Annotated in this window: 54 protein-coding genes, 3 tRNA genes and 2 pseudogenes (1 of these 59 running past the window's edge); 28 read left to right on the top strand and 31 right to left on the bottom strand. The window is 37.0% G+C overall.

Annotated elements, in window-relative coordinates; all coding sequences use genetic code 11:
* A protein-coding gene (gcvPB, locus tag AWW78_RS02210) for an aminomethyl-transferring glycine dehydrogenase subunit GcvPB (protein ID WP_141653879.1) crosses the window boundary here: on the bottom strand, nucleotides 1-1,098 show its 5' portion. It extends 249 nt beyond the left edge of the window; only the first 1,098 of its 1,347 coding nucleotides appear in the window; the start codon lies at nucleotides 1,096-1,098; the stop codon falls past the left edge of the window.
* Nucleotides 1,099-1,252: 154 nt separating this feature from the next.
* On the opposite strand from gcvPB, the gene AWW78_RS02205 reads away from it, so the two are divergent.
* The 5 genes from AWW78_RS02205 (at nucleotide 1,253) to AWW78_RS02185 (ending at nucleotide 6,244) form a co-directional block, all read left to right on the top strand.
* Nucleotides 1,253-1,780: an acyl-CoA carboxylase biotin carboxyl carrier protein subunit gene (locus AWW78_RS02205; protein ID WP_075427052.1), complete on the top strand. Its 528-nt coding sequence runs from the start codon at nucleotides 1,253-1,255 to the stop codon at nucleotides 1,778-1,780.
* Nucleotides 1,781-1,799: 19 nt separating this feature from the next.
* Nucleotides 1,800-3,008 carry an OmpP1/FadL family transporter gene (locus AWW78_RS02200; protein WP_075426044.1) on the top strand — a complete coding sequence of 403 codons (1,209 nt, stop codon included), beginning with the start codon at nucleotides 1,800-1,802 and terminating at the stop codon, nucleotides 3,006-3,008.
* Nucleotides 3,009-3,043: 35 nt separating this feature from the next.
* Nucleotides 3,044-4,468 carry an SGNH/GDSL hydrolase family protein gene (locus AWW78_RS02195; protein WP_047133192.1) on the top strand — a complete coding sequence of 475 codons (1,425 nt, stop codon included), beginning with the start codon at nucleotides 3,044-3,046 and terminating at the stop codon, nucleotides 4,466-4,468.
* A gap of 124 nt (nucleotides 4,469-4,592) precedes the next feature.
* Nucleotides 4,593-5,228, top strand: coding sequence for a glycerol-3-phosphate 1-O-acyltransferase PlsY (gene plsY, locus AWW78_RS02190; RefSeq protein WP_244884373.1), 636 nt, complete (start codon nucleotides 4,593-4,595; stop codon nucleotides 5,226-5,228).
* Nucleotides 5,225-6,244, top strand: coding sequence for an NAD(P)H-dependent glycerol-3-phosphate dehydrogenase (locus tag AWW78_RS02185; protein ID WP_047133190.1), 1,020 nt, complete (start codon nucleotides 5,225-5,227; stop codon nucleotides 6,242-6,244). The genes plsY and AWW78_RS02185 overlap by 4 nt, the downstream gene beginning before the upstream one ends.
* Here AWW78_RS02185 and AWW78_RS02180 read toward each other — a convergent pair.
* From AWW78_RS02180 to AWW78_RS02150, 7 genes are all read right to left on the bottom strand, one after another.
* Nucleotides 6,241-9,579: a lamin tail domain-containing protein gene (locus AWW78_RS02180; RefSeq protein WP_047133189.1), complete on the bottom strand. Its 3,339-nt coding sequence runs from the start codon at nucleotides 9,577-9,579 to the stop codon at nucleotides 6,241-6,243. The genes AWW78_RS02185 and AWW78_RS02180 overlap by 4 nt on opposite strands.
* 122 nt (nucleotides 9,580-9,701) lie before the next feature.
* On the bottom strand, nucleotides 9,702-10,406 hold the full coding sequence (locus AWW78_RS02175) for a CPBP family intramembrane glutamic endopeptidase (RefSeq protein WP_047133188.1): 705 nt from the start codon (nucleotides 10,404-10,406) through the stop codon (nucleotides 9,702-9,704).
* Nucleotides 10,403-11,710: a phosphoribosylamine--glycine ligase gene (purD, locus tag AWW78_RS02170; RefSeq protein ID WP_047133187.1), complete on the bottom strand. Its 1,308-nt coding sequence runs from the start codon at nucleotides 11,708-11,710 to the stop codon at nucleotides 10,403-10,405. The genes AWW78_RS02175 and purD overlap by 4 nt, the downstream gene beginning before the upstream one ends.
* Before the next feature lie 20 nt (nucleotides 11,711-11,730).
* Nucleotides 11,731-12,957 carry a glycosyltransferase family protein gene (locus AWW78_RS02165; RefSeq protein WP_047133186.1) on the bottom strand — a complete coding sequence of 409 codons (1,227 nt, stop codon included), beginning with the start codon at nucleotides 12,955-12,957 and terminating at the stop codon, nucleotides 11,731-11,733.
* The gene (locus AWW78_RS02160) at nucleotides 12,957-14,033 is read right to left on the bottom strand and encodes a M24 family metallopeptidase (protein WP_047133185.1); all 1,077 of its coding nucleotides are present in this window, start codon (nucleotides 14,031-14,033) and stop codon (nucleotides 12,957-12,959) included. Before AWW78_RS02160 ends, AWW78_RS02165 begins: the two co-directional genes overlap by 1 nt.
* A 1-nt stretch (nucleotide 14,034) precedes the next feature.
* The gene (guaB, locus tag AWW78_RS02155; protein ID WP_047133184.1) at nucleotides 14,035-15,528 is read right to left on the bottom strand and encodes an IMP dehydrogenase; all 1,494 of its coding nucleotides are present in this window, start codon (nucleotides 15,526-15,528) and stop codon (nucleotides 14,035-14,037) included.
* 74 nt (nucleotides 15,529-15,602) lie between these two features.
* Entirely contained in the window at nucleotides 15,603-16,781 is a 1,179-nt protein-coding gene (locus AWW78_RS02150) for an acyl-CoA dehydrogenase family protein (RefSeq protein WP_047133183.1), read from the bottom strand.
* A gap of 143 nt (nucleotides 16,782-16,924) precedes the next feature.
* Between AWW78_RS02150 and AWW78_RS02145 the strand changes: the two genes are divergently transcribed.
* Entirely contained in the window at nucleotides 16,925-18,796 is a 1,872-nt protein-coding gene (locus tag AWW78_RS02145; protein ID WP_082349185.1) for a S9 family peptidase, read from the top strand.
* A 1-nt stretch (nucleotide 18,797) separates the two neighbouring features.
* On the top strand, nucleotides 18,798-19,286 hold the full coding sequence (gene sixA, locus AWW78_RS02140) for a phosphohistidine phosphatase SixA (RefSeq protein WP_075426043.1): 489 nt from the start codon (nucleotides 18,798-18,800) through the stop codon (nucleotides 19,284-19,286).
* Between the two features lie 14 nt (nucleotides 19,287-19,300).
* On the opposite strand, the gene AWW78_RS02135 is transcribed toward sixA, so the two are convergent.
* A tRNA-Gly gene (locus AWW78_RS02135) sits at nucleotides 19,301-19,373 on the bottom strand.
* A 106-nt stretch (nucleotides 19,374-19,479) separates the two neighbouring features.
* On the opposite strand from AWW78_RS02135, the gene AWW78_RS02130 reads away from it, so the two are divergent.
* The gene (locus AWW78_RS02130; protein WP_047133182.1) at nucleotides 19,480-20,454 is read left to right on the top strand and encodes a formimidoylglutamase; all 975 of its coding nucleotides are present in this window, start codon (nucleotides 19,480-19,482) and stop codon (nucleotides 20,452-20,454) included.
* The gene (locus tag AWW78_RS02125; RefSeq protein ID WP_047133181.1) at nucleotides 20,451-23,624 is read left to right on the top strand and encodes a hybrid sensor histidine kinase/response regulator; all 3,174 of its coding nucleotides are present in this window, start codon (nucleotides 20,451-20,453) and stop codon (nucleotides 23,622-23,624) included. Before AWW78_RS02130 ends, AWW78_RS02125 begins: the two co-directional genes overlap by 4 nt.
* Here the strand turns inward: AWW78_RS02125 and AWW78_RS02120 are convergent.
* The 5 genes from AWW78_RS02120 to AWW78_RS02100 are packed head-to-tail and all read right to left on the bottom strand — an operon-like array spanning nucleotide 23,621 to nucleotide 26,384.
* Nucleotides 23,621-24,082 (bottom strand): QcrA and Rieske domain-containing protein, encoded by a 462-nt coding sequence (locus AWW78_RS02120; protein WP_075426042.1) that lies wholly within the window; start codon nucleotides 24,080-24,082, stop codon nucleotides 23,621-23,623. The genes AWW78_RS02125 and AWW78_RS02120 overlap by 4 nt on opposite strands.
* 2 nt (nucleotides 24,083-24,084) lie before the next feature.
* A complete protein-coding gene (locus AWW78_RS02115; protein ID WP_047133180.1) occupies nucleotides 24,085-24,621 on the bottom strand; it encodes a DedA family protein in 537 nt (178 codons plus the stop codon).
* Complete coding sequence (locus AWW78_RS02110; protein ID WP_176693933.1) at nucleotides 24,621-25,181, bottom strand: HD domain-containing protein; 561 nt, start codon at nucleotides 25,179-25,181, stop codon at nucleotides 24,621-24,623. The genes AWW78_RS02115 and AWW78_RS02110 overlap by 1 nt, the downstream gene beginning before the upstream one ends.
* Entirely contained in the window at nucleotides 25,178-26,068 is an 891-nt protein-coding gene (locus AWW78_RS02105; protein ID WP_047133179.1) for an NAD(+)/NADH kinase, read from the bottom strand. Before AWW78_RS02105 ends, AWW78_RS02110 begins: the two co-directional genes overlap by 4 nt.
* A 19-nt stretch (nucleotides 26,069-26,087) precedes the next feature.
* Nucleotides 26,088-26,384: a DUF1844 domain-containing protein gene (locus AWW78_RS02100; RefSeq protein WP_075426041.1), complete on the bottom strand. Its 297-nt coding sequence runs from the start codon at nucleotides 26,382-26,384 to the stop codon at nucleotides 26,088-26,090.
* 168 nt (nucleotides 26,385-26,552) lie between these two features.
* Here AWW78_RS02100 and AWW78_RS02095 point away from each other — a divergent pair, with 168 nt between their 5' ends.
* From AWW78_RS02095 to AWW78_RS02085, 3 genes and pseudogenes are all read left to right on the top strand, one after another.
* A complete protein-coding gene (locus AWW78_RS02095; RefSeq protein ID WP_047133178.1) occupies nucleotides 26,553-27,752 on the top strand; it encodes an aminotransferase class I/II-fold pyridoxal phosphate-dependent enzyme in 1,200 nt (399 codons plus the stop codon).
* A 19-nt stretch (nucleotides 27,753-27,771) separates the two neighbouring features.
* Entirely contained in the window at nucleotides 27,772-28,899 is a 1,128-nt protein-coding gene (locus AWW78_RS02090; RefSeq protein WP_047133177.1) for a hypothetical protein, read from the top strand.
* A 4-nt stretch (nucleotides 28,900-28,903) separates the two neighbouring features.
* Nucleotides 28,904-29,825 (top strand): annotated as a pseudogene (locus AWW78_RS02085) (branched-chain amino acid transaminase).
* A 5-nt stretch (nucleotides 29,826-29,830) separates the two neighbouring features.
* Here the strand turns inward: AWW78_RS02085 and AWW78_RS02080 are convergent.
* A tRNA-Gln gene (locus AWW78_RS02080) sits at nucleotides 29,831-29,902 on the bottom strand.
* 94 nt (nucleotides 29,903-29,996) lie between these two features.
* On the opposite strand from AWW78_RS02080, the gene AWW78_RS02075 reads away from it, so the two are divergent.
* From AWW78_RS02075 to AWW78_RS02065, 3 genes are all read left to right on the top strand, one after another.
* A complete protein-coding gene (locus AWW78_RS02075; protein WP_047133176.1) occupies nucleotides 29,997-31,340 on the top strand; it encodes a BamA/TamA family outer membrane protein in 1,344 nt (447 codons plus the stop codon).
* 120 nt (nucleotides 31,341-31,460) lie between these two features.
* Complete coding sequence (locus tag AWW78_RS02070; protein WP_075426050.1) at nucleotides 31,461-32,570, top strand: homospermidine biosynthesis protein; 1,110 nt, start codon at nucleotides 31,461-31,463, stop codon at nucleotides 32,568-32,570.
* 44 nt (nucleotides 32,571-32,614) lie between these two features.
* A complete protein-coding gene (locus AWW78_RS02065) occupies nucleotides 32,615-32,830 on the top strand; it encodes a hypothetical protein (RefSeq protein WP_047133175.1) in 216 nt (71 codons plus the stop codon).
* Nucleotides 32,831-32,863: 33 nt separating this feature from the next.
* Here the strand turns inward: AWW78_RS02065 and AWW78_RS02060 are convergent, their stop codons facing one another.
* Nucleotides 32,864-34,105, bottom strand: a complete 1,242-nt coding sequence (locus tag AWW78_RS02060) for a metallophosphoesterase (protein WP_075426040.1) — start codon at nucleotides 34,103-34,105, stop codon at nucleotides 32,864-32,866.
* Between the two features lie 50 nt (nucleotides 34,106-34,155).
* Here AWW78_RS02060 and AWW78_RS02055 point away from each other — a divergent pair.
* From AWW78_RS02055 to AWW78_RS02030, 6 genes are all read left to right on the top strand, one after another.
* Nucleotides 34,156-34,228 (top strand) — tRNA-Phe (locus AWW78_RS02055).
* 83 nt (nucleotides 34,229-34,311) lie between these two features.
* Nucleotides 34,312-36,063, top strand: coding sequence for a hypothetical protein (locus AWW78_RS02050; RefSeq protein WP_141653878.1), 1,752 nt, complete (start codon nucleotides 34,312-34,314; stop codon nucleotides 36,061-36,063).
* 60 nt (nucleotides 36,064-36,123) lie between these two features.
* Nucleotides 36,124-36,987: an ABC transporter ATP-binding protein gene (locus tag AWW78_RS02045; RefSeq protein WP_141653877.1), complete on the top strand. Its 864-nt coding sequence runs from the start codon at nucleotides 36,124-36,126 to the stop codon at nucleotides 36,985-36,987.
* Nucleotides 36,974-38,083, top strand: a complete 1,110-nt coding sequence (locus AWW78_RS02040) for a Glu/Leu/Phe/Val family dehydrogenase (RefSeq protein ID WP_047133173.1) — start codon at nucleotides 36,974-36,976, stop codon at nucleotides 38,081-38,083. Before AWW78_RS02045 ends, AWW78_RS02040 begins: the two co-directional genes overlap by 14 nt.
* A gap of 97 nt (nucleotides 38,084-38,180) precedes the next feature.
* Nucleotides 38,181-38,648, top strand: coding sequence for a transcription antitermination factor NusB (gene nusB / locus AWW78_RS02035; RefSeq protein WP_102134786.1), 468 nt, complete (start codon nucleotides 38,181-38,183; stop codon nucleotides 38,646-38,648).
* Between the two features lie 9 nt (nucleotides 38,649-38,657).
* Nucleotides 38,658-39,893 (top strand): MFS transporter, encoded by a 1,236-nt coding sequence (locus tag AWW78_RS02030; protein WP_047133172.1) that lies wholly within the window; start codon nucleotides 38,658-38,660, stop codon nucleotides 39,891-39,893.
* Nucleotide 39,894: 1 nt separating this feature from the next.
* Here AWW78_RS02030 and purM read toward each other — a convergent pair whose 3' ends face one another.
* From purM to cutA, 5 genes are all read right to left on the bottom strand, one after another.
* Nucleotides 39,895-40,890 (bottom strand): phosphoribosylformylglycinamidine cyclo-ligase, encoded by a 996-nt coding sequence (purM, locus tag AWW78_RS02025; protein WP_047133171.1) that lies wholly within the window; start codon nucleotides 40,888-40,890, stop codon nucleotides 39,895-39,897.
* 62 nt (nucleotides 40,891-40,952) lie between these two features.
* Nucleotides 40,953-41,240: a 4Fe-4S dicluster domain-containing protein gene (locus tag AWW78_RS02020; protein ID WP_047133170.1), complete on the bottom strand. Its 288-nt coding sequence runs from the start codon at nucleotides 41,238-41,240 to the stop codon at nucleotides 40,953-40,955.
* Nucleotides 41,241-41,320: 80 nt separating this feature from the next.
* Nucleotides 41,321-42,352, bottom strand: a complete 1,032-nt coding sequence (locus tag AWW78_RS02015) for an ABC transporter substrate-binding protein (RefSeq protein ID WP_047133169.1) — start codon at nucleotides 42,350-42,352, stop codon at nucleotides 41,321-41,323.
* On the bottom strand, nucleotides 42,349-43,125 hold the full coding sequence (locus AWW78_RS02010; RefSeq protein WP_047133168.1) for an ABC transporter permease: 777 nt from the start codon (nucleotides 43,123-43,125) through the stop codon (nucleotides 42,349-42,351). The genes AWW78_RS02015 and AWW78_RS02010 overlap by 4 nt, the downstream gene beginning before the upstream one ends.
* Nucleotides 43,122-43,457, bottom strand: coding sequence for a divalent-cation tolerance protein CutA (gene cutA, locus AWW78_RS02005; RefSeq protein ID WP_047133167.1), 336 nt, complete (start codon nucleotides 43,455-43,457; stop codon nucleotides 43,122-43,124). Before cutA ends, AWW78_RS02010 begins: the two co-directional genes overlap by 4 nt.
* Nucleotides 43,458-43,620: 163 nt before the next feature.
* Here cutA and AWW78_RS02000 point away from each other — a divergent pair, with 163 nt between their 5' ends.
* Genes AWW78_RS02000 through AWW78_RS01990 form a run of 3 tightly spaced genes read left to right on the top strand, consistent with a single transcriptional unit; the run spans nucleotide 43,621 to nucleotide 46,326 of the window.
* Nucleotides 43,621-44,073 carry a Fur family transcriptional regulator gene (locus tag AWW78_RS02000; protein WP_047133166.1) on the top strand — a complete coding sequence of 151 codons (453 nt, stop codon included), beginning with the start codon at nucleotides 43,621-43,623 and terminating at the stop codon, nucleotides 44,071-44,073.
* The gene (locus AWW78_RS01995) at nucleotides 44,070-44,306 is read left to right on the top strand and encodes a FeoA family protein (protein ID WP_159421244.1); all 237 of its coding nucleotides are present in this window, start codon (nucleotides 44,070-44,072) and stop codon (nucleotides 44,304-44,306) included. The genes AWW78_RS02000 and AWW78_RS01995 overlap by 4 nt, the downstream gene beginning before the upstream one ends.
* Nucleotides 44,307-44,313: 7 nt before the next feature.
* Nucleotides 44,314-46,326: a ferrous iron transporter B gene (locus tag AWW78_RS01990; protein ID WP_047133165.1), complete on the top strand. Its 2,013-nt coding sequence runs from the start codon at nucleotides 44,314-44,316 to the stop codon at nucleotides 46,324-46,326.
* Here the strand turns inward: AWW78_RS01990 and AWW78_RS01985 are convergent.
* From AWW78_RS01985 to AWW78_RS01950, 10 genes are read right to left on the bottom strand one after another with little or no spacing between them, the layout of a single operon-like run.
* Nucleotides 46,323-46,988: a radical SAM protein gene (locus AWW78_RS01985; RefSeq protein ID WP_047133164.1), complete on the bottom strand. Its 666-nt coding sequence runs from the start codon at nucleotides 46,986-46,988 to the stop codon at nucleotides 46,323-46,325. The two genes, AWW78_RS01990 and AWW78_RS01985, sit on opposite strands and share 4 nt — an antisense overlap.
* A gap of 13 nt (nucleotides 46,989-47,001) precedes the next feature.
* The gene (gene queD / locus AWW78_RS01980) at nucleotides 47,002-47,373 is read right to left on the bottom strand and encodes a 6-carboxytetrahydropterin synthase QueD (protein ID WP_047133163.1); all 372 of its coding nucleotides are present in this window, start codon (nucleotides 47,371-47,373) and stop codon (nucleotides 47,002-47,004) included.
* Nucleotides 47,366-48,028: a potassium channel family protein gene (locus AWW78_RS01975; RefSeq protein ID WP_082349181.1), complete on the bottom strand. Its 663-nt coding sequence runs from the start codon at nucleotides 48,026-48,028 to the stop codon at nucleotides 47,366-47,368. The genes queD and AWW78_RS01975 overlap by 8 nt, the downstream gene beginning before the upstream one ends.
* Complete coding sequence (locus AWW78_RS01970; RefSeq protein WP_082349179.1) at nucleotides 48,028-49,809, bottom strand: TrkH family potassium uptake protein; 1,782 nt, start codon at nucleotides 49,807-49,809, stop codon at nucleotides 48,028-48,030. Before AWW78_RS01970 ends, AWW78_RS01975 begins: the two co-directional genes overlap by 1 nt.
* 17 nt (nucleotides 49,810-49,826) lie before the next feature.
* A complete protein-coding gene (locus tag AWW78_RS10355; protein ID WP_102134797.1) occupies nucleotides 49,827-50,210 on the bottom strand; it encodes a M20/M25/M40 family metallo-hydrolase in 384 nt (127 codons plus the stop codon).
* Nucleotides 50,173-50,253 (bottom strand): hypothetical protein, encoded by an 81-nt coding sequence (locus tag AWW78_RS10975; RefSeq protein WP_420022044.1) that lies wholly within the window; start codon nucleotides 50,251-50,253, stop codon nucleotides 50,173-50,175. The genes AWW78_RS10355 and AWW78_RS10975 overlap by 38 nt, the downstream gene beginning before the upstream one ends.
* Before the next feature lie 38 nt (nucleotides 50,254-50,291).
* A complete protein-coding gene (locus AWW78_RS10350; RefSeq protein ID WP_102134796.1) occupies nucleotides 50,292-51,014 on the bottom strand; it encodes a M20 metallopeptidase family protein in 723 nt (240 codons plus the stop codon).
* The gene (gene rlmB / locus AWW78_RS01960; RefSeq protein WP_075426037.1) at nucleotides 51,011-51,973 is read right to left on the bottom strand and encodes a 23S rRNA (guanosine(2251)-2'-O)-methyltransferase RlmB; all 963 of its coding nucleotides are present in this window, start codon (nucleotides 51,971-51,973) and stop codon (nucleotides 51,011-51,013) included. Before rlmB ends, AWW78_RS10350 begins: the two co-directional genes overlap by 4 nt.
* 52 nt (nucleotides 51,974-52,025) lie before the next feature.
* Nucleotides 52,026-53,396, bottom strand: a complete 1,371-nt coding sequence (locus AWW78_RS01955; RefSeq protein WP_047133160.1) for a sigma-54-dependent transcriptional regulator — start codon at nucleotides 53,394-53,396, stop codon at nucleotides 52,026-52,028.
* A complete protein-coding gene (locus tag AWW78_RS01950; protein ID WP_047133159.1) occupies nucleotides 53,393-54,112 on the bottom strand; it encodes a response regulator transcription factor in 720 nt (239 codons plus the stop codon). The genes AWW78_RS01955 and AWW78_RS01950 overlap by 4 nt, the downstream gene beginning before the upstream one ends.
* A gap of 449 nt (nucleotides 54,113-54,561) precedes the next feature.
* On the opposite strand from AWW78_RS01950, the gene AWW78_RS01945 reads away from it, so the two are divergent.
* The 4 genes and pseudogenes from AWW78_RS01945 to AWW78_RS01925 all read left to right on the top strand — a co-directional run.
* Entirely contained in the window at nucleotides 54,562-55,068 is a 507-nt protein-coding gene (locus tag AWW78_RS01945) for a hypothetical protein (RefSeq protein ID WP_047133158.1), read from the top strand.
* Between the two features lie 91 nt (nucleotides 55,069-55,159).
* Nucleotides 55,160-56,410 (top strand): annotated as a pseudogene (locus AWW78_RS01940) (S8 family peptidase).
* 78 nt (nucleotides 56,411-56,488) lie between these two features.
* Complete coding sequence (locus AWW78_RS01930) at nucleotides 56,489-57,451, top strand: ABC transporter permease (RefSeq protein WP_075426034.1); 963 nt, start codon at nucleotides 56,489-56,491, stop codon at nucleotides 57,449-57,451.
* The coding region (locus AWW78_RS01925; protein WP_176696222.1) for an FtsX-like permease family protein at nucleotides 57,423-57,671 on the top strand (249 nt) is incomplete at its 3' end. The genes AWW78_RS01930 and AWW78_RS01925, both read left to right, overlap by 29 nt.

Below are 57,671 nucleotides of genomic sequence, written 5' to 3'. Positions count from 1 at the left end.
GTAATCTTTTATTCTGCTTAACAGGTAGTTTGAATTTATAATTGCGTTTTCACTTACTTCTCTAAGACCTTTGCTACCAAGCATTCTGATGTATGTGTATGCTCGAACCATGACTCCGAAATTTCCGAAGAATGTATGGATTTTGCCAATTGAGTCAGGGTAGTTATAATTCAGTATAAATTTTCCGTCCTTTTTCTCAACTCTCGGGACTGGGAGGAACGGTATGAGTTTTTCACTTACAGCAACTGGACCTGCGCCTGGACCACCTCCGCCATGTGGTGTTGAAAATGTTTTGTGTAAGTTTAAATGAACTACATCAAATCCCATATCTCCAGGTTTTGTTATCCCGACAAGCGCATTTAAATTTGCACCATCCATATACATCAATGCCCCGGCGTCGTGTATTAACTTTTCAACTTTAAGAATATCCTTTTCAAAGATACCAAGTGTATTTGGGTTTGTTAGCATTATTCCGGCTACATCTTCATCAAGTTTCGCTTTTAAATCTTCAAGGTCGATTGTTCCGTATTCGTTTGATTTAACGCTTACAGCGGTATAGCCGGAGATAGTTACGCTTGCTGGATTTGTCCCGTGGGCTGAGTCGGGGATTAAAATTTTCTTTCTTGGATTCCCAAGCTTTTCGTGATATGCTCTTATCATTAAAATTCCTGTTAATTCACCGTGGGCTCCAGCAGCTGGTTGAAGCGATACAGCTTTCATGCCGGTTATCTCGGCGAGCATTTCAGAAAGTTCATACATGATTTGAAGCGCTCCTTGGACAAGCTCGTCATCCATATGTGGATGGATGTTTCTGAAGCCGGGTAGTGATGCAGCGACTTCGTTTACTTTTGGATTGTATTTCATGGTGCAGGAACCAAGCGGATAGAAACCTTTGTCGACATGGTAATTTAATGTTGAAAGCCGTATGTAGTGTCTTATGACTTCGTTTTCACTTAATTCTGGAAGAGAGGGTGGGGTTGAGCGTAGAAATTTTTGGGGGATTAAATCTTCAATATGTTTTTCAGGGACATCGTTTTTGGGCAAAGAATAACCCTTTCTCCCGGGACGGCTTAGCTCAAAAATTAACTTAGAGGGCATATTTGAAACTTTAATTTTTTTGAAATTATGTGCTTTTCAAAGGTAAAGTTAAGAAGAAAGGAGTAATTTTACAACTTAGGTACTTCCAAAACTGTGAAGTTAGGCTTTCTGCACTTGAAATATTGATTTTTTTGGTTTATATTTAGTGTGAAAAATGATAAATAAACGCCCTATGAAGATAACTGTTAACAACTTAGATATTGAGCTCGAACTGAGGAAAGAAAGCGCCAACGAGTTTGAAGTTGAAGTAGGGGGGCAAAAACATCGAGTTAAAGTCTTAAATATCTCAAATGATCAAATCGTCTTTTCGATTGATCATAAAATCTTCACCTTCAACTTTTCCATCGACGGGGATTTGACAATTTTAACTAACTCTTTTGGGGATTACCATTGTAAAGTTTCAACGAAGTATCAAAGCCTTATAGATTCCTACCGTAGCACCTCATCTGGGGAAGCCAAAAAGGAAAAAATCCTTAAATCACCTATGCCAGGCCTTGTGACGAAAATTTTCGTCAAGCCTGGTTCGCAGATTAAAATCGGTGACAAGTTATTAATTCTTGAAGCGATGAAGATGGAAAATGAAATAAGGAGTGATCTTGAGGGAATTGTTGAGGATGTTCTTGTCAGTGAAGGAAGCGCTGTTGAAAAAGGGGCATCTCTTTTAAAAATTTCCACAAACTAAACAAAAATATGGAGGACATATGCGATTTATTTTATCCTGCCTTGTGGTAGCTTTAGTCTTTTCAAATCTTTTATTTGCAGGTGGCTTTCAAATTAATGAACACGGTGCAAGAGCCACCGGAATGGCTGGGGCATTTGCTACATCTTATGCTCCAATTAGCATTTTTTACAATCCAGCTGGTTTGACTTACTTGAAAGGAACAAACTTTTCAATTGGGACGACGCTTATATTTCCATCTGCAAGATTTCGTGGTCCTTATCAATTTAACACAACCCAAGAAACCAAGATGGTGAAACAGGTTTTTTATCCAAGCAATCTTTATCTAACGCATACTTTTGAAAGCGGGTTTGCAATTGGTATCGGAGTTTTTAACCCTTATGGGCTTGGCTCAAAGTGGCCAGAAGATTGGTTGGGACGTGCGATAACCGTTGAATCTGATTTGAAAACATTTTATATCAATCCAACTATTGCTTATAAGTTTTCAGATGAACTTTCAATTGGCGCTGGCTTTGATTTTGTTTATAGCACCGTCACATTGACAAGAAAAATCACATCATTTACGCCAGAGGTTGATGTTAAGTTGTCAGGTGATGGAACAGGTGTTGGTTTTAACGTTGGGTGGTTGTTGAAACTTGATCCTGTGTCTGTTGGATTTTCTTATCGTTCACAGGTTAAAGTTAACTACTCTGGAACGGCGGATTTTAAAAAACCTGCAGCTCTTGATGCGCTTCTCCCAGGTGGAAACATCAAGACGAGTGTTAAAATGCCAGATGTAATCATGGCAGGAATTGGATTCTCGAATGAAAATGTAACATTCGAGCTTGGTTACCAATTTACAAGATGGTCTTCTTATGATGTCATTGAAATTGATTTCGAAACCGAAACACAAGCTCAAAAGGATCAAAAACTTGAAAGATATTATAGAGATGTTTCAATTTACAAAGCTGGATTAGAATATCGTTTTGGTAATTTTGCATTGAGGGGTGGAATTGCGTATGATCGAAACCCGATTGATGATAAATATGTTGAACCATCTTTGCCTGATTCGGACAGATGGGAATTTACATTTGGAGCCGGATATACGATGGGGAATTTAACAATTGACCTTGGTTATATGTTTGTAAGGTTTAAGCAAAGGGAAGTCATCGGGACGGTAGTTGGTTTTGATGGGGTTTACAACGCAAGTGCGCATCTGCTCGGAATAAACTTTTCTTATAAGCTTTTTTAAATTTTTAATTCAAAACTAAAAACGGGTTTTGCGCTATGATTAAAAAATTCAAATTCTCGGGAATTTTGACGGTTTTCTTCATCTTTATCTCTGCTTTCATATTTTATTCTTGTGAAGAATTTTCAGAGGTTGGGACTCCACCATCGCTCGGAACTCAAGTTAAATTTGATAAGATAGTTGCAATTGGGAACTCAATAACTGCTGGCTTTCAAGATGGAGCCTTGTTCGAAGGTGCACAAAATTATTCTTATCCGAATTTAATTGTTCAGCAAATTAATAAAATTGGCGGAAATGTTACTTTCGTGCAACCGTTGATTAGCGAACCTGGCATTGGGACAAGGTTGCGTTTAACTTCGCTTACGCCGGTTCAACTTCAACAGCAAATGGTTACTGGTTCGCCTAAGAATTCAACTCATCCTGCACCATTTAATAATCTCGCTGTTCCTGGAGCAATTCTCTATGATGTTTTAGATACCACTGATTTCGCAACCAAATCAGTGCAGAGAGGAAATCCATTTTTCCAAATTGTTTTAAGGAGCAAGGCATTAGGACCAACTATGTTCCATCAGGCTAAGGCATTGAATCCAACATTTGTATTTTTCTGGATGGGTAATAATGATGTTCTCGGTTATGCTGCAAGCGGTGGAACAAGGGGAACTGATCCGACAGGTAAGCTTCCGACTCCAGATGTAATTTTCCAGCTTCTTTTCAGGCAGGCAATTGACTCGCTCCTTAAGATTAATTCAACAGTGAAAGTTGCTGTAGCCAATATCCCTGATGTAACTGTAATTCCATTTTTCACAACGATACCATGGTTTATTGTTGATCCAAATACTGGCCAACCTGTTAAAGACGCTCAAGGTAATTTGATACCATTGATCGGTATAAAGGGTGGTCAGCCAGCTCAGCTTGGACCTGGAGATTTAGTTTTGCTTACCGCAAGTTCCTTAATTGCAACTGGATATGGACTTCCGAATGTTCCACCATTTAGTCAACTTCCTAATGCAGGAAAACCACTACCCAATGAGTATATACTTGATGCAAGTGAGGTTTCGATTGCAAGAACAGCAATTCAGAAATTCAATCTGATAATTGATACTGTCTTAGCAAATCCGGCAAGAGCTGGAAGAACTGTGAAAGTTGACATCTATTCAAGGTTAAACGAGGTTAAAGCGCATGGACTTGAGATCGCCGGTGTTAAATTCACGACCGATTTCATAACCGGTGGACTTTTCAGCTTGGATGGAATTCATCCATCAAATCGTGGTCATGGGATAATTGCGAACGAATTTATCAAGGCAATAAATACTAAGTTTGGTTCTAATATTCCTTATGTGGATGTGATGTCGTTGCCCGGAATTCAATTGCCTACTTCTTCCATTGCCGAGGGTAAATATCAAATACCTAAAATTCCAGCCGAGGCATTAAAAGGTGTTGTTGAACTTTTCGTGTCAAGGTAAGGCGTTGATTTTGCTTTAAACATACGGGGCGTGCTTTTCGCACGCCCTTTTTATTTTTGAAGTGAAATTTTTTAAATTTGCTTGCAAGATTTTGAAATAAAAAATTAGGGACAAATGCTTAATCTTGTCTTGGCTATTGTTTTTAAGTTATCTTGTGGGTTCAATTCCGACAAGCATAATCGTCGGGAAGCTTGTTAAAGGAATTGATATAAGAAATTACGGCAGTGGCAATCCCGGTGGGACAAATGTTATAAGAGTAGTTGGTTTGGGTTGGGGAATTTTTGTGATTTTATTTGATGCTTTTAAGGGTTTCTTTGCGACTGCTTTTATAGCGAGATGGTTTTATAGCGATGCTTTAATTCTTAACTTGACTACGCTACAAATAATAGCTGGATGTTTTGCTGTGATTGGGCATATATGGACGATTTTCGCTGGGTTTAGAGGCGGTAAAGGGGTTAGCACATCTGCGGGTATGTTGTTGGGGATAGCCCCGTTTGATCTTTTGATCTCTTTTGTGATTTTTGTTATCATCGTTGCTATAACAAGATATGTTTCGCTTGGTTCAATTATATCTGCAATTTCTTTTCCATTTGTAATTCTTTTCACCGAAAAGATTTTGAAATTTAAGCATCATGACTTTTTTACAATTTTGATATTTGGCAGTATAATTGCTGTTATCATCGTACTCCGTCATAGAAGCAACATTGAGCGACTTCTTGCTGGAAATGAAAACAAGTTAAGTTTTAGAAAGAAATCATGAAGATATCAATTATTGGTTCGGGTAGTTGGGGCACGGCGCTTTCAATTTTGCTCAATGACAACAAGCACAAGGTTAAATTATGGTTTAGAAGAAAAGAACTGCTTGAAAAAGTCAAAATTGAGCGGGAAAATTCCATTTATCTTCCGGGGGTTAAAATTCCAGATGAAGTTTTCCTGACATCAGATTTAAACGAGGCGTTGGATGGAGCTGAGATAATAGTTTTAGCTGTTCCGACGCAGCATTTAAGAGGTATTATTTCAAGGGAGGAATTTAAAAATTGCAAAGGTAAAATTATCGTCAATGTTGCGAAGGGAATTGAAAATGAAACATTGATGAGGATTTCAGAGATAGTTCATGAGGTTTTGGGTGTTGATGAGAATTATTGTGTTCTTTCTGGTCCAAGCCATGCTGAAGAGGTAAGCCGAAAGATGCCAACAGCTGTTGTTGTTGCTTCGTTTAATAAGGATGTGGCTAAGTTTGTCCAAGATGTTTTTATTAACAATTATTTCCGTGTTTATACAAGTGAAGATGTTGTCGGGGTTGAACTTGGAGGGGCGTTGAAAAATATAATTGCCATTGCGACGGGAATCGCTGATGGGATTGGCTTTGGGGATAATACACGGGCTGCGATAATGACGAGAGGAATTGCTGAAATAGTTAGATTGGGCATTGCAATGGGTGCGAAACTTGAAACATTTGCTGGTCTTTCTGGGATAGGTGATTTGATCGTTACATGCACAAGCAAATATAGTAGAAATAGATTTGTTGGTGAACAAATTGGTAGAGGCAAAAAGCTTGATGAAATTTTAAAAGATATGGTCATGGTTGCCGAAGGGATCTGGACTACTATTTCAGCTGTTAAACTTTCAAAAAAGTATGATATTGAAATGCCGATAACTAATTCAGTTTACGATGTTTTATTTAACGGAAAAGATCCGATGAGCGCAACATCAGAACTTATGGGTAGAAGTGCAAAACCTGAGGTTTGGGGGCTCAAAAGCAATAAATTATTCTAAAGTTTCCTCGCTAGCACAACTGTAAGTTTTTCCTGAAACTTTTCACCTTGCTCTGATTCCGCTTCGAACAAAATTATATAAATTCCGATTCTTAATTTTCTCCCGTCATCAGAAGTCCCATCCCAAAGCAAGTTTCCGCTCTTCGTCGCAAATTGATTGACGGCTAAATTTCTAACAAGACGACCGTAGGAGTCGAAAATTTTTACATTTAAAATTCCAGAGTTAAATGGGAGCACATATGAGATCAAACAAACATCTTCAAAGCCATCTCCATCTGGTGAAAATGGGTTCGGTGTGACTTTTACAGACGGAGTGTAAATTTGCTGAGATATATCGATGAAAGCGGTGTTTTTTCTTCCGGGCGTTCCACCGATTTGAGATGACGAACTTGTCCAGCTTGACCTTTCAAAGGATGGTAAATTGGGGTTTATTTTCTCAAGCGCTCTTCCTCTTTTGTCGATTATCATTGAACTATGCCAGCTTGAGTGATATCTTACGCTGTCAATTATTTTCCCCGTAAGATCAGTTATAACAACATCGTCGAAATCATTGTTGAGGTTTAAACCCTTGTTTAAAATAACCAATTTGAAATTAATTGAATCACCTTGCGAAATATATTTGAAAAATGTTGAATCAGGGGCGATGATGAGATATTCACCGGGGTTGAGGAGCAAATTCGTCGATGAAATGTTTATGAAATTGGCTTTTCCATCTTGACTTCTCATATCGTTAAACTTCCAATTTTTTAAATTAACGGATTTGTCGGAGCGATTAAATAGTTCAATATATTCACAGTAGCCGGATAGTGGCTCAAACATTATTTCGTTTATAACTACCGAAGTTGTCGGAAAGCCAACATTTACACTTTTTATGATCCTGTTGTTTTTTAAATCTTCATCATTTGGAAAATCAATGGAGAAGATAAGAGAATTTTCACCTGGCTTGAGGTTCGAAATTTCAAGATTTAGCTGAACCGAATCTTTTTTGTTTAACGGGACTTGGTAATTTTGATCGAATATGAGTTCATTTTCAGTTTCAGTTGAGTCAAAGTTAATGTCATTGTAAACTTTCAGCGAAAAGCTGTTAACTTGATTTAACCCCCAATTTTGAACGGTGATTTGAGCGTTTAAGGTTTTGTCATAATCCATCGAATTTGGCGTTTGAATTGTTCGGATTCTTAAATCAAAGTTTTTTCGCCTTGAAAAGTTTTCCTTTCCAGGCGTTGCTTTTATAGTATCAGGAGGAATAGACCAGTTAAGTGAATCAATGCTTGGTTCTGTAAGATCAATCCTTTCTATTGAAGACCCCGTCTTCCCCCAACTTCCAAAGTAGTACAATGAATCGATTTTAAATTTAGTTTGATCATAAATTGCAACAGCATCGCCTGAGTTGTTAAGTGTTGGCAGAGAAAGGGTTATTATCTTTGAGTTGATATCGTAAAAGTTTAAAATCGTGCTATCTTTTGATAGAACAAGGTATTCATTTGGGAAAATTAAAAAATCACTTTTGGTTATTATAACTTCGCTTGAGGCGTCGGATACATACCAATTTTTCAGATTTATCGTATCATCGCTTGCGTTATATATTTCAATCCATTCTGGTTCATCCCCAAGCGGGGCAAACATGATTTCGTTTATTAAAATCGATTCTTCGGGATATGAGACTTCAAGTTTGATTTGCAAAGAATTGTTAAGCGTATCCTCGTCTTCAGGATGTGAAACAATTGCTGTTAAGATGTATGGTTTAGTCTCGATCGGTGTGAAGTGAAAAGTTATAAAAGTTGAATCAGCGGGAGCCAACGGCTCAGCGTTGAGTTTTTCTCCGATCAAATCACCGTTTTCGTGGTTTATAAGTTTTACTGTGAAATTTTCAAGTGCGAGTTTTCCGATATTTTTCACCGCTATGTTTAACTTAACGGGGTGGAGTTTTAAAATTGGTTTTGTATAGCGGATGTTTGTAATTGTTAAGTCTTTGTCCTTCTGGGTAAGTGAATTCTTTAATAATGGGGTTGCCCTAAATGGGCTTTTCGATGTTCCCCAATTTGATGCGGAGTTTGAAGGTTGATCTGGAGAAACTCTTTCAAGGGAAAAGCCATTCGTCCCTCCGAAGGTTGAAAAATAATAAACCGAATCAATTAAGTTTTCATACTGATCGTAGATTCTAACTGCATCCTCATCGTTGTTAAACGCTGGAAGTGATAAAATCAAAATTTTATTTCTATTGGGCCACGGGTAGATGAATGGGAGGGTGTCTTTTGATGTTATAATTATGAAATCGGCTGGATTTATGATGAAATCGACATTGATCGTTTTGAGTGTCTGTGAATCGCCAACCTTCCAATTCTTTAGGTTAACCGGTTCGTTTGTTCTGTTGTATAATTCTATCCATTCTGGCTCGGGAGATTTTGGGGCATACATTATTTCATTTATCACGATGGAGTTAAATGAAAGTGGCGGTGGCAAAATCTTTATCGTTTTAATTACGAAGTTATTAGCAGTATTTTCATCAAGGGGGAGTAAAACCCGTAAGATCGATCGATAATCCCCCGAGATTAATCCGCTTATGTTAAGTTCAATTTGAATAGAATCCGTTGATTCAATTCTTTGAGACAAGGGAATTTCGGCAAATTTTTCGTCGTCTTGAAAAATTGAATCTTTATTTACATCGATAAGAAACTCAACCTTAAAGCTTTCAACTGGATTAATTCCAATGTTATAAATTGTCGTTTTAATCTTAAAGCTTCCACCTTGAAATATCTGCACTGGCTCAGTTGTAAAAGTTTTTATCGCAAGGTCGTTAAATTTAGCCATAATGCTGTTTTTTCTCCCGGGTGTGCTTCTTTCTGGATCTGTTGAAATCCCCCAAGTTGATTTTAAATTTGAGTTACCGTTGGGATATATTCTCTCAATCGAGTATCCGCTCACAACCCAACTTCTTTTGTAATAAACGCTGTCAATTACAAAACCAGTCGAATCAAAAATTACAACTGCATCTGAATCATTTCTGAATAAGTAAGTTGGCATCTGAGGAACAATGAAAACTTTTGAAGGTATGTTTGAGTGAAAATAGAAAATTGTATCGCTTTTGGTTATGATTGCGTAGCTATCGGGTTGGAGCACGTAATCTGAGTTTGTGATCGTGTATTTGGTTGATGTGTTCCTATTTGAAATTTTCCAGTTTTTTAAGTTAACGGATTCGGATGAGAAATTTAAAATCTCTATCCACTCAGGTTCACCACCTTGAGGCGCATTCATTATCTCGTTTATTATAACTCCTTGAGAAAGGAGATTCGTTGCAAGGAAGAGAAGAAGGACTACTTTAATATACTTCGTCATTACTCAAGCGTTTGTTTTTTGTGATGAAAATAGTTGATGCTACAAGAACTAAACTTGTTATCAAACTTCCCTCGGGACCAAATTTGCCACCAGATATTATGTTTTCCGATGTTATTTTAGCATTAAAAATAGGTTCGATCAAGCTTGAACCGCTGACGGGCAGGGAGTAAAAAATAGCCTTGAAAGAAATTCCACGAAAAATGTAAAGAGATAGGCAACCAAAGGGAGCGAGTTTTTATGTACGATGTTGAAAGCCAAACGCCCGCAAGGAAGATATTTAAAAGTGCAATTAGGTTTACATTTGGATTTTGAAGGTGTGCAAGTGAGAAAACGAGTGAAAAAATTAATGTTGCAATGATTGGATTTGTTCCGTCTATTAATCGTTGGAAAGGGTAGCCACGGAATAAAATTTCTTCAAAAAAGGCGACCAACAAGAAAAGTGAGAGAGCTTTTAGAATTTGTGGATATACTTGATTTAGAGTGAATTCGTATTTATAATACCCCAAAGTCAAGTTCACAACGACGACAAATGTTATCATAATGAAGCCAAGGATCAATCCGAAGGAAATTTCATATATTGTGTTTGGTCTCAACCTTAAACCAACATCCTCAAAATTTTTCTTCTCGAAAAATTTCATCATTAGGAAGGTTGATATCACGACTGAAATCAGTGCGATAAGCTCTCCAATGAAAATATCCGTGATCGGCAGGAATAAAGATAAACTTGAATTTAAAAGCAGGAGTAAAACGATGAAGTTTACAAAGAAAATCAAAATTTTCCAGCCATTGCGAATGTTGTTGTCTTTGTTTAAGAAAATTGTTTTCATTTTTTAAAATTTCTTGCTTTTAAAAAATCAACTGCTTTCCTGCCGATATCTTTTCTATAGTGCATGCCGTCAAATTTTATTTTTTCAACCGCTGAGTAAACTTTTTTCATTGTTCCTTCAAAATCATTTTCTTCGCCAATTGCAGTGACTCCGATGACGCGACCTCCTGAGGTTAAAATTTTACCATCAACCTTTTTCGTCCCAGCGTGGAATAGAATTATATTTTCCATCTTTTTGACTTCATCAAGCCCATAAATTTCTTTGCCGACTTCATAATCATCTGGATAGCCAGCGGAAGCCAGTATGACACAAATTGCTGTAGATTTTTTAATGTTGTAATTAAAATTTTTAATCCCGCCATCTATCGCCTTGAAAAACATATCAATTATATCGCCATCCAACAAGGGCAAAACAACTTGAGTTTCTGGGTCGCCGAAACGACAGTTAAATTCAAGGACTTTAGGACCCTCGGTTGTAAGCATCAATCCACAATATAAACAGCCTTTGAATTCTCTGTTTTCGTTTTTCAAGCCTTGAATTGTGGGTTTGATTATTTGAGTTTTTATTTTTTCAAGCGTTGTTTCGTCGATCATGGGGGTTGGAGCATAAGAACCCATGCCACCTGTGTTCTTGCCTTTGTCGTTATCAAATACGCGCTTGTAATCCTGCGCTGGTGAAAGGGTTATGAAATCATCTCCGTCGGTTATCGCAAAAACTGAAGCCTCTTCACCTTCTAAAAATTCCTCGATCACAATTTTTTCTCCAGCTGTTCCAAAGATTTTCTTGGAAAAATATAGATCAATTGTTTTGATTGCTTCATCAATGCTTTCGCATACCGTTACACCTTTTCCACCTGCGAGCCCATCTGCTTTTATCACAACTGGTGGAGTTAAACTGAGGACAAATTTTTTTGCTTTCTCAATTTCATCACATGTGAATGTCTCGTAATTTGCTGTTGGGATATTGTATTTTTTCATAAAATTTTTGGCGAAAACTTTACTGCTCTCAATTTCTGCTGCTATTTTCCGGGGACCAAAAATTTTTAATCCGTTTGATTCAAACAAGTCGACAATTCCAAGTGAAAGTGGGAGTTCAGGTCCAACGACTGTAAGGTCAATTTTGTGTTCAAGCGCAAATTTTAAAAGTGAATTTAAATCGTCAACCTTAATTGGAACTGTTTCAGCAATTTCGGCAATGCCAGCATTTCCCGGGGCACAGAAAATCTTTTCAACATTTGGGGATTGGGAAATTTTCCACACGAGCGCGTGTTCTCGTCCCCCGCCACCTACCACGAAAACTTTCATTTGCCCAAGTTTATTAATTTTTAATCGAAAGTTAACATCTCAAGTTCGCGGACGAGATTTATAATCACTTTTTTAATGTCGTAGCTTTCGAAATCTACCCTTGGCTTTATCTCTCTTTGATTTATGTAAAGTTCAAATGCTTTCGCGAATGTGTTTATAATTGAAGATGGCTCATTAATATCAGCTATTAAGCAATTTTTGTAATCACCAATGATATATCGGTAGTTATTTTGTCCACTGATTATTGCTATATATGGTTTGCCGGTTGCAGTGTAGTCGTATGGAACATTTGCGATGTCGAAGTCATCAAGATAAATAAGAAAATTTGACGAGAGAAGAATTTTTATATAGTTTTCGCGCTGGATATTTAAGTAGATGTTAACATTTTCTTTCAGTTGGAGTTTTGAAAGCAGGTTTATAACTTCGTTTGCAGGAATGCCGATTAAATTAAGTGAAAGTGATTTTTTGAAAAGCAGCTCCTTTTTTGCAAGGGAAGCAAGGGCAGTTAAAATTGGTTTAAATCTTTTAGCTGTGATTTTGCCGTACGATATCGTAAGTGTAAATTTATCGTCAACTCTGGGGCTATGGCCTTTAAATTCTGAGAAATCAAATCCAGTCGGAATTATCTTTATGGAATTATAATCAAGGAAAAGATAGTTTTGAAGCAGATGGTCTTTAACTTTTCGGTTATCTGCTATAATCGATGAGCAAGCTCTTAAAAGTTTTTCTTCTTTTGAGCCAATTAACCTTCTTTGGTGCGGGATTGAATGATAATCAACTATTAATGGAATTTTAAATTTTTTCGAGAGATAGGAACCAATTTTAATTGTTGAAAGCGGTGGTGCAAAGGCGATAATTGCGTTGTATTTGTCAGATCGTAGAATTTTTTCCCCAAGTTTAATCGCTTTGAATTTCCAAACATCCTCAGGCTCATCTAAACCAAAAACCCTTGCAATGTAAAATAAAAATTTTGAAGTTAATTCCTTCTTTGTATTTGGATATCGAACAGTTGCGATTTTTGAAAATGGTTTTAAAAGGTTAACCGCATACACTTTTGATTTGCTTTCCTTAACCGCTTCCGAAAGAGTAAAATCTTTTAGGGTTGGGAAAGTTGAATGGTTAAGTGTTAAAACAGATGAAGACCAATTGTAATCCAAAAGATGTCTAACGAAGTTAAGCACACGGATACTAGAGCCATAAACGACCGGTGGGAAATAATAAGTTATCATCAGAACTTTTCTCAACATCAAACCTCAATTAAATTTCTTGGCAACGAAGTTAAAATTTCAGCGTTTGAATTTATTAAAACATCGTCTTCGATTCTAATTCCAGCAAACCCCGGGAGATAAATCCCAGGCTCGATAGTTATGACATTTCCATTTTGAAGTATATAATCACTGCTTGGAGATATTCTCGGCAAGGTGTGAATTTCCGTTCCAATCCCATGCCCAAGCGAATGACCAAAAAATTTGGCGTAACCGTTTTGCCTTATGTAATCTCTCGCTATAGAGTCAAGCTCGTTTGCTTTTAATCTTTCCCTTACACCTTCTATTGCTTTTGTTTGCGCATCAAGCACAATTTGGTAAATTTTCTTTATCTCGGGTGATGCTTTCCCAATTGATATCGTTCGGGTTATGTCTGAGTGGTAACCGTTATAAACGCATCCAAAATCAATTAAAACAAGTTCGCCTTTTTTAAGTTTTTTACCCGTTGCAACTCCATGTGGAAGGGCGCTTCGCCATCCACTTGCAACAATTATGTCGAACGCATCCTTTTCAGCCCCAAGCTTCCTGTGTAGATATGTTATCTCAGATGCAATGTCAATCTCTGAAACCCCAGGCTTTATAAGATTCAAAATTTCGTAAAAGACTTTCTCGCTTATTTTTATCGCTCGTTTGATGTTTTCGATTTCATCCGGCGTTTTGACAGCGGCGATTTCCTCGATAAAATTTTTAGTTGGGATGAATTTTATATTTTTAAACTTTCTTTTCAGTTCAAGGATAAATGAAAATGGCGCGTGATCAGCTTCAAATCCTACTTTTTTAACTTTACCGAATATTTTTTTCTCTTGAATTAAATCAAGTGAAGTTTTGCCGATGGCGATGATTTTTCTAAAGTTTTTAACTTGATGCTTCACTTGTTCTTTGTACCTGAAGTCGGTCAAAAAGAAAGCGTCGGTTTTAGTCACGATACAAATAGCGGAAGAGCCGGAAAATCCAGTTAAATATCTTATATTTGGAAGGTGGGTTATTATGATTGCGTCGATTTTGAACTTGTCAAGTTTTTCTCGAACTTTTTCAAGTTTAATTTTCGAACTTACCATTTCAAAGATTTGATATACTGTAGTTTGGAGCTTCTTTTGTAATTATGACATCGTGTGGATGGCTTTCTCTAAGCCCAGCGTTTGTCATTAAAATAAATTTTGTCTTTGTTTTCATCTCTTCGATATTTCTCACACCGCAATATCCCATCGCTGATCTCAACCCGCCAACCATTTGATACACCACATCGCTTAAGTGTCCTTTATATGGAACCCTGCCCTCAATACCTTCTGGGACGAGTTTCTTTATATCATCTTCGATGTCTTGAAAATATCTATCGCCACTTCCTGCTTTCATTGCCTCAATTGAACCCATACCTCTATAAACTTTATAGCTTCGTCCCTCATACAACACTTTTTCTCCCGGGCTTTCTTCGGTTCCAGCAAATAGTGCACCTATCATAACTGAATCAGCTCCGGCTGCAATTGCTTTTGCAATGTCGCCCGTTTGCTTTATTCCACCGTCAGCGATTATTGGAATTTTGTATTTCATCGCGACTTCAGCGCAGTTCATGATCGCCGTAATTTGTGGAACGCCAACCCCTGTCACGACTCTCGTTGTGCATATTGAACCCGGACCTATGCCTACTTTAACAGCGTCAGCGCCAGCTTTTATCAATTCAAGTGTTGCCTCACCTGTTGCTACATTTCCAGCTACAACATCAAGCTCGGGAAATTTCTTTTTTATCTTTTTTAGCATCTCTATAACACCTTTCGAATGACCATGAGCAGTGTCTATCACGATAACATCAACCCCAGCTTTTTTAAGTTCTTCAACTCTTTCAATTGTGTCAGATTTAATTCCAACAGCTGCACCGACGCGAAGTCGTCCAAGTTCATCTTTGCACGCATTGGGGTATTTTTTCTTTTTTTGGATATCCTTAAATGTTATCAAGCCACGCAGATACCCATCTTTATCGACAACGGGGAGCTTTTCAATTTTATGTCTTTGTAAAATTTTTTCCGCCTCTTCAAGCGTTGTTCCAACTGGAGCAGTTATTAAATTTGAATTGGTCATGTATTTTGAAATCTCTGCATCTAAATCAGGTTCAAATCTCAAATCACGGTTCGTCAATATCCCAACAAGTTTGCCATTTGAGTCGATCACGGGGATCCCGGAAATTTTATAGTGGTTCATAAGTTCAAGGGCCTCGCGAACTTTTCTATCTGGCGTTAATGTAACCGGATTTAGAATCATTCCACTTTCAGAGCGTTTGACTCTATCAACCTCGCTTGCTTGCCTTTCAATACTCATATTTTTGTGGATGATCCCAATTCCTCCTTCTCTTGCAATGGCTATTGCCATTTCGGATTCTGTAACGGTGTCCATAGCTGCGCTTACAAGTGGGATATTCAATTTTATATTTCGTGTGAATTTTGTCGAGACATCAACATCTTTCGGTAAAACATCTGATTTCGCGGGAACGAGGAGCACATCATCAAAAGTATATGCGTGTCCTATTATTTTATGACGCCACAACTTATTATTTTTCGCCATGATTTTGAATTAAGATTTTGTTGACTTTAAAGTTCTTAAAATAAAGCAAGCAAATATCACAATTTTAGAATTAATCATGTAAACGCTGAGAACCCAGTGATATATTCACCAATTATAAGTGTATGGATATCATGCGTTCCTTCGTAAGTTTTAACTGATTCAAGATTGTTCATATGTCTCATAACTGGATATTCATTTAATATACCATTTGCGCCAAGTATATCTCTTGCGAGTCGTGCTATTTCAAGTGCATGATAGACATTATTTCTTTTTGCAAGTGAAACTTGAACATAGTTTGCTTTCCCTTGATCTTTTAATCTTCCAAGTTGAATACACAGAAGTTGTGCTTTCGTTATTTCAGTTAGCATATAAACAAGCTTTTCTTGAACAAGTTGAAATGATGCGATTGGTTTGTCAAATTGAATTCTTGTTTTTGCATATTCAAGCGCTGTCTCGTAGCAAGCCATTGCAGCTCCGACCGCACCCCATGCAATCCCGTATCTTGCTTGAGTCAAGCACATTAAAGCTGCTTTTAAACCAACCGCCTTCGGAAGTATATTTTCTTCGGGTATCCAACAATCTTGAAATACAAGCTCGCTTGTCACGGAAGCACGAAGTGAATGTTTGCCTTTCATTTCGGGTGCTTCAAATCCTGGGGTGCCTTTTTCGACGAGAAAACCTCGTATGACACCGTCAAGCTTAGCCCATACAACTGCAACATCTGCAATTGTCCCGTTCGTTATCCACATTTTCGTTCCGTTGAGAACGAAGCCACCGTTTTTATATTCTGCTTTCGTCCTGAGTCCCCCAGGGTTTGAGCCAAAATCAGGTTCAGTTAGCCCGAAACATCCAATTTTTTCTCCGCGAGCAAGCTTAGGGAGCCAGTAATTTTTTTGTTCTTCGCTGCCAAATTCATAAATCGGATACATTACAAGCGCGCTTTGAACTGATGCAAAACTTCGTATCCCGCTATCCCCGCGTTCAAGTTCTTGCATAATAAGTCCATAAGCGACATTGTTTAGATTTGCACAGCCATATTTTTCTGGAAGCGTCGCTCCAAAAATTCCAAGTTCCGCCATCTCTGGGATCAGGTGCATCGGAAATGTTCCTTCCATGTAGTGTTTTTCAATTATAGGTATGACTTTTTCATCTACCCATTCTCTTATTGTATCCCGAACCATCTTTTCATCATCGGTTAAAAGATCGTCGGTATTGTAAAAATCAACCCCTTTAAATTTTGTCCCTATCAACATCTTGATTGCAAACTTTGTTTTAAATTTGCTTTAAATTATCAAAAAATCCCTCTAAATGCAAAATTTCCCTAGAGAACTTGACCTTAACTTTAAATTTTTATAATTTATCCTTTGCGCTAAGTTAAACAAAATCTTGGAGGCCTATGAGAAGAAAACTTTGGCTCTCAATTATACTTGTGCTTTTGCCTTTCTTCCTTTTTGCTCAAACCTACACAATCGAGCAATATCTTAACATAAGAAGTGCTTCCTCTCCAACGGTCTCACCTGATGGAAAGTTTATAGCTTATCTTACCGATGTAACTGGAACAAATCAGGTTTGGAAAGTTAGAATTTCTTCGGGATGTCCGGAACAGTTAACATTTTTTGATGAGAGAGTTCAATTTGTTTCATGGAATCCGAAAAATGGGGATTGGATGCTTTTTGGGAAAGATATGGGTGGAAATGAACATACACAACTTTTTCTCTTAAAATCTGATGGTAGTGAAATAAGACGGTTGACTTATAATGACAATGTCATCTACAACTTCGGTGCATGGTCGGGAGATGGGACGATGTTTGCCTTTGCATCGAACGAGAGAAATAGAGCTTTTTTTGATGTCTATGCTATGAACATAAAAACTGGGAAAGTTAAACTTGTCTGGCAAAATGATGGAAATAACTCCGTCGTCGCTTGGTCTCCCGATAACAAATACATTCTTGTATCTCAAAATCGAAGCAGTTTTGATAATGATCTGTATCTTATCGAATATGAAAGTGGGAAAGTTTACAACATAACCCCACATACACAACCTGCGAGATATTTTGGTGCTAGATTTTCTAAAGATGGCAAAGGGATATATCTTCTTTCGGATGAAGGGAAGGAATTTGTTGGAATCGCTTACATTGATGTTCCAAATGGGAAATTGAATTATATTTACACGACGAATTGGGATGTCGAAGCAATCGAGCTTTCAAAAGATGGAAAGTATCTTGTCTTCATTTTAAATGTCGATGGTTATAGCGAAGTTTATTCGTTAAATTTGGCTACAAAGAAAGCAAAAAAGCTTAACTTCCCTACCGGCGGAATTATTGGAAGTTTAAAATTTACGGCGGATGGGAAAAAGATCATCTTTACGTATCAAAGTCCCGTTAAAAATCAAGATATTTACTATTACGACATTCCGACGAATAAATACTCACAAATCACTTATAGTTCTACGGCTGGAATACCTTTAAGTTCATTTGTCAAGCCTGAGCTTGTGCGTTTCAAATCATTTGATGGGCTTGAAATTCCGGGTTATTTGTATCTTCCGAAAGGAGCCAAAAAAGACAGTTCTTTACCAGTTATTGTTTCAATTCATGGTGGACCCGAGGCTCAAGAAGTTCCAAGGTTTTCAGCTCTTTATCAATACTTTATTCACAGCGGCTATGTTGTCTATGCACCAAATGTCCGTGGAAGCACAGGATATGGCAAGACATATGCTTCACTTGACAATACAACGAAGCGTAAAGATGCGATAAGAGATGTTGCCATGATACCTAATTTCCTTAAATCAACAGGGTATATTGATCCGAAAAAGATTATTGTCTATGGAGGTAGTTATGGTGGGTATATGACGCTTGCTGCTGTCACATTTTATCCAGATTTGTGGGCTGCTGGTGTTGATCTTGTTGGAATTTCAAACTTCTTGACATTTTTAAGAAATACAGGTGCATGGCGTCAGAAACATAGAATGGCTGAATACGGAGATCCGGAAAAAGACGCCGAATTTTTAAAAGAAATCTCTCCATTTTATCATGTTGACAAGATCAAAGCACCGCTTATGATAATTCAAGGTGCGAACGACCCGCGCGTTCCCAAATCGGAATCTGATCAAATTGTTGAATCGATAAAGTCAAGAGGTGGGATTGTAGAGTATTTAGTTTTCGACGATGAAGGGCATGGTTTGTCTAAGCTTAAAAATAGAATAAAGGCGTATAAAGCGATAGTAGAGTTCTTGGATAAATATGTAAAAAACAAACAGGCGATGAATTAATTTGTTGCTTTACCTTGTTCGACATGCGGATGCTGAATCGAAGAAACCGGGGATGAGTGATTTTGAGAGAGAATTAACCGAGCTTGGACGAGAGACGACCGAAAAGATGGCTACCGCCTTGAAAAGAATGGGTTTGACAATTGATATCGTTGTCTCAAGTCCGCTTGTCAGAGCTGTTCAAACTGCTGGTATATTTCGTAAAGTTATGGGAGTTCAATCTGATGTTGTAAAGTTAAGCGAACTCATCCCCGGTTCTGATTTTGAAGAGTTAATCGAGATAATTTTTTCGCTTAAAGCCGAAAATGTTCTTGCGGTTGGGCATGAACCGCACATTGGTGAATTTTTAGGTTGGCTCATTGGTCTTAAAAAACCAATCGAGTTTAAAAAGAATACCGTTGCTTGTGTTGAATTTAGTAGCTTATCTATTTCCGGGGGAAGTTTGAAATGGTTGATTCATCCGGATATGATATTGAACCTTTCGGAGAGATAAAAGCGAAAAATTTGAGCGGGAGACGGGACTCGAACCCGCGACATTCACCTTGGCAAGGTGACGCTCTACCATCTGAGCTACTCCCGCTTGAAGGAAGTTCATTATAAATATAATATCTTGAGATCAAAATTTCAAGTTTTTCGCTGATTCATCGCTTGCGGCGGTTTAATTAAACTAAACTTATAGGTGAGCAATGATCGATGAAATTTTTAAATTTCTAACGCCTCCGGATGAATCACTATTTTTCACTCGTGGTGATAAAAATGATCCGAGAATGGGTGATCTGGTTTTTAGAGATGTGAAAAATTTTGAAGGCACAAAAGTTGCCATTATTGGCGTTCCCCAAGATGAAGGGGTTAAACGGAATCAAGGAAGACCTGGCGCAAGAAAAGCCCCGGATGAAGTGAGAAAGTATTTTTATAGATTGACTCCGTTTAACTTTAAGTTTGAAAAACAGGTAACCGATTTAAAAATCTTTGACCTTGGAAATTTAAAAACCGATGGGGAACTTGAAAAAATTCATGAACGACTAATTTTCGTGGTAGAGGAACTTATTAAAAACGAAATTTTAGTGATAGTGATTGGTGGGGGACATGACATCGCCTTTCCGGACTATCTTGGGTTTGCAAGAAATTTTGAAAAAAGAAAGAAAGCGGTATTTAACATTGATACCCATCTTGATGTTCGTGACTCTCAAGTCAGAAATAGTGGAACGCCTTTTAGGCAAATCCTTGAATCGGAATATAAACCTGACAAAATGATTGAAGTTGGAATTCAAAACTATGCTAATTCAATTTATCACTTTAAGTATGCGTTGGAGAAAGGCATCAAGATTTTTACGCTTGATGATGTTAGAGAAAAAGGGCTTGATTTTATATTAAATGCAATTGAGCTTGAATTGAAAGATCATCTTGTTCATTTAAGTTTTGATGTGGACTCGGTTAGAAATGCGGATGCACCGGGGGTTAGCGCAACATATCCGGATGGATTGAAAGCTGAAGATGTTTTAAAAATTGCTCTCTTTTGTGGTTTAAATTTGAATGTTAAAATCCTTGATATAGCAGAAGTGAATCCTGAATATGATGTTGATGGAAAGACGGCAAGGCTTGCAGCGTTTTTTATTTTAAACTTTTTAACAGGTGTAACAAATTCGGGGGGATGGTCATGAGTTTAAAAGTTAGATTTTCCCTGCTTTTACTTTTAACTTTCCTTACTCTTATCATCATGTCAAATATCTCTAAGCTTGGTATAAGGGTTGAACAAGTTTTTGCTTTCACAGTTATCTTTTTCGCCTTCGGTGCTGGATATATTTTTATATGGAAAATTTTGAACCCGATCGAGAAGTATAAGATAGCCATTGATCGCGCATTGAAGGGGCAATATGTTGAAATTGATTATAAAACTAAGGATGAAATAGGGGAGATCGGTGAAAATCTTGACAAACTTATCAATAAACTTAAAAGACGAGATCTTGAAAACTTCATGGTCTCGCGGATTGACCATATTTTGCTTTCAAATATAGAAATTGAAGATGCCGTAAGTGAAATTTTAAGGGTTTTTAAAGAGGGATTGGGTTATTATCGTTTCTCAATTTATCTTGCTGATAAAGATGCTCAAAAGTTCCGCCTACTTTGCTCTTTTGGAGTTGAAGATAAAAATCTTGTTCAGGAAATATCCTTTGGGCAAATGGATCTTATGAACTACGCTTATATGTTTCGCAGTTCTATTTACTCACCTGATGTCTTAAACGATGAAAGATGTGTTATAAAACATGCAGAGGTTAGATCTGAGTTTGACATTCCTCTTTTGCTTGGGGATGAAGTCATTGGGGTTTTAAGGGTCGAAAGTAGTAAGGTTGATGGGATAAAACACGAGGACAGGGAATTTTTGAGTCGAATTGCACCTCAACTCGCAAGCGCTTTCAGAAACGCTGAACTTTATAGCCAAGCAATTAGACGATTAAGGCGATTAAATGTTTTAAATAAAGTCTCGCAAGCAATTGGATTTAAAATTGACATTATGGAGATTTTGATGTCTGTTTCGAAATTAATAAAGGAAAGTTACAATGCAAGTAAGGTTGCAATTTTTTTAAAAGATAAAGAAAGTAAAAGTGGCACTCTAACCTGCGCATCTTCAATTGGTTTGTCTGAGAGACATATTAAAGTTGCATCAAGCTATACACCATGGGGTAGTGAGGAAAAAGTTTTTCCAATTGTAATAGACGATGTTGAGAGTGAGAGATCACTTTTTGAATTGAGAGATGTATTGGTTGAAGAAGGGATTAAGTCACTTTGTTTTTTCCCAATTGTATACAAGGAAAAATTTATTGGACGGCTTGATGTTTATTTTAACTTTGGTCGTTCATTTGAAAACGAAGAAATTGAACTCGCTCTCAATATATGTAATGATGTTGCGAGCGCAATTGAAAATGCAAGGTTGTTTGAGCTTTTGAAAAGTTCGGAAAAATTCATAAAGACAGTTCTTGAAAATGCACCCATTGGGATCTTGAGGATAGACCCAGAAGGGCGGTTACTTTATTTAAATTCTGAGATGAAGCGAGTGCTTGGACTTGTTGAAGCTGATATTTCAAAAGTTGTAGGTGAAAAGTTGATGGAAATTCTTGACCTTGGAAATATAGACATTAACTTTTTCGCTAATGAAATGCTCAGCGGCAGAGCTATAAAGGGGCACACTGTATCTTTTCGCTCACTTCAGGGGGTGGAGATGTCAATTGTTGTCGATGTTCAACCGGTTTTCACAGCAAGTGGGGCAATTGATGGGTATATAGTTATCGTAAGGGATGTGACAGAGGAAGAAAAACTTCAACGTGAAAAGATTGAATTGGCTAAGGCAATTGAAAACTTATCCGAAGCGGTCATGATAACCGACGCTAATGGAAATATCAAATATGTGAATCCTGCTTTTGAAAAAATGACGGGTTATAGAATTCAGGAAGTGCTTGGGAAGAATCCAAGGATTCTAAAAAGTGGGAAACATGATCGCAAATTTTATGAAGATATGTGGAGAACAATATTGAGTGGAAAAGTTTGGAGAGGTGAATTGATAAATAGAAAGAAAAACGGAGATTTTTATTACGAACATATGACGATTTCGCCATTATTTGATGCTAATGGAAACATAACGAATTTTATTGCGATAAAGCGCAATATAACTGAACAAAAGCTTTTTGAAGCACAGATGTTTCAATTTCAAAAACTTGAATCGATCGGCTCAATTTCGAGCGGGATCGCTCATGATTTTAACAATATCCTCTCGTCGATACAGGCAGGAATTAAAATTTTGAAAAGACGATTGGCTAATGATGACCCTGAAATAGTGAAGGTACTTGATATACTCAAGAAAAGTGCTGATAGGGGAGCGGATATAACAAGGCGCCTTCTTAACTTTGTAAGGAGAGAAAGTGGAAAAGCGCTGGTTGTTGATGTTAAAGATTTAATTCAAGAAGTCAGAGTGCTTGTTGCTCATAGTTTTCCGGAAAATATAAAGGTTGAAACATTTATTGATGAAAATGTTAAGTTCATAAATGCTGATTATGGTCAAATGGTTCAAGCATTGATAAATTTATGTATAAATGCAAGAGATGCGATGCCAAATGGGGGTGTGTTAAGAATAAATGTTGGCAGTGTCAAAGGCGAGGAGTTAAAAGGTAAGTTTCCGAATATCTCTGCGGATGAATATGTAGTGATTTCAATCTCCGATACTGGAACGGGAATTCCTGAAGAATTGAGGGAGCGAATTTTTGAACCATTTTTTACAACTAAACCCTTAGAAAAGGGCACAGGACTTGGGCTTCCAATAGTTTTAATGGTCGTGAAAGCTCATAATGGGTATATAACTTTTGAAACGGAAGTTGGAAAAGGTACAACTTTTTATATTTATTTACCGGCGGTTGAGAAGAAAGTTGAGGAAATTGAAGAGGGAGTTGAAGTTGGTGAAATCACGCCGGCTACAATTTTAATAGTTGAGGATGAGGATAATTTAAGGTATCTTTTGGAAGAATACCTTGAATCGAAAGGTTATAAGGTGTTTGCCACGGATAATGGATATGATGCAATAGAAATTTACAAAGCAAATATTGAAAAAATCGATCTCGCGTTGATTGATATTGGATTGCCAACAATTGATGGCATTTCAACTTTTAGAAAGATAAGACAAATAAATCCAAACGCATGTGTTGTTTTAACAAGTGGATACTTCTTAACAGAGCCATCACCGGCGACATTGATGGCTGAAGAGGGATTAAACGGCTTTATCCAAAAACCATACGATATAGAAAAGATTGAATTGTTAATTGAACGATTTATCGGCAGGGGTTAGAAATATATGATCAACTCATTTGTATCGCCTTTGTATTCCGCGGTGTAAGTTTTTAAATTTTGCGTGGCTGGACCTTGGATTACTTTTCCATCCTTGTCAAATTTGGACCCATGGCATGGGCATTGAAATTGCTGTGCTGAGTTTACCCAATTGGTTGTGCAACCTTGATGTGTGCATATCATCGATATAGCTTTAAATGTCGTTTGCCCTGTTCGAAATACGATTACCGGAGTTGAGTTAATGTTAAATGTTTTAAATCCCCCAACTTGTATCAGTTCAGGATGTTCACTTAATTTTATCGTGAATTTCGACCCAGGTGAAGGTTGAGTTGGATTTGTTTCCTCATATTTTTGGCAACCCTGAAGTAAGGCAGATAAAGTTGAGCCCCCCATTGAAGCTATCAAAATTGAACCGGTAATTCGAACGAAATGACGCCTTGATAATTTATCATTCGACATGGTTATTTGCCTTTTTGTTTTGGGAATTTTAAAATTTTCAACATCGTGACTGTAAAAGAAATTCCCAGAAAAATTCCCAAAATTAACATTTGATATCTTTTTACATCGATAAATATTGATGTCACATTTCCTGAAATAAAACCTGCGGTTGTAAAAGTCAATGCCCAGATGAAAGCACCGAATAAATTTAAAATTGCGAATTCAATATGTTTTATGTTTGTGAAACCGAACGCCATGGGTATAAGATTTCTCATGCCGTAAATAAATCTTGAAAAAAGCAAAAGAAAAGTTTTATACCTTTCGATTAATTTTCCAACTTTTAAAATTTTTTCCTGTGAAAGTGGCAGAAACCTTAAGCCGAATTTTGAGAAGGTGAAAAAAATTTCACCATTCAAAGAAGAGAGGAAAGTCGCAATAAAAGTGATAGCCCAAAAGTTTACAGTTCCAGCGTAAATTAAATGTCCAGCGCCAATCAGGGCGATCTCTCCCTGAAATATGATACCAAGCGAAATCCAAAAATAAATTGTTAAATATGACATCACAAACCAAGTTTATCCGCTATTGATTTCATAGCATCAATTACAAACTGGATATGCTCGTCAAGAGGAATTCCAAGTTCTTCAGCGCCTTTATAAATGTCATTTCTATTTACAGACCTTGCAAATGCTTTGTCTTTAAGTTTCTTTTTGACTGATTCAACTGTTACCTCTTCAAGTTTTTTATTAGGTCTGACAAGCGCAACCGCAGTTATGAATCCACAGAGTTCATCGCAAGCGTATAAAGCTTTAGCCATAAGAGTATCTCGTGGGATGCCTGTATAATCGGCGTGCCCTAAGATTGCCTTCCGTATATCCTCTGGGTAGCCTCTTTCTTCAAGAATTTTTGACCCAATCCATGGATGTTGGTCTGGCGTTGGAAATTTCTCATAGTCGAAGTCATGTAAAAGACCAACTATTGCCCACTTTTCTTCATCTTCTCCGAATTTCCTTGCATAGGCTCGCATTGCTGCTTCGACGGCTAAGGCGTGTTTGCGTAGATTTTCACTTTCGGTATATTCAAAGAGAAGTTTCAAAGCATCTTCATAGGTTGGCACTTTCATTCCCCATTTTTGTTTTTTTCAATTCTCAAATCCATCCCCCACATTAATTTTGATCTTAAAACATCAAAATAAGTGACCTCAAGTCGTTTTATAAGTTTTACCTTGTGATCTGCCTTTTTAACAGTGATCTCAACAGGTGGTTTAACTTTGTGTTCAACTTGGCCGTCAACGGTAAGCAGAATGTCTTTTTCGTGAAATTCGATTTGAATTTTTATTATACTATCATCTGGCACAACTACAGGTCTTGCTGTAAGGGTATGGGGGCAAATTGGTGTTAGTGTTATTACTCGACTTGATGGAGCTACGATTGGTCCTCCTGAGGCAAGCGAATAAGCAGTTGAGCCAGTTGGAGTTGAGATAATAAGCCCATCACCAGTGTATGTTATAAGATATTCATCGTTTATGTATGTTTCAATGTTAATAACTCTGGGTGAACCTGCCCTGTCAATGACAATATCGTTTAAGGCAAAATATTTTTTATTTTCACCCTTTACACTCGCTTCAAGCACCATCCGCTCTTCAACTCTGTAATTGCCTTTACAAACCTTTTTTATAAATTCAAAAATTTCTTCAGGGGAAACTTCCGCAAGGAATCCAAGTTTCCCGAGGTTTACACCAAGTATGGGAACTTCACGCTCTCCAACCAATCTGGCTGTTGACAAGATCGTTCCATCGCCACCGAATGAAACTATGACATCTGAATTTTCAAGTAGTTCGGGAAGTGTTGCTTGTGATTCAATTTTTTTCGAGAATCTTTTTTCAATTTCATCTGCAATTTCTTTTTGAACTAAAAATTGAATTTTTTCACATTCAAGTTGGTTTGCTAATTTAAAAACTATATCGTAAAGGGATTCTTTTGCAAGGTTGCCTATAATTCCGAATTTCATTAATAGGTAAGTTTTTTATTTATGATTGGTCTTGAGCGGTCGTTTCCGTAGTTTTGCTCTTTTTTTCATTTTCAACTTCAAAGAAGTAATTTATCTTAAGTTGTGAAATTGAGAATTCAAGAAATCTTGATTCATTTTCTGTTAAGTTTCCTTTTGTTTTTTCCTTTAACATATCAAGCAAGTCGATTGTGAATTTCGCTTCATCAAGTTTTTTCTCAATTTTGCCAGTTACGGGATTTGGAATTTTGCCAAGTTGTTCCCAACATTGTGTATAGAGTATAAAAACAAGTTGCTCGAACAAGCTCATATCTTTCATGGCTGTTCAAAGCTTATTTAGCTTTTTAGTATTTTAAGAAATGAAAAAGACAAAATCAAACTGATTTAATCTTTTGCGCAAATATGCTTAAAAAGCGATTGACTTTTTGAACTATTTGGTTTATATTAGAAATAAAGTTTGATCAAAAATTTAAGGAGGAGGTTTAAAATGGACCTGTTCGATAAGTGCTATGCCTTCAAGAAGCACGAGGAAGTGAAAGCAATGGGACTTTATCCTTACTTTCAGCCCATTTATGAGAATTATGGACCTATTGTTAAGATGGATGGGCGAGAGATAGTCATGGCAGGATCGAATAACTACCTTGGTCTTACAACTGATCCCCGTGTTAAGGAGGCAGCAATTGAAGCGATTAAAAAATATGGGACTGGATGTTCGGGGTCAAGATATTTAAACGGTACCTTGGACATTCATGTTAAACTTGAGGAACAACTTGCAGAGTTTGTTGGAAAAGAAGCAGCGCTTTTGTTTAGCACTGGATTTCAAACGAATCAAGGGGCTATTGTCCCGTTAATCGGTAAAGATGAGTATGTCATTTCTGACAAGGATAACCACGCAAGCATAGTTCAGGGAACACTTATTTCAAAGGGTTTGTGGGGTGGCGATGTCCTTGTAAGGTATAGGCATAACGATATGAAACATCTTGAAGAGGTGATTTCAAAATTACCTCTTGAAGCTGGTAAATTGATTGTAACTGATGGGGTCTTCAGCATGAGTGGAAATATTGTGAATTTGCCTGAACTTGTCAGAATTGCAAGAACTTATAATGCGAGGATAATGCTTGACGATGCACATGGTCTCGGGGTTCTTGGCAAGGGTGGTCGTGGGACAGCGAACCATTTTGGGCTTGATGATCAAGTTGATATAATCATGGGGACATTTAGCAAGAGTTTTGCATCGCTTGGTGGATTTATAGCTGGTGAGAAGCCGGTGATCGATTACATTAAACATCATTCACCTGCATTGATTTTTAGCGCAAGTATGACACCGGCGCAGGTCGCTTCAGTTTTAAAGGCACTTGAAATAATAAAATCTGAGCCGGAACGAATAGAAAGGTTGCACTATAATGCCAATAAAGTTAGACAGGGTTTAAAGAACCTTGGCTTTAATGTCCTTGATGGGCAAACGCCGATCGTTCCGGTTGTCATAGGTGATGATTTATTGACATTTAAATTCTGGCGTAGACTTTTTGATAACGGAGTTTTTGTAAACGCTGTTATAAGCCCGGCGGTTCCACAAGGAATGCAATTATTAAGATTAAGTTTCATGGCAACTCATGAAGATAAGCACCTTGATGTAGTGCTTGAGAAGTTTGAGAAAGTTGGCAAGGAACTTGGGTTAATTGATTAAAAAATAAAAGGTAACGCAAATGGCTATTGAAATTCGCCGGGCATTATCCCGTGCTGAGCTTTCCAGTTTTATTAAATTTCCTTATCATCTTTACAAAAATCATCCGTATTGGGTCCCCCCGCTTCTAATCGAGCAGAAAGACCTTGTTGATGTTAAACGAAATCCTTTTTACAAGCATAGTGAAGCTGAGTTTTATTTAGCTTACAAGGATGGTCAAGTTGTCGGAAGAATCGCAGCGATTTTAAACCATAACCATAATAAGTTTCATAATGAAAACATCGGATTTTTTGGATTTTTTGACTGTGTGGATGATAAAGATGTAGCGTTTAAACTTTTTGAAACCGTTGAAAATTGGGCAAGGCGAAAGGGGCTTGATGAAATAAGGGGACCTGTTAACCCATCCACAAACGATTCATGTGGAATTTTAATTGATGGCTTTGATAAGTCTCCATGTATTATGATGCCGTATAATTACGAGTATTATCCCAAGCTTTGCGAAAGTTACGGGTTTGAGAAAGCGAGGGATCTGTATTCATACTACATTTCACAGGAGATGTTAACGCCAAAAGTTATGCAAAGGCTTGAGCATGGCGTGGAACTTGTTTTGAAAAGAAGGAATGCGACAATTAGACCTGTTGATTTAAAAAATTTCGACGAGGAAGTTAAAAAAGTTAAAGAAATTTACAACAACGCTTGGAGCAAAAATTGGGGCTTTGTACCACTTACAGACGATGAAATAAACCACATCGCTAAAGGATTAAAACAAATTGTTATTCCAGAAATCGCTTTGTTTGCTGAAGTTGATGGGAAGCCGATTGGATTCTCACTCTCGGTCCCTGATATAAATCAAGCTCTGAAAGGCTTAAACGGTAGATTATTGCCGTTTGGTATTTTCAAGTTAATGAGAAATATGAAAAAAATAACTATGATCCGCGTTTTAATAATGGGGTTAATTCATGAATATCGTCTTTCGGGGATAGATGCTGCGTTTTATTATTACACAATTAAAAATGGAATAGCAAAAGGTTATTCAGAGGCTGAACTTGGTTGGGTTCTTGAGGATAATGAACCAATGAAAAGAGTTGCTGAAAATATCGGTTCTGTTCCTTACAAAAAATATCGAATTTACACAAAAAAACTTGGGTAAAACTATGCCTCTACCAAAAGTAGAGAAAATTTGGATGAATGGAAAACTTGTAAACTGGGATGATGCAAAAAATTCATGTTCTTTCACATGTCATTCACTATGGAACAAGCTGGTTTGAAGGGATAAGATGCTATCATACAAAGAAGGGTTCCGCGGTTTTTCGGCTTAAAGAGCACTTAAAGCGGTTATATGATTCCGTTAAAATTTATCGCGCCGAAATCCCATATACAATTGACGAGCTGACAAAGGCAACCTTAGAGCTTATAAAAGTTAATGGATTAGACGAGTGTTATATAAGGCCGATTGTTTTCCGCGGTTATTATGAGCTCGGCGTTAATCCGATGAACTGCCCAATTGATGTTGTAATTGCTGCTTGGAAATGGGGTGAATATCTCGGCAAAGATTCGGTGGAAAAGGGCGTTGATGTGTGCGTCTCAACCTGGCGAAGACCTGCTCCTGATACACTTCCAATGATGGCAAAAGTTGGGGCAAACTATATGAATTCACAGCTTATCAAAATGGAAGCGTTAGTTAATGGTTATGCTGAGGGAATCGCGCTTGACTACAACGGTTTCATAAGCGAGGGAAGCGGTGAAAATATTTTTATCATTAAAGATGGAGTTATTTACACGCCCCTTATTTCAACGGGAATTTTACCCGGGATAACTAGAATGTCTGTGATTCAAATTGCAAAGGACCTTGGCTATGAGGTTAAGGAAACATTGATACCTAGGGAAATGCTTTACATTGCTGATGAAATTTTCCTGACGGGCACAGCAACTGAAATAACTCCTGTAAGAAGCGTGGATAAAATAAAAATAGGTTGTGGCGCGCCAGGTGAGATAACGAGAAATATACAAAATGTTTTCTTTGACATTATTAGAAATGGGAACGATCCTTACGGCTGGTTGACATGGGTTGAATAAGGAAGCTGCCCCGCGAGGATTCGAACCTCGATTACCTGATCCAGAGTCAGGCGTGTTGCCAGTTACACCACGGGGCAAGCTTGGTTGGCAATTATAAATATAGGCAAAAAAGTATTTAATTTCAAGTTTTGATAGAAGCGGGATCTTTTTGCGATAAATAAAAGTGTGCTTATGCTTTCATTGCAACAATTGAAACCTAAAATTTTAAAATTTTTGCTTCTGAGCTTCACGCTGGTAAATTCCCTGTTGTCTGATGAAGGATTTAAAATGCAGGATAAGTTTATCGTTAGAAAAGTTGTTTTTATTGGAAATGAAAAGACGAAAAGCGAGATCATTGCAAGGGAATTAAGTTTCAGTGTGGGTTCAGAGTTTGATACCTCTAAAATTGAATATAACGAGAATAGAGTTTACGGGACTGGTCTTTTTAACAAAGTTAAAATATGGTTTGAGAGGGATTCGACTGGGAGTGATAGCGTAGATGTTTATGTATGGGTCAACGAGAGATGGTATATATGGTTGTTTCCTATTTTTGGATGGAGGGATAGAGATTTAAAAAAGTTATATTACGGTGCTGGTTTTCTTCATTCAAATTTTAGGGGCAGGAACGAAAAGTTAGTATTAAGTTTTGCGCTTGGTTATGATCCATGGATTGGGATAGAGTATTTAAATCCGTGGATTCTTGGTAGCAAATATTGGTTTTATTCAATTGAAGCATACTATCAACGGGTTAGAAGTAGGAGCCAAATGTTGATTGATGAGAGCGGGCTATTTCATGAGGATAATTTTGTCTTTAATTTTTTATTCGGGAAGAGGTTTGGGCTTTATAAAAAGCTGTGGGCAAGTGCTGGATTCAAAAATATAAGGGTCACAGGTGATTTCGTTCATTTAAAAACTATTTCACCATCTGGAAATGATAAAATTTTGGTCATTGGTTCTGGTTTTAGATATGATACAAGGGATATTCCAGTTTATCCAAATGTTGGTGTTTTGTTTAATTTTGCCTTCAAATTAAATCGACTTTTAAATTATAATGACGCTTTTTTTGTTCAGAGTGGTATGGAGTTTCAAGGGTATCGTAAGGTGTGGGTGGGATTAATTGCTGGGAGATTTTTTGTTTTAAACTCGTTCGGACGAAAGATTCCCATTTATTCACATTATTATTTTGGATACGAGGAAAGGTTAAGGGGTTATTTTAATAAAGTTTCAGAGGGGGAAAATATATTCGGTGGGACAGTTGAATATAGAATTCCTGTTGTAAAACAAAAATTTTTTAAATGGAAAGCTCCGCTTGAGGAGTTTTCAATTTTAAGATTTGGGCTTGATTTTGCAATCTTTGGGGATATAGGAAGGACATGGTTTAACAATGAGAAATTTTTTAAATTGAACTACTGGAAGGGTTATGGCGTTGGTTTGAATTTTATTTTGCCGTATGATTTGATCTTAAGCGTTGAATTTGCAAAGAATGATGCTGGTAAAGGGCAATTCATACTTGATTTTAGGGGGAGCTTTAGATAAGCTCAAAAATCATGCCAAATTTTCTATGGAAGTTTAGGGTATGAGCTTTAAAATTTGCTTTATTTTGAAAATTTTTTAAAATTCAAGACAGTTATAAAAAACGAAAAAAATGAGGTGAGGTTGAAGAAAAAGCATCTGCTTTCTGGTAAACCGATCAATCGAAAGCCTATTGAGGCAGATATACGGGTTACAAAGCTTGTAGATGAATATTTCCAAGCATATAATGCGGGGCGTTTGAGGGAAGCTTGCCAATTGTTCGTTGAAAAAATGCTCCAAAATGATGTAACGGTTGGTATGAGTTTAACGGGTGCTTTGACGCCAGCAGGGCTTGGGGGAAGTTGTATAGTTCCACTTATAAAAGCTGGTTTTGTTGATTGGATTGTTTCAACAGGGGCAAATTTGTATCATGATATACATTTTTCAATAGGGCATAACCTTCACCGTGGGACTCCTTTTGTTGATGATAGGATTCTAAGGAAGGAAGGGGTTATAAGAATTTATGATATTTTGTTTGATTACAAGGTTTTGCTATCAACGGATGAATTTATAAGGGAAGTTTTAAAACAGCCAGAATTTCAAAAGGAAATGAGCACAGCTGAATTTCATTACTTGCTTGGAAAATATGTTCGGGAGAGGGAAAAAGTGCTTGGAATTAAGGATATGAGTATTCTTTCGGCAGCCTATGAATACGGTGTTCCAGTTTATGTTTCTTCACCTGGGGATAGTTCAATTGGAATGAATATTTCCGCTATGGCTTTAAATGGATATAAAATTAAGATTGATATTACCAAAGATGTTAACGAGACAGCGGCAATCGTTTATTGGGCAAAATCAACTGGTGGTAAGAGTGCTGTTTTAATTTTCGGCGGTGGCTCACCAAAGAACTTTCTGCTTCAAACAGAGCCACAAATTCAAGAAGTGCTTGGGATAGATGAAAAAGGGCATGATTATTTTCTTCAAATTACCGATGCAAGACCTGATACAGGTGGTTTGTCGGGGGCAACTCCTTCTGAAGCTGTGAGCTGGGGTAAGGTTGATCCTGATAAATTGCCAGATGCTGTTGTGTGCTATACTGATTCAACAATAGCGATGCCGATACTTACTTCTTATGCTCTTGCGAAAAGAAAGCCAAGGAAACACAAAAAACTTTACTATAAAATTAATGAGCTGGTTGAAAATTTGAAAAATGCACATTTAAAGGCGGTTTCAAAAGGGAAAATAAAAATATAAGCCTTTTTGCAACTCGGATTAAAAACTTAAAAACGGAGGTTAAAATGCATCACAGATTTCAGCAACTTCAGGAATTTGTTAATTCGCTTGAAGATGATTTTAGGAAGTTTTATGAGAAAGGCGTAATGTCAGCTGGAACTCGTTTAAGAAAAAAGATGCAGGAGCTTAGAAAGCTTGCTCAGGAAGTGAGAATTGAGATACAACAGATCAAGCAAGAGAAAAAATCCGCGAAGAAAAAAGCCGAAGGCTCTGGCGAATAAAATATCTGGGGGGCACGCTATGTGCCCCTTTAATTAGACAAGTGTTATGTGTGTTATTTCAGCTGGGCAGTTTAATCGTAGTGGTAAACCAACAACGCCGATACCACGGGTGACATATAAGTGTGAGTTACCAAGTTTATAGTGCCCTGCTACAAATTTTGAGACGAGTGCAGATGGGGTGATGTAGGTATCATCAATTTTTGCAAAAACTATTTGCCCACCGTGTGTATGTCCTGAAACAGTCAATTGTATTTGGTTTTGAGCAAATCTTGGGAAGTCGTAAGGTTTATGTGAGAGAAGAATTTTAACTTTTTCGTTTTTAACATTTTTCATCGCTTTATCAAGGTCTGCACCGTAGCGAAGGTCGTCAATGCCAATTATGAAGAGTTCTTCTCCATTAATTTCAACTTTTTCATTTTCATTTCTTAAAACCCTTATCCCATTTTCTTCGATTATTTTGGCTATCCTTTGGGGTTGCCTTGGGAAAAATTCGTGATTTCCAAGGGTTGCGAAGATTCCATATTTTGATTTTAAATTTTTGAAAACATTGATGAACGGGTAAATTTCGTCTGGATCTGATGTTATGAAATCGCCGGGCATAAGAATCAAGTCTGGTTCAAGTGAATTCAGAGCTTCACAGTAGGGTTGCATATCTTCTTCAGTCATAAAAATTCCAGAGTGAACATCGCTTATCAAACCAATTGTTAATCCCTTCAGCTCTTCTGGAAGATTTTGAATCTTTATTCTTACTTTCTCAATTCTAAAGTCATTTCTTGCTATCGTTCCAATTGTTGAACCAGTGAAAGCGTATGCTGATACACCAACCAAGGCAGTGCGCAAAAATTTTCGTCTCGATTCATTTAATTTTGTTTCGTTGTGTAACAGTTTCTTTGATACAGGATTTGCAAGTGAACCAATTAACTTTGCAATCATAATCACGATAAATACGAAAATTGTTGTACCTTGCCATATCGCAAAGGGATAAATAAACAAAGGTGAATTTGTAACAATTTGTATTTTTACAACTCTATTTATGAACAACAGCAAGGTGGGAAGATTAAAAAGTAGAAAGATAAAGGGTATCGCTTTTGAAAATTTTCGTAATCTGGTTGTTTCTATATAAAACATTAATTTTTTGCACAGATAAACTTGAATGCTAATGACAAGTAATAGCATAAAAACTGCGAAGCCAAACATCATAAGTTGAAAGTGAGTTTTAATTTTTGTTGTGAAATTTAAGAAGAAGGTGAAGTTAATCCAAATTTTGACTTGCATTCTTTTTTAAAATTTTTTATATTTTTTATGAATTTTCCATCCATTTCTAAGGGCAGGTAGCTCAGTCGGTAGAGCAACGGCCTGAAAAGCCGTGTGTCCGCGGTTCGATTCCGCGCCTGCCCACTTCCTTTTTTGCCTTCCATATTGATAAGAATTTCAAAATTAACTATATTTAGATGATAAAGAACTTAAAGGGAGGTTCTTTCATGAAAAGTTTAAAAGCTTTCTTTGCGAGCCTTCTAATTTTGCTTTCCACAGTTGCTTCATATTTAAGTTCACAGGAACTAGGAAAAGTTAGCTCTGAAACATCTCTTGGGAAATATTTCGCCAAAACAATTGCTTATTATGATAATGTGGTACTTATTGGGGAGATGTTGAGGGCGCCGTCTGAAAAGAATAGGAAATATTTTGCTTCTTTGCTTGAGAAAGAGATAAAGTTGGCGAGATTTTATTGGGAGAGTTTGCCAAGCGAAATAACTTCAAATTTTGCAAGGGTTTGTTTAAGTAAAAAGTATAAATCAGTGGACGAGCTTAAAAGTGATGTTGAATATTATCTTGCGCCGGAGCTTATAAAAATACTTGACATCAACAAGGAAATGAGAGCCCTTGCACTTGTAACAGAGGCTGAAAGAAATAGTTTTATAGCGACAAAGGCTAAATCGCTTGGCATCTCGGCAGAAAAGGTGGAACGCATCATGAACTCCGGATATGTAGTTGTTCCATTTATCAAAAAATATCTTGCTTCCCGAGATACTATCGTTAAAGTTGTGGATAAAAAGGAAAAGCGTGTTCCAGCGGTGAGAGTTGCCCTTCAGGGTGGATTGACACTTTTTAGAGTTAATTTTAAAGACAATCAGTATTCTGTTAAACCAGAATATGAAATTGAAGATGAGGATGAGTCAATCTTTGAGATAAAGGATGGAAATATAGTTGCAGCTGAGGATACCGCATTTATGAATGCAGTAAGTTCAATTGCTTTTAAATTTGAACTTACCATGAGAAATCTTTTCAAATTATATTCACCGATTTCCGAGGTTGGGTTTAATAGTGTAAGTTTTCCGCTCGGCAGAAGAGAAGGTATCGGAATTGACGATGGGTTTAATGTTATTGAAATGGTTGAGGAACCGAGTGGTGAAATAAAACCCAAAAATGTTGGTTTTGTACGGGTTACAAAGGTTGATGCAAGATTTAGCAGAGCACAAATTATAATTGGTGGTATACTTTGGGGCAAAATAGAAAGAGGAATGTTTGTTGAAGAAAGGCCAAGATTTCCTTTTGATTTTGTTTTCGGTGGGTTTCTTTCACCTGTGGGAATTGAAGCTGTTAAATTGGGGCTAAGAGGCCAATTGGGCAATGGTATACTTCGGGAAATAGATAATGATACGCTTGAAATAATATCTCATGGCAAATTTGGGTATGCTGGAAGATTTAATGTGAATTTTAACATTGGTAGGGTTTCTAGATCTCAAATATCGCAGCTCTGGCTTGTGTTAGGTGGAGGTGCGGGGATTATTCCACTTAAGGCGAAGTTCTTCGGGGAAGATGTGAAAAACGCTACATTTGGTTGGCTTGGGTTAGGTTTGATGAAAAAGTTTTATTTTAGGAGGCTTGCTTTGGCTTTCGAGTCGAATGTAGTTTTTTCAAACTTTGAATTTTCAATTAAGAAAACAGATGGTTCGGATACTGTTAAGTATGCATTAAGCCCAAGTTTGTGGTTCTTTGGTATAACTGCGGGGTCTGGAGTTGAATTTGTTATAACTCCAGATGTGAATATAGGTGGGAGAGTATATTATCAGGCGACGCCAAAAAGTAATGAATGGTCATTTTTGAGAAAAGTTGGAGATAAGGAGGAAAGAAGAAAGGTAAAATTTGGAAATGTTAATTTGTCTGGCTTTGCGTTTCAATTTTATGTTAATGTAAGCATTAAGAATTTTGCGAAGGTTAGAAGATTTGATTAAAAGTTAATTCGGAGGTGTTGCGGTGAATTGCAAAATTTTCCTTTTTTGTTTAAATTTTTGGTGAGATTACATAATGAATTTAAAGTTATGATTGTTAAGGTTAACAACATATGTTTCAGTTATGGTCGTACTCCCGTTCTTAGAAATATAAGCTTTGAAGTTGAGCAAGGTGAATTTGTCAGCTTGATTGGTCCCAACGGTTCGGGGAAGACAACCTTGCTTAAAATTTTGATGCGACTGCTCATTCCGAACAAGGGGGAGGTGTTAATTTATAATCGAAGTTTAAATTCATACTCGTTAAAAGAATTGGCTAAAATTATCGGATTTGTTCCACAGGATAATTTTTTCCCGTTTCCATATACAGTGCTGGAGACTGTTTTAATGGGGAGAAACCCGTATCTCAAGGGGATTGGATTTGAAAGCAAGGAAGATATTAAAATAGCTCTTGAAGCTATGGAATTAACAAACATAAAGGAGCTTGCGGATAAACCAGTGACTTCTTTATCTTTTGGTGAAAGGCAGATGGTTTTGATAGCTCGGGCACTTGCACAACAACCGAAAATTATTTTGCTTGATGAACCAAACGCTCATCTTGACATTTCACATCAAATTGAGACATTTTCCCTTCTCAAAACTCTTGCGCGTGAAAGAAACACATCCATAATATCTGTTTCGCACGATTTAAATCTTATTTCTTCATACAGTGACAAAGTTATACTTTTATCAAAGGGACAAATTCACTCAATTGGTAAGCCAGACATTGTGTTAACTGAAGAAAACATCAAAAATGTTTACGGTGCTGATGTGCTTGTAGATTTAAACCCAGCGACAGGTAAACCCAGAATTACTCTTTTGCCTGACAAAATCAGGCAGTTCTCGGATAAATTAAAAATCAAAAAGGAGATCAATCATGAACGTTTTTGAACTTGTCCAAAAACATGGACATGAACAAGTTGTTTTTTGTTATGACGATTCAACTGGATTAAAAGCAATAATTGCTATTCATAGTACAATTCTTGGACCCGCACTTGGTGGAGTTAGAATGTGGAAATATGAAAGCGAAGAAGAAGCACTTTTTGATGTCCTTCGTCTTTCAAAAGCAATGACCTATAAAGCAGCTGTGGCTGGACTTAATCTTGGTGGTGGAAAGGCAGTTATAATTGGTGATCCGAGAACTCAAAGAAATGAAGCTCTTTTTAGGGCTTTTGGAAGATTTGTGCAAAGCTTGGGTGGAAGGTATATAACTGCCGAAGACGTTGGGACTGATGAAAAGGTTATGGAATGGATCTACTCAGAAACGAAGTTTGTCACTGGCATCCCTGAATCGCTTGGTGGGAGCGGGAATCCTGCTCCTGTAACAGCTTACGGAGTTTATGTTGGAATTAAAGCGTGTGTCAAAGAAGTTTATGGTAATGAATCGCTGGAAGGGAAGAAAATTGCCATTCAAGGTGTGGGGCAGGTTGGAAGATTTTTGTGTCAGCACCTTGTAAAGGATGGAGCAAAGCTCTATATAACAGATATCGTTCCTGAAAAGGTTAAACTATGCCTTTCTGAATGCAAAGCTGAATATGTGGAACCAGACAAGATTTATGATGTTGATGCTGATATTTTTGCGCCTTGTGCGCTTGGAGGCATAATAAACGATGAAACAATACCACGTTTCAAGTTTAAAATTATTGCAGGTGGTGCGAATAATCAATTGCTTGATGAGGATAAACATGATAAAATGCTTATGGAACATGGGATACTCTACGCACCGGATTATGTCATAAATGCCGGTGGTTTAATAAATGTTGGCAGGGAAGTTGAAGGCTACAGCAAAGAGCACGCAATGAAGAAAGCTGAGGGGATTTATGATACTCTTATGAGGGTTTTTGAAATTTCTAAGAAAGAAAAAATTCCGACACATGTTGCTTCAGCGAGAATAGCTGAGGAAAGGATTATGAATGCATTTAAAATTAGAAAAATATCACTTGACCTAACGAAGGCATCACTTGAAAGAAGATACCATAGTAGCTGAAAGAGTTCAACCCACCCTGTTTTAGGGTGGGCTTTTTAAAATTTTAAAAGGGATAAGTTTTATAGAAAAGGAAATACCAAATAGCGATTTTAGAGAAGTGGTTTTTAAAAGAAGGTTAGTCCGTGAAAGGGTTCTTCAAATGCTCTATGCTTACGAACTTTCCGGCAATTCACCTGAATTTATACTCTCGGATCTTTTTTCGGAATTTAAATCCGACGAGGAGAATTATGAATTTGGGAAATCTCTATTTTTAAATGTGATTAAACATGTCGATGAACTTGATAAAATAATCGCAAGTAAAGTGAAAAATTGGGAGGTCGATAGGCTTGCTTTAATTGATAAAATTGTCTTGCGGATGGGAGTTTGTGAACTGAAATATTATCCTGAGATCCCGCCTAAGGTGACGATAAATGAAGCAATTGAACTCGCGAAAAAGTTTAGCACCGAGAAAAGCAGCAAATTTGTAAATGGAGTTCTTGATGCGGTTTACAATGAACTTAGAGAAACAGGTCAACTCTTTAAACAAGGCAGGGGATTGATTGATAAAAGTTTTAGAAAAGAGTGAGATTGAAAGGTGGGGAATAGATTTAGAATTTTCATCTGGACGCTTTTTGACTTCGCGAACACATCTTTTTCGATTTTAATTTTAACAACTGCTTACTCGGTTTATTTCAGGGAAGTTGTTGTGGGAAACTCCGCGATCGGGGATTTTCTCTGGGGCCTTGCCTTCAGCATTTCAATGTTTGTAGTTGCTTTGATTTCACCATTTCTCGGGGCAATAGCTGATCACAGTTCGAACAAAAAGTTTTTCCTTTTTATTTTTACATATCTTTGCATCGTATCGACTGGGTTGATGTTTTTTGTAGAGCGTGGTGATGTAGTGCTTGGAATGGTTTTGCTTATACTTGCAAATATCGGGTTTGAGGGCGGTCTTGTTTTTTACGATGCTTTTCTTCCGGAAATAACAAGCGAAAGAAGCTACGGCAGAGTTTCAGGATATGGCTTTGCGATGGGCTATGTTGGTTCATTCGCTTCACTTCTTTTTGTCTATCCTTTTTTAAAGGGTGAGTTTACAGCTGAAAATATGACCAATGTTAGATTGAGCTTTGTAATCGCATCCTTGTTTTTCTTTGTATTCTCATTACCATTTTTCCTTTTGATAAAAGAAAGGAAAGTCGATCTATCAAAGGATATCTCTTATTTTAAAGTTGGGCTTGAACGGGTAAAATCAACATTTCGAAATGCAACGCGATATAAAAACATTGGAAATTTTCTTCTCTCATATTTTATCTATGCAGATGGGATAAACACGGTGATAATTTTTGCTTCAATTTTTGCAAGGCACACATTGAATTTTTCACTTGTAGAGATATTAACATTTTTCCTTTCGGTCCAATCAACTGCGATACTTGGTTCGGTTATATTTGGAATAATTGCAGATAGCATAGGTCAAAAGAAAACATTAAGCATCACACTTTTGATGTGGGTTGCAACTGCCATCGGAGCGTATTTTTGTACAGATAAAATAAGTTTTTACATAATTGGCTTCATCGCTGGCGCTGCGATGGGCTCATCTCAATCCACAAGTCGTAGTTTGATGTCAAAGATAATTCCGCCTGAGAAAAAGACCGAATTTTTTGGATTTTACTCCTTCTTTGGAAAATCTTCAGCGATACTTGGACCTCTTGTTTTTGGATTTGTCTCATCGATCACTGGAAGTCAAAGGATAGCAGTTATCTCCGTGGCTCTCTTCTTTGTGGTTGGTTTGATCCTTCTTCAAAGGGTGAGGGAGGAAAGGTTTAAAGGCTGAGTTATTTTGTTATCTCACCAATGATAAATGGGTTTTCGTTTAGTAATTTCAGTTCATTAATGATTTTGTCTGCATCGTTTTTGTCAACTATTAAAATTAAACCAATCCCGAGATTGAATGTTCGTCTCATGTCTTCTTCAGGTACATTACCAAGCTTTTGGATGAGGTTGAATATAGCTGGCCTTTCCCATGAATCCCAGTATATCTTTATCTTTAAAGTTTCTGGCACCACCCTTTTTGTGTTTCCGATGATGCCACCGCCTGTTATGTGTGCCATCGCATGGATTTCAAATTTATCGAGAAGTTTTAAAATTGGCTTTAGATATGAACGATGGATCTTCAAAAGTTCTTCGGCAAGAGTTGTGTTAAGTTCCGGGATAAATTCATCTATTTTAAATTTTTCAAGCAATATCATTCGTGCGAGCGAGTACCCGTTTGTGTGAAGTCCAGTTGAGGGCAAAGCTATTAAAATATCACCATCTTTTACTTTATCACCCTTTATAATTTTTTCTTTTTCAACAATTCCAACTATTGTTCCCGCTAAATCGTATTCACCTTCCTGATAAAATCCAGGCATTTCGGCAGTTTCACCACCTATCAAAGTGCAGTTGTTTTCTTCACACGCTTTTGCAAGCCCATATATCACCTGCTCAGCAACATCGATGTTTAGCTTTCCCGTTGCGAAGTAGTCAAGAAAGAAAAGAGGTTTTGCACCGCAAACAAGTATGTCATTTACGCAGTGATTTACCAAATCTTGTCCAATTGTGTCGTGTTTATTTACAAGAAAGGCGATTTTAAGCTTTGTTCCAACTCCATCTACGCTTGAGACAAGGACGGGATGTTTGTATTCTTCAAACTTTACATCGTAAAAAGCTCCGAATAATCCAATATCTGCAAGAACACGTTCGTTAAAAGTTTTTCTAGCTAATTGTTTTATTTTTTGAACAAGTTTCTCAGCGAGGTCGATATCAACTCCGGCGTCTTTATAGGTTTTCATGGGTTTTAAGCTTTTAGTTTAAATAAAAAAGCCCGACCCAGTTAAAGGTCGGGCTTTAGAAATTACAAACCAAATCTTTCATAGTTAATTCTGATATATTGCTGCCATTTTTCCGGTACCTCTGCCTCTGGGAAGATTGCTTCAACAGGGCATTCCGGTTGGCAAGCACCACAATCAATGCATTCTTGAGGATGGATATAAAGCTGCATCTTTTTCTCCCGCATCTCCTTCAGATGTTCCTCATTCGTAACATCATAACCTTCCGGACCATAAATGCAATTTACAGGGCAGACTTGAACGCAGGCGGTGTCGCAAACCCCTACGCAGGGTTCTGCAATAATGTACGCCATTGAGGTTCTCCAAGTTTGTTTTTAATTTTGCATTAAAAATTTAAGAATAAAAGGGTTTTTAAAAATTGACTTTTGTCAAATCACTGTGATTTTATCTCCGTCCAAAATCTATCGAGAAGTTTTGTAACTGTGCCGAGATCCTGCATAAGTTCAAAATTTTTGAGCGCTTCCTCGTCCGGATATCTTTGTTTTGTTAAATATTTCTGGTTGATGAATTTTTTTGCAGTTTCATTTACAGTTGCGTAGCCGGAAAATTCGCTCACCCTTGCGCTTATTTCGGGCTTCAGCAGGAAATTGATAAAAATGTGGGCATTTTCAATATTATCGGCAGATTTTGGAATTGCGAGATTGTCAATCCATAATGTTCCTCCTTCTTTTGGGAGAACATAAACTATATTTGAATCCGATTCGGCTATTTTCACAAGTTGACCACTCCAGCCGTGGGCTATCCAAACATCCCCGGACAAAATTGCTTGATCAAAGCCAGAACTGTTGTATTGTTTGACAAGTTTTTTCTGATTTGCCAAAATTTCCTTTGCTTTTAAAAGAATCGATGTATCTGTTTCATTTATTGAATGTCCGAGAAGTTTAAGAGCCACTGCAAAACATTCCCTCATATCGTCAAGCATCAAAATTTTCCCTTTGTACTTTTCATCAAACAAAACTGACCAAGTTTCAGGTAATTTCCCAACTTTATCTTTTCGGTAGGCAAAACCAGTCGTCCCCCAGAAAAATGGAACAGAAAATTTATTCTCGGGATCATACTGAAGATTTAAAAAGCGAGGATTTATATGCTTAAGGTTTGGAATTTTAGCTTTATCAATCTCGTGAAGAAGATTTTGTCTGATAAGTATTTGAACCATGTAATCTGAGGGGACGACGACATCATATTTACTTACTCCAGTTTGTAATTTTTCAAGCAGTGCTTCATTGGAATCATAAGTGTCGAGATTAACCTTAATTCCCGTCTCCTTTTCGAATTCTTCAATCACATCTTGCGATAAATAATCCGACCATACATAGACATTGACTTCGTTTTTGCTTCTGGAGCATGAATTAAAAATCAAGGTGAAAATTGAAAATAAAACTATGGTTAAGAATCTCACCTTCATTTCGATGTCAGCAACTTTTGTGATAAAATTATCGCCATCGTTGTGGTTAAAAGCATAATCGTGGAGATAGCATTTATCTCCGGGGTTATATTTGTTCTCAACATTGAATAGATTTGAAGTGGTAGCGTTGTGGAGGAAACGCCAGCCACAAAAGATGTGATTAAATAATCATCGATTGAAAGTGTGAAGACAATAAGTGCCGATGAAATTATCGCTGGAAGAAGAAGCGGGAGTGTAACCCTTCTAAAAACTTCAAATTCATTTGCTCCAAGGTCAAGTGCCGATTCCTCAACCTCCTTTTCGATGTTTTGTAGTCTTGCGAGCACGATCAAGATGACATATGAAATGCTGAAGACGATATGTGCAATTATAACAGTTGTAAACCCAAGCGTAATTTTGACAAATCCGAAAAAGCTGAGCAATGCCCCAGCTAAGACTATCTCAGGGATTATTACAGGGAGATAAATTAAAATTTCGAAGGCTTCTTTTAACTTGAATTCAAGTTTCCTCAAGGCGATTGCACCGATGGTTCCGAAGAAAGTTGAAAAAAATGTTGATGCGAGAGCGACAATGATGCTATTTTTTAACGAGTTTAAAAGAATTTTGTTGTTGAGAAGTTTAACATACCATTGTAGTGTAAATCCTTCCCAAATCGTTGTCCATCTCGATTTGTTAAAGGAAAGGATAATTAGAACAAGGATCGGTAAGTAAAGAAAAACATAAACCCCAGCGATGTAAATTTTAAATAGCAAATCCCTTGATGACCTTCTCATTTTGTCTTTTCAACTTGCTTTACAGTGTCGTTGATCCAGTCAAGATATGAATTAGAACCAGCAATTATCGGAATTGCTATAATTTCAGGGACAGTGTATTTATGCAATTCTTTAACCCGAGCTTCAAGTTCAGGGAAAAGGTCTTTTCTTGTTTTGATTATAATGAGAGATTCGAAGTCATCCACTACATTATTTTGCCAGAAGTAAATCGAGTTAACTTTTTCAACTATGTTGCAGCAAGCGGCAAGTTTTTCCTCTACAAGTATTTTTGAGATTTTCCTCGCTTCAATTACATTTGGAGTTGTGACCAAGATGATCACATAATCTGTCATTTCACAAGTTTGAAGTTTTGTTTTTATTAAAAATATCAATTTGAGGTGAGAAGTTCAAATATACAGGATATGTCTTGACAGTAGGCATTTTTATTTATTTGCTTTTTATTGCAAAAGTTTTTAATTTTTATTTAGATTAAGTTTAAAATAGATGGAGTGAAAAATGGCGAGCGAAAAATTAATTGAAAAAGTTCGTAGAGATTTTTCAACACATTTAAAACGCAGTAATCTTAGAGCAACAGAGCAAAGATATGAGGTTTTGAATTCAATCCTTGAGATGAAGGGGCATTTTGGTGCGGAAGATTTGTTTGTTAAGATGAAAAATGAGGGGAAAAAGGTCTCGAGGGCGACAGTTTATAACACGCTTGAACTTTTGTTTGATCTTGGGGTGGTTTCAAGGCATAAAGTGGGCAATGTTTTCGTTTATGAAAGAGCTTTTGGAAGGGAACATCATGATCATTTGATATGTGTGAATTGTGGAACTATAATTGAATTTAGGAGCGAAGAGATTGAGAAAATTCAGGATGAGATATGCAAAAAATATAAGTTTAAACCGATAAGACATACGCACCAAATTTACGGACTTTGTGCAAAATGCGCAGGGGCAAAGAAATGAAAAAAGATGAAGTTATGAAATTAAGCGATGCAAAACCTGGAATGGAACTTGAAGTTTATAAGTTACCTGATGATAGTGTGAAAGCACACTTTGTTCGTCTTGGTGTCACTGAGGGAGTAAAAATTAAATGTGCTTATAAATTGCCCGGTGGCACCGTTGTTATATCAAAGCAACACCAAGAAATAGCAGTTGGAAGTGAAATAGCGAAAAAAATTATTGTCAAAAAAATCTGATATCCTTATGCATGTACATAAATCCACAGAAATAAAAATAGAAAAGGGTTTCAAAAAGCTCGTTTTAGTTGGAAACCCTAATGTTGGAAAATCAATTTTTTTCAACTACTTAACCGGACTTTATGTTGAAGTTTCAAATTATCCGGGGACAACGGTTGAAATTTTAAAGGGCAGGTATAAAAATTTCATTGTATATGATACTCCTGGGATATACGGACTTTCTTCCTTTAACGATGAGGAAAGAATTGCAAAAAACATAATTATGGATGCCGATGTTATTTTAAATGTTGTTGACGCCGTAAACCTTGAAAGAGATTTGTTCCTTACACTTCAACTCATAGATTCGGGTAAGCCTGTTGTAGTTGCATTGAATATGATGGATGAAGCAGAGCAGAAAAAAATTAGAATAAATGTTGAGCGACTTTCAAAATTACTTGGCGTTCCGGTAATCCCAACGATTGCTGTTAAACAAGTTGGCTTTGATGAGGTTGTTAATGCAATTGAAAAAGCTTGTCAGGGAAATAGAGATAAAAAACTTGCAGATAAGATTTTAGATATTTCGAGAAAACTTAACATAAGTGAAATTGAAGCTCTCTTAATTGTCGAGGGAGATACGGAGACCATTGCTAAATTTGGGTCGAGGTTTGACGGTGAACTTTGTAAATATGATGAACGTGAGAAGGTTTATATCGAGCGAAGAAATAGGGCAAATCAAATCGTTGCGGAGGTTGTAAGCGTTGATACTACGGCTGGGAGGATTTCAGGGCTAATTGGCAGGCTTGCGATGCACCCTGTGTTTGGTCTTGTTTTTATCGCCTTTGTTCTATATTTGGCGTACTTAATAATTGGTAAATTGATAGCTCAGGATTTAGTTGATTTCACGGAGAATAAAATTGGTGTGCAGATTTATGAGTATAATGTCAAGAAACTTATCGCAAATTATTTCCCAGTTGAGATAAGTGTTAATGTCATAAACGAAAGTGATGAAGTAGTTGATAGTAAAAGTTTTACTTTTGAACATGGTTTGAAAAATTCACCTGAGCTTTTAAATGAAATGCAAAACTTTGTTAGAGGTAAAAATGTTGAATATGAGTTCAATTTTAAGAATCCAGCTTTAGTTATATTTTTTGGTGAATTTGGGGTTTTAACGATGACGGTCAGATATCTTTTATTTTTGCTTTTACCTCTTGTTGTGGGGTTTTATCTTATGCTTGCGGTACTTGAGGATAGTGGATATTTACCACGGCTTGCAACTTTTGTCGATAAATTGATGAATTATATTGGGTTGAATGGTAAAGCAATTATTCCAACGATTCTTGGTTTTGGTTGTGTGACGATGGCAACTATAACAACACGCCTTCTTCCTACGACCAGGGATAAAAGGATTATGACAGCGATTTTGCAAATAACAATTCCATGTTCGGCACAACTTGCGGTCATAACGACGCTTCTTATGAGGGCTGGATTTCAAGCTACATTAATTTACATCTTTGTAATGTTCTCTGTTTTCGTCTTTGTTGGTGTTGTTTTAAACAAAATTTTACCAGGTGGGGCAACTCCACTTCTTATAGATTTGCCACCGATGAGGATTCCACGAATTAATAATCTTATTAGAAAAACACAGATGCGAACCCTCTTCTTTATAAAAGAGGCGGGAATGTGGTTTTTTATTGGCGCCTTTGCTATTGGAATTATGCAAGTTACAGGTTTGCTTGATAAATGGATTCAACTTCTTTCACCGCTAACTGTTAATTGGCTCCAATTACCTGCTGAGGCATCAAGAGCTTTTATAATGGGAATCGTGAGAAGGGATTTCGGTGCAGCTGGATTTTATGCGCTCGATCTAACACCTATGCAAACGGTTGCAGGACTTGTGACGATTACATTATTTGTACCATGTATAGCTTCGCTGACGGTTATGTTGAAGGAGAGAGGTTTAGTAGAAGGGTTGATAATCTGGGGTTCAAGTTGGGTTATAGCGTTCACAGTCGGTGGGATAGTTTCACAGATTTTAATTTAAACACCCCTTGCGGTGGGTGACCAAATGTATTTATGCATTTGAAGCTGAAATCGGACGGGAAGTTTATCTTCAAGTATCCATGTAGCAAGTGTAACTGGTTCAATCTCTCCAAATACGGGTGAAAATAAAACCGTTTTCACTCTTTCAGTGAGATTAAATTTTTTAATTATTTCTTTAGCCCATTCGTAGTCAGCTCTATCTTTTATAACGAATTTCACTTCATCTTTTTTTGAAAGATATTCTATGTTTTCCCATCGGTTTCTGTGACTCATTTTGCTTCCGGGGCATTTTATGTCCATAATTATGTGAGCTCTTGGATCGACTTTGCTTATATCTCTATGTCCACCAGTTTCAAGCAAAACAGTGAAGTTTTCATCACATAGTTTTTCAATTAGTTTCAATGTGTTTTCTTGGAATAATGGTTCTCCGCCTGTTATCTCGACAAGATTACAGTTGTATGATCTCACCTGTTCAATAATTTCATCAATTGTCATATCAACACCCTCGTAGAAAGCATATTCAGTATCGCACCATACACACCTTAAATCGCAGTATGTTAACCTGACGAAGACGCAGGGAAATCCCATCCAGCTTGATTCGCCTTGGATGCTAAAGAAAATTTCGTTTACAGTAAGTATGTTTTCGGGCTTGTTTGCTTTCATTTTTTACAGTTATTCACTCTTGATAAATTGCGGAGTATTTTTCAGTTTCCCATATTTCAACTGAGTCAATTTCAACATTTTTATATTGAGCCAGTTTTGATTTCAGCTCATCATAGAAAAATTTTGCAAGGTTTTCAGCGGTCGGTTGAATTTCATTAAATGGTGGTATATCGTTAAGGTGATAGTGATCAAGTTTTTCAATTACTTCATTCAAAATTTGGGATAATTCTTTGAAGTCTATAGCCATTCCAAAGTCATTTAGTTCTTTTGCTTTAACTGTAACTTTAACATTCCAATTGTGACCATGCAGGCGACCGCATTCGCCTGGGTAATCTTTGATTATATGTGAAGCCGAAAATCTTTTCTGAGCTGAAATTTTATACATTGCTTTGGTGAATTATTTTTTTAATATCTTTATCTCTGCCAAAGATTAACAACTCATCGTTTTGTTCGATTGTTGTATCGGGATCAAGAACGCCTATTGTTTTTTCATTTCTTATAACTGTTACAAGTAGGACATTGTAATTTTGCCTCAATTCAAGTTCACGAATTGTTTTTCCTAAAAAACTTTTAGGGGCTTTTATCCATGCTATTTCATAATCCTTTGTGATCTCAAAAAATTCAATAAAACCTTCGCTTAAAAGCAATTTTGAAAGTCGTTTTGCAACCTCTTCTTCAGGCGTGATTATGTCTTCTTCTCGTATACCTATGCTTTTCAAAATTTTTTTGTGAATCTCTTCATTTGCTCTTGCAATTATTCTTTTGACTCCAAGCTCTTTGAGCAATACGCAGGTTAAAAGTAATGCTTCAAAATTTTCTCCAATTGTGACGATAACAGCATCTGTATCTTTTATTCCAAATCTTTCAAGTTCTTTTATGTCGGTGCTGTCAAATTTTACAGCTGTGATATTGGGGTGGCTGATTTCATTTATCCTTTCTTCGCTTATATCGATTGCAAGAACTTCAGCGTCTGATTCCGCAAGTTCCATGGCAAGACTTTTTCCGAACGTTCCAAGACCAATTACGGCAAATTTCTTCATTATGTGACCAAAACATTTTCTTTTTGAAGTTCATAGCGTTTTTTCTCGGCTTTTCCAAAAAGCGCAAATGAAAAGACAAGGGGTCCTACTCTTCCAATAAACATCATCGTAATGATAATCAACTTTCCAAAAATTGTCAAATTAGGTGTTATCCCTCTGCTTAATCCAACGGTTCCAAATGCTGATACAGTTTCAAAATATATATCAATTAAGTTTGCCGTTTTTTCAGTTATTGTGAGAATAAATGTGGCTGTTAATATCAAAAGAATAGAAAGCAATCCCGAAGCGAACGCTCTTGATACACTCTCCTCGCTTATCTGTTTATTGAAGATTTCAACTCTCTCATCGCCTTTTATCATCGACCGAATTTTCAGAACAATTAAGGCAAAGGAAGTCGTTTTAATGCCACCACCAGTTGAGCCAGGTGATGCACCTATCCACATGAGCAACATTATAAACAGCGTCGTTGTGATGCTAATTTTTGAGATATCAATTGTATTAAATCCAGCGGTCCTTGGTGTTACAGCTTGAAAGAAAGCGTGAGCAACTTTTCCGAGCGTGGGTTCAGCTTTTAAAGAGTTATTAAACTCAAGGATAAAAAAGAACAGCGACCCGAAAATTATTAAAATGGCAGTTGTTGAAATTGCTAACTTTGAATGAAGACTAAAGACAACTCTTTGTGGTGGGATTTTATTTCTCAAAAATTTGATTTTCCTCAACATTTTTAAAAACGGTTTTTCGATCGATTCACTTAAAACAATGAATCCAAGCCCACCAAGGATAATAAGGGTTGCTATTGTAAGAATTGCAGGTATGTTATTTTTTATGTCCATTAGATTATTTGAGAAAGTTGAAAACCCAGCGTTGCAGAAAGCAGAAATTGAATGAAAAATTGAGCAAAAAATTTTTTCGGTTTCATTTTTAAAAATTGAATCTGGGAGAAAATTATAAAGAGCGATTGCCCCAATTGCTTCGATTGCGAAAGTTATAAAAAGAATTCTTGTTACGGTTGATGAAATCTTTGATAAGTTTCTTTCGCTAAAAATTTCACCAAGCATAAGCCTTTCTTTTATTCCCAGTCCACCACTTAAAAGGAGCATAAAGAATGTTGTAAATGTCATTATACCGAGTCCACCGAGTTGAATTAAAAACATTATGATTAATTGCCCAAATGTTGTAAAGTATTTTCCTGTGTCAACAACCGTTAATCCCGTCACACATACGGCACTTGTTGCGGTAAAAAGCGCATCAATTATTGAAATTCCTTTATATGTTGCTTTCGGAAGAAGCAACAGCAAGGTTCCACCAAAAATTAAAAGCATAAAGCTTATCACGAGAAGTCGTGCGGGATGAACCGATTTTTGAATTAACCTTTGACTATATCTTATTGCTTTTAAGCCGATGTCAAGGGTGAGATAGATTTGCGCAGAGGCGATATATATTCTTGTGAGTGTTTTGATGTCAATTGTGTATGGTTCCCTGAAATATAATAAAAATCCAATGCTTTGAAGTATGATTAAAAATGTTAAGATGAATTCAATCCATTTTTTGCGAAGGTAACTAAGTGGTTGAGGATTTATCACTAGTTTTGAAAGGTTGAAAAAAACGAAGTAGAAAATCGCAATCAGATTAAACTGCTGTATAACCCGTTTAACCGAGTCACTAATGTAGAAGCCATATTCGATTATAAGTGTTGCTATAACTGAGCCAGCGACGATGAGCATTAATTTGTCAAGTATACCAGCGAACTTTTCGAGCTTAGTCTGCGGGTCTGGATACAAGTTTAAAAATTGGCTTTTTATTTTGACAGAATGGAGATAGTAAGATAAGCAAGAAGGGAGGCGCCGTATTTCATTGCTTCTTCATTTATTGTGAACTTTGAACTGTGTATATCGTGTTTTGAGTTTTTATGTCCAGCACCAAGCCATATAAAGCATCCCGGAACTTTTTGAAGGTAATAAGCGAAATCCTCAGCTCCCATCACTGGCTTTGCCTCAAATACTTTATTTTTTCCAAAAAGTTCAATTGCTTTTTCTTTTACAAACCTTGTGGTTTCTGGATCATTTACTAAAACTGGATAACCTTGATTAATTTTTAATTCGTAACTAGCACCATAAGTTGATGTTATTCCGCGTAGGATTTGGTCAATCATTTGCCATGCTTTTTTTACGCCATTCTTCATTCATTGTTCGCAGTGTCCCAGATATTGTGACTTCATCAGGGATTATATTGGTTGCTGTTCCTGCGTGAATTGAGCCAATTGTTAAAACTCTCGGTTCAATGGGTCAAAAAATCTGCTTACGACTTTTTGTAAGGCTAGAACAACTTCTGCTGAAATTACTATAGGATCGATTGTAAAATGGGGGCGGGCGCCATGCCCACCTTTCCCTTTAATTTTAATGTAAATCTCATCAGCGGATGCCATAAGCGGTCCATCTTTGACGAAAATTGTTCCTGGATCAGCGTCTGGACGAACATGAAGACCGAAGATATAATCAACCTTTGGATTGTTAAGTGCGCCTTCTTTTATCATCTGATTTGCGCCACCGGGATTTTTTTCTTCGCTTGGCTGAAAAATAAACTTAACTGTTCCGTTTAGCTCACTTTGAAGTTGTTTTAATATCATTGCTGCGCCAAGAACCATCGCGGTGTGAGCATCGTGTCCACAAGCATGCATTTTTCCAGGAACTTTTGAAGAAAAGGGCAAACCAGTTTGCTCTTGTATCGGTAAGGCATCCATGTCAGCGCGTAGCGCAACGACTTTTCCTTTCTTTGAGCCTTCAAGAATGCCGATTACACCCGTTTTAGCGATTCCAGTTTGGACTTTTAAACCAAGTGATTTAAGGGTTCGTGCTATAAGTTCGGATGTTTTATATTCTTCGTAAGCAAGTTCTGGATATTGATGGATTTTTCTTCTTATCGAGACCATTCTGGCGAAAAATTTTTCAGCAAGGTGAAAAATTTTATTTTGAGCTGTTTGATTCACTTTTTTGATTTTGTTGTTTTCTTTTTCGACTTTTCTTTCCTGTCTTCAGTTTGCTCAACATCTTGATTCGTTTCTGGTTGAGGAGCCAATGGCTCCGACGGTTGAGTAAAGGTCGAGGATGACATGAGAAGTGGCTCGTTTACAGTTAGATATGGATTTACAATTTTTTTCTTTTTCAATTCTCTTGCTCTTACGACCTCATACATTATCAAAGCCCCTGCAACGGATGCATTCAGCGATTCGACTTTTCCGTACATCGGAATTTTTACAAGGAAATCACATTTTTGTTTGGTCAAAAATCTTAAGCCACGCCCTTCATTTCCTATTACAATTGCTACTGGCACTGTGTAATCAATCTCGTAGTAGAGCCTTGAGGCATTTGCATCCGCGCCAACGATCCATATTCCTTTCTCTTTTAATTCATCAAGAGTTTGTGCGAGATTTGTAACTTTCGCTATTCCGACATGAGCGACTGCTCCAGCGGATGTACGTGCTACAGTTGAATTTATGATCGCAGTGTGATGTTTCGTGGTTATAATTCCATGAACTCCCGCGCATTCGGCGGTTCTGACAAGCGCTCCAAAGTTTTGAGGATCAACTATTTCATCAAGTATTAAAATGAAGGGTAGTTCATTTTTCTCTTTTGATACATTTAAAATATCGTCAACGCTTATATATTTTGCCTCGCTTATAACTGCGATAACTCCCTGTGTTGCTATATCACTTGCAAGTTCGCGAAATCGTTGTTTGTTTAATTCAACAAATGGCACGCCTTTTTTGCGCGCAAGATTTCTGATTTTGTCAATTTGACTTCCCCTTATACCGTGGAGAAGATAAATTTTTTCGATCATCACGCTTTGGGATTTTAGCGCTTCGATAACGGGTTGACGCCCTGCTATCAACCTCGGTTTAGTTTCTTCCTGTTCTTGCGTTTGAATATTTTCTCTTTCCATGTCCATAGATTTTCATCTCCCCGTTTTTTTATTTTAAAAAATTGATTAAAACCAGAAATTAAAACGGTTCACTTATTCCATAGCGCTTTAATTTAAGATATAGGGTTTTTAAACTGATACCAAGAATTTCAGCTGTTTTTGACTTATTCCAGTTGTTTGCTTTTAAAACATTTTCAATGTGGATTTTTTCAAGTTCAGCAAGTGAAAGGGTATTGACAGGTTTTCGCATAAGTTTGGCATAGTAATCTTCTTTAAGTTCAGGTTTTAACGCCAGGTCTTCGGGTTTTATTATGTCGTCTTTAGCAAGTATCGCTGCTCTTTCAACTACATTTTCAAGTTCTCGAATATTCCCAGGCCAGTCGTAGTTTATCAAAATTTGCATCGCCTCTGGGCTGATCTTTTTTCTTCCTCGCGTCTTTTTGTTGAGGAAATATTCAACAAGCAATGGAATGTCTTCCTTTCTTTCTCTTAGAGCTGGAAGGCGAATCGTCACAACATTTAGCCTATAGAGCAAGTCCTCTCTGAAATTACCTTTCTTAACCTCTTCATTTAAATCTTTATTTGTTGCTGAGATTATTCTCACATCAACTTTTAAGATGTTGTTCCCACCAACTCTTCTAAATTCACCCGTTTCAATAAATCTAAGTAACTTTGGTTGAACATATTGACTTAAATCACCAATTTCATCAAGAAATAAGGTCCCACCGTTTGCAATTTCTACGAGTCCTGGCTTTGATGTGTGAGCATCTGTGAAGGCTCCTTTTTCGTAACCAAATAGCTCTGATTCGAGAAGTGTATCTGGAATTGCGGCGCAATTTATTGTGACAAATGGTTTATCCTTGCGCAAACTGTTTTTATGGATGAGGCGAGCTATAACTTCTTTTCCAGTTCCACTTTCACCGTAAATTAAAACTGTTGTGTCAGTTCCAGCCACTCGTGCAACGATGTCAAGTACATCTTTAAATACCTTGCTTTGTCCAATTATTTCATCGCTTTGCGTGAGATGTGATAGTTCCTTTTGCATTAATATGTTTTGAAGTTTAAGCTGTCGTTTTTCAAGCGCATTTTGAATTGAAACGAGAAGTTCATCAAAATTATATGGTTTCGTTATGAAATCGAATGCACCGAGTTTAATTGTTTCAACCGCAAGTTTTATATCTCCAAGCGCTGTTATCATTATCACCTCTGTATCCGGGGAATATTCTTTTATAAACTTTAAAACTTCAATTCCAGAAATCCTTGGCATTTTTATATCAAGAAGGACAACATCGTAAATTTTACTCTGAATTTTATTTATCGCTTGCGCTCCATCATTTGCTATGTCAACTTCAAAGAGATTTGTTGAGAGCAGTTCATCTTTTAGTAACTCGCATAGGTATTCTTCGTCGTCAACAATTAAAATTTTTGCTTGAACATTTTTTCCACTCATTCTTTGCTTTCACTTTGTTGGTGACCTGGTTTATTTGATAAATCGAACATTCTTAACTTCCCTACATATGGGACGATTTGGTCACTTTTAAGTTCCCTTAATTTTAAGACAGTTTGTTCAATTCTATCTGTGCTTTCCTTGATTATTTTGATGTATGTTTTTACATCGGGGGAGAGATCTTTTTTAAGCAAAATATTTGTTGCAAGCTTTATTGCAGCAAGTGGGTTATTTATCTCATGTGATACAGTAATAACTATTTCTTGAATTGCTTCAATTTTTTGAGATTGTTCGCCTTTATCTTTTTCAATTTGCTTTTTGAGATTTTCTTTTTCAATGGCGCTTGCTACGATGACGGGTAAAAGTGGTCCAATGATATCTTCTTTCATATAGTAATCAGTGGCTCCAAGTTTCAAAACTTCGCTCATAACTTCTTTTTCCTTTACGCTTGAGAGCATTATCACTAATGTATCTATGTTTCGCGATTTGATAATTTTAAGCACCTCTATTCCATTCATTTCCGGGAGATAATAGTCAAGCAAAATTAAATTATAAGTATTTGCCAAGGAAAGTTTTTCAATCCCCCTTTCCGCCGTTTCAGCCCAGTCGACAGCGAAGGAATATTTTTTGTATGAATTTAGATAATACTTAATTAAACCCGCGATATTTGGGTCATCCTCAATCAAAAGGATTTTGATTACTTCATTATCCTTTTCCATAAAGGATCAAACCTATTGAATTTATTTTTAAATACAAACCTTTGAAACATACCGGTGATGTGATTCTTTCAATGTTTTTCTTGCGCATTTTCTCTGTCTATTCTTGAATTACCCTTTTTGGTGGAATTCACTTAATAATACAAATTTTTTATTTTAAAATTAAAATGGGAATCGCAAGATTATAAAGTTTTAAAATTAGGTTTCAGGGTGATGTTTATGGGATTTAATTAGAGCGTAGGGGATAGACTAAATTTATTGAAATTTTAGAGGTCGGAATTGAGTTACTTGGTCGCTGGTTATGTATTTTTTGTATAGGGAAAATTTAAACTTTTGATTAAATGCTTAAAAAAAATTTACACCTCTTGACTTTTATTTTTAAATTTTGTATAATAACGATGTGGTAAAAAAATAAACAAAAATCAAAAATTAAAAATAATAGGGAGGTTAATATGAGAGGGCTCTTTTTATTTTTGGCTTTAGCTTTATTAGTAAGTAGTGTCGCTTTATCGAGAGAGGTTGGAGGTGGATTAGCACTTGGGTATGGAACTGCAAAGCCAACGGTTGGTTTTGGAGGCAGCGTTTATTATCGTTATGATATTCCCGAAAGCTTTTTTAAGGTGAAAGGATTTTCTGGTCAACTTTCAGTTGGCTATACGACATTTCCGAAGGAGGATCAATCTGCAGAGTACACATTCATCCCTGTGAAGTATGGTTTGGGCTACACTGCTTACACTCAAGACAAGGTTGAGCTTGGGGTTTTAGGTGATTTGGGAGTTGCTTTTGTCAGCAAGCCAGAAAGCGCAACAAAGATTACTGGGGGAGTTGGAGGATTTGTCACCTATAGCGCAGCGCCAAATGTGAAGGTTGTTGGAACCCTTAAGTATTCAGCTGTTGTGGGGACAAAAAACTATTTGGATGTTGGGGTTGGTGTTCTTTATACCTTGCCGACGAAGTAAAAGTAGTTTGACGTTTTTTCCTTTCGCCCAGCCTTAAAGGCTGGGCTTTTAATTTTAGATAACAAAGGTAAAAACTGGAGGTAGAGATAAGATGAAAAAGAGAGTTATTCTCACGATATCTTTAATCTTTGTTATTTCATTTTTAATTGGGTTGATTTCAGGATGTAGTCAACCCTTTGAGCAAGAGCAGTTCAGTCAAACACAACAACAGGGGCTTGCACCGGTTATAAAATCAGCAGAAAATACGATCCCAGGGAAATATATCGTTGTCTTCAAGGAAAATGTTTTGCCAAAAGGTGATTTCAAAAGTGTCGCTCAAACAGTTAATAAAATTGCTGGTGAAATTGCTTCAACTTATGGTCTAAATCTTGAGCATGTTTATCGCTATACAATTAGAGGTTTCGCTGCAGAAATCCCTGAGGATAAACTTATTGCTTTGCGAGCCGATCCAAGGATAGATTACATTGAGGAAGATGGAATTGTCTATGCTTTTGCTCAAACATTGCCGTGGGGGATTGATAGAATTGATGCTGATATAAGTTCAACAAAGGCGGGAGATGGAAGTGGAAGCGTAAGTGGGGTTAGAGTTTATGTAATTGATACTGGGATTCAATTAAATCATCCTGATTTAAATGTTGTTGGTGGTGTTGATTTTACAGGTAAGGGAACAGCTGATGATGGGAATGGTCATGGTACACACGTCGCTGGAATAATTGGGGCTAAGGATGATAATAGTTATGTTGTTGGCGTTGCACCGGGTGTTGAGCTTTTTGCTGTGAAGGTTCTTGGTGATGATGGTTCGGGGACGTTTTCAAATGTAATTGCTGGTGTTGATTTTGTAACCCAGCAAAAGCTTAACAATCCAAATCTACCGATGGTTGCGAACATGAGCCTTGGTGCAAGAACTGGGACCTCGTATAATTCGCTTGATTATGCAGTTGTAAACTCAATTAATGCTGGGGTTGTTTACGCGATTGCGGCTGGAAATGATGGATAAGACGCGAAGTTTTACAGCCCTGCTCATGTTAAAGAAGCAATCACGGTTGGAGCTTATGATGAATCAAATAAGTTTGCAACATTTTCAAACTGGGGTTCATTGCTTGATATAAATGCTCCAGGTGTTAGGATTTTATCAACTTATATCGGTAGTTCAACTGCAACTCTCAGTGGAACATCAATGGCTGCGCCTCATGTCGCTGGGACGGCTGCTCTTTATCTATCAGGAAATCCCAGCGCCACCCCTCAACAAGTGCGCGATCGCTTAGTTGCTGATGGGAAAGCATGGGTGAGTGTAAACAGAAAAAATACAACCAAATTGTCAGTTTACGCTGGGAACTATTAAATTTAATCAAGGTAGCCACTTTCGGGTGGCTACCTGGTTTTGTTGTAGATTTGTCTTTTTAAAGCAAGCGTTTGTGATATGCTAAAGCTCCCCTTTACAACTTTCATCGCTTGGAGATACCTTCGCTCGAAAAGAAAAATAACTCTTGTATCAATTATAAGTTTAATATCGTTTATCGGGGTCACTATTGGTGTTTCGGCACTTATAATTGTCCTTTCTGTTTTCAATGGTTTCAATGGACTTGTCACGAAAATTCTCGTAGAATTTGATCCGCATATAAGAATCGAAAAGAAGTTAAATTTAAGCACTGAGGATTTCAAAAAGATAGAAGGAGCAATCTCTGATATAAGTCAAATTAGGGGATATGCTCCTTTTGTTATAAGCAAAGCAATGTTAATCTCAGATAGAAATAATCGAGTTTTGTATATTAAAGGCATAGATCCTACAAAGGCACACCTTGTTTCGGGGCTCCCAAGCAAGTTAGTTCTTGGAAACTTTGACCTTTCGGATGGGGATAAATTACCTAAAATTATTCTGGGATTGACGATAGCAGATAGATTAAATGCTCTTCTTGGTGATACTGTGACACTCGTTAGTCCAAGTTTTTCATCTATGTTTGGATTAGTTCAACCGAATGTAAAAAAATTTGTCGTCTCTGGAATATTTGAATCAAACAATAAAGATTACGATGGATATTATGCTTTTACATCGCTTAAATCTGCACAGGAACTTTTTGACATGAGGGGGAAGATAAATGGCGTTGAGATTCGTCTCTATGACATCGATAAATCTGAAGATGTTAAGAAAATAATTCAATCACGGCTTGGGAATGAATTTCAAGTTAAAACATGGTATGACCTTCACAAGGATTTATATTCGGTGATGCAGATTGAGAGATGGGTTGCGTATGTTATATTGTCATTGATAATTTTTGTCGCAACTTTTAATATATTGGGTTCCCTGACTATGTCGGTTATTGAAAAAAACGAGAGACATTGGAATTTTAAGGGCGATGGGTGCAAAAAGCTCGGATATCGTTAGAATTTTTATGTTTGAGGGGATTATAATTGGCATAACTGGGGCAAGCGTTGGAAGTTTGATTGGATTCATTGTTTGTTATATTCAGGAGAAATATCATATCTTTCCTCTTGATCCCACAGTTTATATAATTCCATCCCTTCCAGTGGAAATGAAGTTAACAGATTTTATTGCTGTTTGGCTTGCTGCAATTTTTCTTTGTTCATTCGCATCTTATTATCCA

Source organism: Candidatus Kryptonium thompsonii (assembly GCF_001535985.1).
GTDB lineage: Bacteria > Bacteroidota > Ignavibacteria > Kryptoniales > Kryptoniaceae > Kryptonium > Kryptonium thompsonii.
This window is presented reverse-complemented; position numbering and strand designations above follow the sequence as displayed.

What these genes read in the sequence shown, in the direction of transcription:
- AWW78_RS02205 (WP_075427052.1), top strand. Translation starts at nt 1,253, where the DNA reads ATGATAAATAAACGCCCTATGAAGATAACTGTTAACAACTTAGATATT.
- AWW78_RS02200 (WP_075426044.1), top strand. Translation starts at nt 1,800, where the DNA reads ATGCGATTTATTTTATCCTGCCTTGTGGTAGCTTTAGTCTTTTCAAAT.
- AWW78_RS02195 (WP_047133192.1), top strand. Translation starts at nt 3,044, where the DNA reads ATGATTAAAAAATTCAAATTCTCGGGAATTTTGACGGTTTTCTTCATC.
- AWW78_RS02185 (WP_047133190.1), top strand. Translation starts at nt 5,225, where the DNA reads ATGAAGATATCAATTATTGGTTCGGGTAGTTGGGGCACGGCGCTTTCA.
- AWW78_RS02180 (WP_047133189.1), bottom strand. Translation starts at nt 9,579, where the DNA reads ATGACGAAGTATATTAAAGTAGTCCTTCTTCTCTTCCTTGCAACGAAT.
- AWW78_RS02175 (WP_047133188.1), bottom strand. Translation starts at nt 10,406, where the DNA reads ATGAAAACAATTTTCTTAAACAAAGACAACAACATTCGCAATGGCTGG.
- purD (WP_047133187.1), bottom strand. Translation starts at nt 11,710, where the DNA reads ATGAAAGTTTTCGTGGTAGGTGGCGGGGGACGAGAACACGCGCTCGTG.
- AWW78_RS02165 (WP_047133186.1), bottom strand. Translation starts at nt 12,957, where the DNA reads ATGTTGAGAAAAGTTCTGATGATAACTTATTATTTCCCACCGGTCGTT.
- AWW78_RS02160 (WP_047133185.1), bottom strand. Translation starts at nt 14,033, where the DNA reads ATGGTAAGTTCGAAAATTAAACTTGAAAAAGTTCGAGAAAAACTTGAC.
- guaB (WP_047133184.1), bottom strand. Translation starts at nt 15,528, where the DNA reads ATGGCGAAAAATAATAAGTTGTGGCGTCATAAAATAATAGGACACGCA.
- AWW78_RS02150 (WP_047133183.1), bottom strand. Translation starts at nt 16,781, where the DNA reads ATGTTGATAGGGACAAAATTTAAAGGGGTTGATTTTTACAATACCGAC.
- AWW78_RS02145 (WP_082349185.1), top strand. Translation starts at nt 16,925, where the DNA reads ATGAGAAGAAAACTTTGGCTCTCAATTATACTTGTGCTTTTGCCTTTC.
- AWW78_RS02130 (WP_047133182.1), top strand. Translation starts at nt 19,480, where the DNA reads ATGATCGATGAAATTTTTAAATTTCTAACGCCTCCGGATGAATCACTA.
- AWW78_RS02125 (WP_047133181.1), top strand. Translation starts at nt 20,451, where the DNA reads ATGAGTTTAAAAGTTAGATTTTCCCTGCTTTTACTTTTAACTTTCCTT.
- AWW78_RS02120 (WP_075426042.1), bottom strand. Translation starts at nt 24,082, where the DNA reads ATGTCGAATGATAAATTATCAAGGCGTCATTTCGTTCGAATTACCGGT.
- AWW78_RS02115 (WP_047133180.1), bottom strand. Translation starts at nt 24,621, where the DNA reads ATGTCATATTTAACAATTTATTTTTGGATTTCGCTTGGTATCATATTT.
- AWW78_RS02110 (WP_176693933.1), bottom strand. Translation starts at nt 25,181, where the DNA reads ATGAAAGTGCCAACCTATGAAGATGCTTTGAAACTTCTCTTTGAATAT.
- AWW78_RS02105 (WP_047133179.1), bottom strand. Translation starts at nt 26,068, where the DNA reads ATGAAATTCGGAATTATAGGCAACCTTGCAAAAGAATCCCTTTACGAT.
- AWW78_RS02100 (WP_075426041.1), bottom strand. Translation starts at nt 26,384, where the DNA reads ATGAAAGATATGAGCTTGTTCGAGCAACTTGTTTTTATACTCTATACA.
- AWW78_RS02095 (WP_047133178.1), top strand. Translation starts at nt 26,553, where the DNA reads ATGGACCTGTTCGATAAGTGCTATGCCTTCAAGAAGCACGAGGAAGTG.
- AWW78_RS02090 (WP_047133177.1), top strand. Translation starts at nt 27,772, where the DNA reads ATGGCTATTGAAATTCGCCGGGCATTATCCCGTGCTGAGCTTTCCAGT.
- AWW78_RS02075 (WP_047133176.1), top strand. Translation starts at nt 29,997, where the DNA reads ATGCTTTCATTGCAACAATTGAAACCTAAAATTTTAAAATTTTTGCTT.
- AWW78_RS02065 (WP_047133175.1), top strand. Translation starts at nt 32,615, where the DNA reads ATGCATCACAGATTTCAGCAACTTCAGGAATTTGTTAATTCGCTTGAA.
- AWW78_RS02060 (WP_075426040.1), bottom strand. Translation starts at nt 34,105, where the DNA reads ATGCAAGTCAAAATTTGGATTAACTTCACCTTCTTCTTAAATTTCACA.
- AWW78_RS02050 (WP_141653878.1), top strand. Translation starts at nt 34,312, where the DNA reads ATGAAAAGTTTAAAAGCTTTCTTTGCGAGCCTTCTAATTTTGCTTTCC.
- AWW78_RS02040 (WP_047133173.1), top strand. Translation starts at nt 36,974, where the DNA reads ATGAACGTTTTTGAACTTGTCCAAAAACATGGACATGAACAAGTTGTT.
- purM (WP_047133171.1), bottom strand. Translation starts at nt 40,890, where the DNA reads ATGAAAACCTATAAAGACGCCGGAGTTGATATCGACCTCGCTGAGAAA.
- AWW78_RS02020 (WP_047133170.1), bottom strand. Translation starts at nt 41,240, where the DNA reads ATGGCGTACATTATTGCAGAACCCTGCGTAGGGGTTTGCGACACCGCC.
- AWW78_RS02015 (WP_047133169.1), bottom strand. Translation starts at nt 42,352, where the DNA reads ATGAAGGTGAGATTCTTAACCATAGTTTTATTTTCAATTTTCACCTTG.
- AWW78_RS02010 (WP_047133168.1), bottom strand. Translation starts at nt 43,125, where the DNA reads ATGAGAAGGTCATCAAGGGATTTGCTATTTAAAATTTACATCGCTGGG.
- cutA (WP_047133167.1), bottom strand. Translation starts at nt 43,457, where the DNA reads ATGACAGATTATGTGATCATCTTGGTCACAACTCCAAATGTAATTGAA.
- AWW78_RS02000 (WP_047133166.1), top strand. Translation starts at nt 43,621, where the DNA reads ATGGCGAGCGAAAAATTAATTGAAAAAGTTCGTAGAGATTTTTCAACA.
- AWW78_RS01995 (WP_159421244.1), top strand. Translation starts at nt 44,070, where the DNA reads ATGAAAAAAGATGAAGTTATGAAATTAAGCGATGCAAAACCTGGAATG.
- AWW78_RS01990 (WP_047133165.1), top strand. Translation starts at nt 44,314, where the DNA reads ATGCATGTACATAAATCCACAGAAATAAAAATAGAAAAGGGTTTCAAA.
- AWW78_RS01985 (WP_047133164.1), bottom strand. Translation starts at nt 46,988, where the DNA reads ATGAAAGCAAACAAGCCCGAAAACATACTTACTGTAAACGAAATTTTC.
- queD (WP_047133163.1), bottom strand. Translation starts at nt 47,373, where the DNA reads ATGTATAAAATTTCAGCTCAGAAAAGATTTTCGGCTTCACATATAATC.
- AWW78_RS01975 (WP_082349181.1), bottom strand. Translation starts at nt 48,028, where the DNA reads ATGAAGAAATTTGCCGTAATTGGTCTTGGAACGTTCGGAAAAAGTCTT.
- AWW78_RS10355 (WP_102134797.1), bottom strand. Translation starts at nt 50,210, where the DNA reads ATGAAGAATGGCGTAAAAAAAGCATGGCAAATGATTGACCAAATCCTA.
- rlmB (WP_075426037.1), bottom strand. Translation starts at nt 51,973, where the DNA reads ATGGACATGGAAAGAGAAAATATTCAAACGCAAGAACAGGAAGAAACT.
- AWW78_RS01955 (WP_047133160.1), bottom strand. Translation starts at nt 53,396, where the DNA reads ATGAGTGGAAAAAATGTTCAAGCAAAAATTTTAATTGTTGACGACGAA.
- AWW78_RS01950 (WP_047133159.1), bottom strand. Translation starts at nt 54,112, where the DNA reads ATGGAAAAGGATAATGAAGTAATCAAAATCCTTTTGATTGAGGATGAC.
- AWW78_RS01945 (WP_047133158.1), top strand. Translation starts at nt 54,562, where the DNA reads ATGAGAGGGCTCTTTTTATTTTTGGCTTTAGCTTTATTAGTAAGTAGT.
- AWW78_RS01930 (WP_075426034.1), top strand. Translation starts at nt 56,489, where the DNA reads ATGCTAAAGCTCCCCTTTACAACTTTCATCGCTTGGAGATACCTTCGC.